At 68.5% G+C, this 56,460-nt stretch carries 52 protein-coding genes and 1 rRNA gene (1 of these 53 only partly in view); 30 read left to right on the top strand and 23 right to left on the bottom strand.

Annotated features, from left to right (window positions below):
• A 16S ribosomal RNA gene (locus DMC61_RS16215) occupies nt 1-123 on the bottom strand; the annotation flags it as partial.
• A gap of 460 nt (nt 124-583) precedes the next feature.
• On the opposite strand from DMC61_RS16215, the gene DMC61_RS16220 reads away from it, so the two are divergent.
• Entirely contained in the window at nt 584-1,387 is an 804-nt protein-coding gene (locus DMC61_RS16220; protein ID WP_125689980.1) for an alpha/beta fold hydrolase, read from the top strand.
• Complete coding sequence (locus tag DMC61_RS16225) at nt 1,387-2,145, top strand: SDR family oxidoreductase (RefSeq protein ID WP_016332209.1); 759 nt, start codon at nt 1,387-1,389, stop codon at nt 2,143-2,145. The genes DMC61_RS16220 and DMC61_RS16225 overlap by 1 nt, the downstream gene beginning before the upstream one ends.
• Here DMC61_RS16225 and DMC61_RS16230 read toward each other — a convergent pair.
• On the bottom strand, nt 2,084-3,682 hold the full coding sequence (locus tag DMC61_RS16230) for a transposase (RefSeq protein ID WP_125689981.1): 1,599 nt from the start codon (nt 3,680-3,682) through the stop codon (nt 2,084-2,086). The genes DMC61_RS16225 and DMC61_RS16230 overlap by 62 nt on opposite strands.
• A 143-nt stretch (nt 3,683-3,825) precedes the next feature.
• Here DMC61_RS16230 and DMC61_RS16235 point away from each other — a divergent pair, with 143 nt between their 5' ends.
• From DMC61_RS16235 to DMC61_RS16250, 4 genes are all read left to right on the top strand, one after another.
• Nucleotides 3,826-6,423: a bifunctional FO biosynthesis protein CofGH gene (locus tag DMC61_RS16235; protein WP_043847966.1), complete on the top strand. Its 2,598-nt coding sequence runs from the start codon at nt 3,826-3,828 to the stop codon at nt 6,421-6,423.
• A gap of 138 nt (nt 6,424-6,561) precedes the next feature.
• Nucleotides 6,562-7,413 carry an arpA protein gene (locus DMC61_RS16240; RefSeq protein ID WP_125689982.1) on the top strand — a complete coding sequence of 284 codons (852 nt, stop codon included), beginning with the start codon at nt 6,562-6,564 and terminating at the stop codon, nt 7,411-7,413.
• Between the two features lie 21 nt (nt 7,414-7,434).
• Nucleotides 7,435-8,265 (top strand): class I SAM-dependent methyltransferase, encoded by an 831-nt coding sequence (locus DMC61_RS16245; RefSeq protein ID WP_125690452.1) that lies wholly within the window; start codon nt 7,435-7,437, stop codon nt 8,263-8,265.
• Nucleotides 8,262-10,043 (top strand): choline/carnitine O-acyltransferase, encoded by a 1,782-nt coding sequence (locus DMC61_RS16250; protein WP_199750011.1) that lies wholly within the window; start codon nt 8,262-8,264, stop codon nt 10,041-10,043. Before DMC61_RS16245 ends, DMC61_RS16250 begins: the two co-directional genes overlap by 4 nt.
• A 70-nt stretch (nt 10,044-10,113) precedes the next feature.
• Here DMC61_RS16250 and DMC61_RS16255 read toward each other — a convergent pair whose 3' ends face one another.
• The gene (locus tag DMC61_RS16255) at nt 10,114-10,329 is read right to left on the bottom strand and encodes a hypothetical protein (RefSeq protein ID WP_125689984.1); all 216 of its coding nucleotides are present in this window, start codon (nt 10,327-10,329) and stop codon (nt 10,114-10,116) included.
• A 232-nt stretch (nt 10,330-10,561) separates the two neighbouring features.
• Between DMC61_RS16255 and DMC61_RS16260 the strand changes: the two genes are divergently transcribed.
• Together DMC61_RS16260 and DMC61_RS16265 are read left to right on the top strand one after the other, a co-directional pair.
• On the top strand, nt 10,562-11,251 hold the full coding sequence (locus DMC61_RS16260; RefSeq protein ID WP_063273459.1) for a response regulator transcription factor: 690 nt from the start codon (nt 10,562-10,564) through the stop codon (nt 11,249-11,251).
• Nucleotides 11,248-12,717, top strand: a complete 1,470-nt coding sequence (locus DMC61_RS16265; protein ID WP_125689985.1) for a cell wall metabolism sensor histidine kinase WalK — start codon at nt 11,248-11,250, stop codon at nt 12,715-12,717. Before DMC61_RS16260 ends, DMC61_RS16265 begins: the two co-directional genes overlap by 4 nt.
• Here the strand turns inward: DMC61_RS16265 and DMC61_RS16270 are convergent.
• The 3 genes from DMC61_RS16270 to DMC61_RS16280 all read right to left on the bottom strand — a co-directional run bounded on the left by DMC61_RS16270 (nt 12,683) and on the right by DMC61_RS16280 (nt 15,614).
• A complete protein-coding gene (locus tag DMC61_RS16270; protein ID WP_125689986.1) occupies nt 12,683-13,756 on the bottom strand; it encodes a hypothetical protein in 1,074 nt (357 codons plus the stop codon). The genes DMC61_RS16265 and DMC61_RS16270 overlap by 35 nt on opposite strands.
• 67 nt (nt 13,757-13,823) lie before the next feature.
• Entirely contained in the window at nt 13,824-14,261 is a 438-nt protein-coding gene (locus tag DMC61_RS16275) for a hypothetical protein (RefSeq protein ID WP_125689987.1), read from the bottom strand.
• Between the two features lie 15 nt (nt 14,262-14,276).
• Complete coding sequence (locus DMC61_RS16280) at nt 14,277-15,614, bottom strand: LVIVD repeat-containing protein (protein ID WP_125689988.1); 1,338 nt, start codon at nt 15,612-15,614, stop codon at nt 14,277-14,279.
• 100 nt (nt 15,615-15,714) lie between these two features.
• On the opposite strand from DMC61_RS16280, the gene DMC61_RS16285 reads away from it, so the two are divergent.
• Entirely contained in the window at nt 15,715-17,157 is a 1,443-nt protein-coding gene (locus DMC61_RS16285; RefSeq protein ID WP_125689989.1) for an ABC transporter substrate-binding protein, read from the top strand.
• Here DMC61_RS16285 and DMC61_RS16290 read toward each other — a convergent pair.
• Complete coding sequence (locus DMC61_RS16290; RefSeq protein WP_125689990.1) at nt 17,137-18,036, bottom strand: LysR family transcriptional regulator; 900 nt, start codon at nt 18,034-18,036, stop codon at nt 17,137-17,139. The genes DMC61_RS16285 and DMC61_RS16290 overlap by 21 nt on opposite strands.
• A 71-nt stretch (nt 18,037-18,107) precedes the next feature.
• On the opposite strand from DMC61_RS16290, the gene DMC61_RS16295 reads away from it, so the two are divergent.
• Nucleotides 18,108-19,142, top strand: a complete 1,035-nt coding sequence (locus DMC61_RS16295) for an SDR family oxidoreductase (protein WP_125689991.1) — start codon at nt 18,108-18,110, stop codon at nt 19,140-19,142.
• A gap of 4 nt (nt 19,143-19,146) precedes the next feature.
• On the opposite strand, the gene DMC61_RS16300 is transcribed toward DMC61_RS16295, so the two are convergent.
• Nucleotides 19,147-19,887: an SDR family oxidoreductase gene (locus tag DMC61_RS16300; protein WP_125689992.1), complete on the bottom strand. Its 741-nt coding sequence runs from the start codon at nt 19,885-19,887 to the stop codon at nt 19,147-19,149.
• Nucleotides 19,888-20,136: 249 nt separating this feature from the next.
• Here DMC61_RS16300 and DMC61_RS16305 point away from each other — a divergent pair, with 249 nt between their 5' ends.
• On the top strand, nt 20,137-20,484 hold the full coding sequence (locus DMC61_RS16305) for a DUF1508 domain-containing protein (protein ID WP_016332197.1): 348 nt from the start codon (nt 20,137-20,139) through the stop codon (nt 20,482-20,484).
• A gap of 156 nt (nt 20,485-20,640) precedes the next feature.
• Nucleotides 20,641-21,732, top strand: coding sequence for a substrate-binding domain-containing protein (locus DMC61_RS16310; RefSeq protein ID WP_125689993.1), 1,092 nt, complete (start codon nt 20,641-20,643; stop codon nt 21,730-21,732).
• A 72-nt stretch (nt 21,733-21,804) separates the two neighbouring features.
• Here the strand turns inward: DMC61_RS16310 and DMC61_RS16315 are convergent, their stop codons facing one another.
• The 3 genes from DMC61_RS16315 to DMC61_RS16325 form a co-directional block, all read right to left on the bottom strand.
• Nucleotides 21,805-23,697, bottom strand: a complete 1,893-nt coding sequence (locus DMC61_RS16315; RefSeq protein ID WP_125689994.1) for a S8 family serine peptidase — start codon at nt 23,695-23,697, stop codon at nt 21,805-21,807.
• A gap of 194 nt (nt 23,698-23,891) precedes the next feature.
• The gene (locus tag DMC61_RS16320; RefSeq protein WP_125689995.1) at nt 23,892-24,794 is read right to left on the bottom strand and encodes a sortase; all 903 of its coding nucleotides are present in this window, start codon (nt 24,792-24,794) and stop codon (nt 23,892-23,894) included.
• Entirely contained in the window at nt 24,791-27,145 is a 2,355-nt protein-coding gene (locus tag DMC61_RS16325; RefSeq protein WP_125689996.1) for a hypothetical protein, read from the bottom strand. Before DMC61_RS16325 ends, DMC61_RS16320 begins: the two co-directional genes overlap by 4 nt.
• A gap of 256 nt (nt 27,146-27,401) precedes the next feature.
• Here DMC61_RS16325 and pstC point away from each other — a divergent pair, with 256 nt between their 5' ends.
• Genes pstC through DMC61_RS16345 form a run of 4 tightly spaced genes read left to right on the top strand, consistent with a single transcriptional unit; the run spans nt 27,402 to nt 31,907 of the window.
• Nucleotides 27,402-28,391, top strand: coding sequence for a phosphate ABC transporter permease subunit PstC (pstC, locus tag DMC61_RS16330; RefSeq protein WP_063273146.1), 990 nt, complete (start codon nt 27,402-27,404; stop codon nt 28,389-28,391).
• On the top strand, nt 28,391-29,515 hold the full coding sequence (gene pstA, locus DMC61_RS16335; RefSeq protein WP_125689997.1) for a phosphate ABC transporter permease PstA: 1,125 nt from the start codon (nt 28,391-28,393) through the stop codon (nt 29,513-29,515). The genes pstC and pstA overlap by 1 nt, the downstream gene beginning before the upstream one ends.
• Nucleotides 29,516-29,562: 47 nt before the next feature.
• The gene (locus tag DMC61_RS16340; protein ID WP_192746877.1) at nt 29,563-30,354 is read left to right on the top strand and encodes a phosphate ABC transporter ATP-binding protein; all 792 of its coding nucleotides are present in this window, start codon (nt 29,563-29,565) and stop codon (nt 30,352-30,354) included.
• Nucleotides 30,351-31,907 (top strand): substrate-binding domain-containing protein, encoded by a 1,557-nt coding sequence (locus tag DMC61_RS16345; protein WP_199750012.1) that lies wholly within the window; start codon nt 30,351-30,353, stop codon nt 31,905-31,907. Before DMC61_RS16340 ends, DMC61_RS16345 begins: the two co-directional genes overlap by 4 nt.
• A gap of 72 nt (nt 31,908-31,979) precedes the next feature.
• Here the strand turns inward: DMC61_RS16345 and DMC61_RS16350 are convergent, their stop codons facing one another.
• Nucleotides 31,980-33,233, bottom strand: a complete 1,254-nt coding sequence (locus DMC61_RS16350; protein ID WP_125689998.1) for an HNH endonuclease signature motif containing protein — start codon at nt 33,231-33,233, stop codon at nt 31,980-31,982.
• Nucleotides 33,234-33,397: 164 nt separating this feature from the next.
• On the opposite strand from DMC61_RS16350, the gene DMC61_RS16355 reads away from it, so the two are divergent.
• Nucleotides 33,398-33,991 carry a hypothetical protein gene (locus DMC61_RS16355; protein ID WP_125689999.1) on the top strand — a complete coding sequence of 198 codons (594 nt, stop codon included), beginning with the start codon at nt 33,398-33,400 and terminating at the stop codon, nt 33,989-33,991.
• A gap of 33 nt (nt 33,992-34,024) precedes the next feature.
• On the opposite strand, the gene DMC61_RS16360 is transcribed toward DMC61_RS16355, so the two are convergent.
• Entirely contained in the window at nt 34,025-34,936 is a 912-nt protein-coding gene (locus DMC61_RS16360; RefSeq protein ID WP_125690000.1) for an NADP-dependent oxidoreductase, read from the bottom strand.
• 100 nt (nt 34,937-35,036) lie between these two features.
• Here DMC61_RS16360 and DMC61_RS16365 point away from each other — a divergent pair, with 100 nt between their 5' ends.
• Nucleotides 35,037-35,498, top strand: a complete 462-nt coding sequence (locus DMC61_RS16365) for a GNAT family N-acetyltransferase (protein WP_063272735.1) — start codon at nt 35,037-35,039, stop codon at nt 35,496-35,498.
• On the opposite strand, the gene DMC61_RS16370 is transcribed toward DMC61_RS16365, so the two are convergent.
• On the bottom strand, nt 35,476-36,429 hold the full coding sequence (locus DMC61_RS16370; protein ID WP_063272761.1) for a YafY family protein: 954 nt from the start codon (nt 36,427-36,429) through the stop codon (nt 35,476-35,478). The two genes, DMC61_RS16365 and DMC61_RS16370, sit on opposite strands and share 23 nt — an antisense overlap.
• Before the next feature lie 62 nt (nt 36,430-36,491).
• Between DMC61_RS16370 and DMC61_RS16375 the strand changes: the two genes are divergently transcribed.
• The 3 genes from DMC61_RS16375 to DMC61_RS16385 all read left to right on the top strand — a co-directional run bounded on the left by DMC61_RS16375 (nt 36,492) and on the right by DMC61_RS16385 (nt 39,072).
• Nucleotides 36,492-37,616 (top strand): epoxide hydrolase family protein, encoded by a 1,125-nt coding sequence (locus DMC61_RS16375; RefSeq protein WP_125690001.1) that lies wholly within the window; start codon nt 36,492-36,494, stop codon nt 37,614-37,616.
• A gap of 3 nt (nt 37,617-37,619) precedes the next feature.
• Nucleotides 37,620-38,699, top strand: a complete 1,080-nt coding sequence (locus tag DMC61_RS16380; protein ID WP_125690002.1) for a winged helix DNA-binding domain-containing protein — start codon at nt 37,620-37,622, stop codon at nt 38,697-38,699.
• A gap of 76 nt (nt 38,700-38,775) precedes the next feature.
• Entirely contained in the window at nt 38,776-39,072 is a 297-nt protein-coding gene (locus DMC61_RS16385; RefSeq protein WP_016332181.1) for a hypothetical protein, read from the top strand.
• A gap of 17 nt (nt 39,073-39,089) precedes the next feature.
• Here the strand turns inward: DMC61_RS16385 and DMC61_RS16390 are convergent, their stop codons facing one another.
• Complete coding sequence (locus tag DMC61_RS16390) at nt 39,090-39,860, bottom strand: FHA domain-containing protein (RefSeq protein ID WP_125690003.1); 771 nt, start codon at nt 39,858-39,860, stop codon at nt 39,090-39,092.
• 84 nt (nt 39,861-39,944) lie between these two features.
• Between DMC61_RS16390 and DMC61_RS16395 the strand changes: the two genes are divergently transcribed.
• Nucleotides 39,945-40,316, top strand: coding sequence for a PH domain-containing protein (locus DMC61_RS16395; RefSeq protein ID WP_043848634.1), 372 nt, complete (start codon nt 39,945-39,947; stop codon nt 40,314-40,316).
• Nucleotides 40,317-40,994: 678 nt separating this feature from the next.
• Nucleotides 40,995-42,851, top strand: coding sequence for an AAA family ATPase (locus DMC61_RS16400; RefSeq protein ID WP_125690004.1), 1,857 nt, complete (start codon nt 40,995-40,997; stop codon nt 42,849-42,851).
• Here DMC61_RS16400 and DMC61_RS16405 read toward each other — a convergent pair.
• Nucleotides 42,848-43,318 carry an NUDIX hydrolase gene (locus DMC61_RS16405; protein WP_125690005.1) on the bottom strand — a complete coding sequence of 157 codons (471 nt, stop codon included), beginning with the start codon at nt 43,316-43,318 and terminating at the stop codon, nt 42,848-42,850. The two genes, DMC61_RS16400 and DMC61_RS16405, sit on opposite strands and share 4 nt — an antisense overlap.
• Before the next feature lie 10 nt (nt 43,319-43,328).
• Nucleotides 43,329-44,072 (bottom strand): DUF5919 domain-containing protein, encoded by a 744-nt coding sequence (locus DMC61_RS16410; protein WP_125690006.1) that lies wholly within the window; start codon nt 44,070-44,072, stop codon nt 43,329-43,331.
• Between the two features lie 123 nt (nt 44,073-44,195).
• Here DMC61_RS16410 and DMC61_RS16415 point away from each other — a divergent pair, with 123 nt between their 5' ends.
• The gene (locus tag DMC61_RS16415) at nt 44,196-44,435 is read left to right on the top strand and encodes an AMED_5909 family protein (RefSeq protein ID WP_125690007.1); all 240 of its coding nucleotides are present in this window, start codon (nt 44,196-44,198) and stop codon (nt 44,433-44,435) included.
• A gap of 43 nt (nt 44,436-44,478) precedes the next feature.
• Here DMC61_RS16415 and lpdA read toward each other — a convergent pair whose 3' ends face one another.
• The 3 genes from lpdA to pip all read right to left on the bottom strand — a co-directional run bounded on the left by lpdA (nt 44,479) and on the right by pip (nt 48,155).
• Nucleotides 44,479-45,864, bottom strand: a complete 1,386-nt coding sequence (gene lpdA / locus DMC61_RS16420) for a dihydrolipoyl dehydrogenase (protein ID WP_016332175.1) — start codon at nt 45,862-45,864, stop codon at nt 44,479-44,481.
• Nucleotides 45,865-45,911: 47 nt separating this feature from the next.
• On the bottom strand, nt 45,912-46,682 hold the full coding sequence (locus DMC61_RS16425) for a 1-acyl-sn-glycerol-3-phosphate acyltransferase (RefSeq protein WP_125690008.1): 771 nt from the start codon (nt 46,680-46,682) through the stop codon (nt 45,912-45,914).
• Nucleotides 46,683-46,745: 63 nt separating this feature from the next.
• Entirely contained in the window at nt 46,746-48,155 is a 1,410-nt protein-coding gene (gene pip / locus DMC61_RS16430) for a prolyl aminopeptidase (RefSeq protein WP_125690009.1), read from the bottom strand.
• A gap of 38 nt (nt 48,156-48,193) precedes the next feature.
• Here pip and DMC61_RS16435 point away from each other — a divergent pair, with 38 nt between their 5' ends.
• The 5 genes from DMC61_RS16435 (at nt 48,194) to DMC61_RS16455 (ending at nt 53,593) form a co-directional block, all read left to right on the top strand.
• Complete coding sequence (locus tag DMC61_RS16435) at nt 48,194-49,234, top strand: LacI family DNA-binding transcriptional regulator (protein ID WP_016332172.1); 1,041 nt, start codon at nt 48,194-48,196, stop codon at nt 49,232-49,234.
• A 78-nt stretch (nt 49,235-49,312) separates the two neighbouring features.
• Nucleotides 49,313-50,464, top strand: a complete 1,152-nt coding sequence (locus DMC61_RS16440) for a dihydrodipicolinate synthase family protein (protein ID WP_125690010.1) — start codon at nt 49,313-49,315, stop codon at nt 50,462-50,464.
• Nucleotides 50,464-51,270: a sugar phosphate isomerase/epimerase gene (locus tag DMC61_RS16445; protein ID WP_125690011.1), complete on the top strand. Its 807-nt coding sequence runs from the start codon at nt 50,464-50,466 to the stop codon at nt 51,268-51,270. The genes DMC61_RS16440 and DMC61_RS16445 overlap by 1 nt, the downstream gene beginning before the upstream one ends.
• A gap of 69 nt (nt 51,271-51,339) precedes the next feature.
• The gene (locus tag DMC61_RS16450; RefSeq protein ID WP_125690012.1) at nt 51,340-52,812 is read left to right on the top strand and encodes a nitrilase-related carbon-nitrogen hydrolase; all 1,473 of its coding nucleotides are present in this window, start codon (nt 51,340-51,342) and stop codon (nt 52,810-52,812) included.
• A 76-nt stretch (nt 52,813-52,888) separates the two neighbouring features.
• Nucleotides 52,889-53,593: a response regulator transcription factor gene (locus DMC61_RS16455; RefSeq protein WP_016332168.1), complete on the top strand. Its 705-nt coding sequence runs from the start codon at nt 52,889-52,891 to the stop codon at nt 53,591-53,593.
• Here DMC61_RS16455 and DMC61_RS16460 read toward each other — a convergent pair.
• The 3 genes from DMC61_RS16460 to DMC61_RS16470 are packed head-to-tail and all read right to left on the bottom strand — an operon-like array spanning nt 53,587 to nt 55,870.
• Entirely contained in the window at nt 53,587-54,690 is a 1,104-nt protein-coding gene (locus DMC61_RS16460) for an ABC transporter permease (protein ID WP_233594827.1), read from the bottom strand. The genes DMC61_RS16455 and DMC61_RS16460 overlap by 7 nt on opposite strands.
• A gap of 8 nt (nt 54,691-54,698) precedes the next feature.
• Nucleotides 54,699-55,358 (bottom strand): ATP-binding cassette domain-containing protein, encoded by a 660-nt coding sequence (locus DMC61_RS16465; protein WP_125690014.1) that lies wholly within the window; start codon nt 55,356-55,358, stop codon nt 54,699-54,701.
• Nucleotides 55,355-55,870 (bottom strand): lipoprotein ABC transporter ATP-binding protein, encoded by a 516-nt coding sequence (locus DMC61_RS16470; protein ID WP_233594828.1) that lies wholly within the window; start codon nt 55,868-55,870, stop codon nt 55,355-55,357. The genes DMC61_RS16465 and DMC61_RS16470 overlap by 4 nt, the downstream gene beginning before the upstream one ends.
• Before the next feature lie 77 nt (nt 55,871-55,947).
• Between DMC61_RS16470 and DMC61_RS16475 the strand changes: the two genes are divergently transcribed.
• Nucleotides 55,948-56,460: the 5' end (the start) of a HAMP domain-containing sensor histidine kinase gene (locus tag DMC61_RS16475; RefSeq protein WP_125690015.1), read on the top strand. Its footprint extends 852 nt past the window's final position; 513 of the gene's 1,365 nt are visible here — the first part of the coding sequence; the start codon lies at nt 55,948-55,950; the stop codon falls past the right edge of the window.

Here is a 56,460-nt window from a genome sequence, read left to right on the forward strand (position 1 = left end):
TTGCCCACGTGTTACTCACCCGTTCGCCACTAATCCCCGGCCGAAACCGGATCATCGTTCGACTTGCATGTGTTAAGCACGCCGCCAGCGTTCGTCCTGAGCCAGGATCAAACTCTCCAACAATGTCAAATTTGATCGAGGCAAATAATTTGCTCTCAAAGGAACCTCTTACGAGGTTTCAATACATAAGCTCTACTGGCTTAGTTCACTAGCACACTGTTGAGTTCTCAAGCAACACACCCCGAATCGCACCGCCATCACGCGGCCTTATCCGAAGCAGTCATTCCTAGCAGTTTTTGGTGGGACACCCACTCAATCGCACTGAGCGAGAGCTTGGTTCGTGTCCCGGTCGGCCGCTCGGTTTCCCTGGCGACGAAGAGAACTTTACATGGCCGGAAACCCCCGAAAACAGGGGGGTACCTTAACGACATTCGCGCAGGTCAGAGGCCATAAACTAGCCCGGACCCGGCGATCGCGCGGTGATCGCCCCGGGAGACCGCGGGTGAACTCCCGGGCAAGAACATTGCTCCGAGTACATTGCACCGTATTGATCCCGTCGATTGCTCCGATTAGCGTCGGGCTCATGAGTACTGCGGAACTCGACGGCATCTCCGTCGCATACGACGACCTCGGCACCGGGCTGCCGGTCGTCCTCGTCCACGGCCACCCCTTCAACCGTTCGATGTGGCGGCCCCAGGCCGAACGCTTCAGCCGGGAGGGCTACCGGGTCATCACCGCGGACCTCCGCGGGTACGGCGAGACGACCAAGCCGGCAAAGGACCAGAAGACGGGTCTCGATGTCTTCGCGGCCGACATCGTCCGGCTGGCCGACCACCTCGGTCTCGAACGCTTCGTGCTGGGCGGCCTCTCCATGGGCGGGCAGATCGTCATGGAGTTCCACCGCACCTACGCCGACCGCGTCGCCGGGCTCCTGCTCGCCGACACCTCTCCCCAAGAAGAGACCGAGGAGGGCAAGCGCGTCCGCAACGAGATGGCGGACCGCGTCCTCGCGGAGGGAATGAACCCGTACGCGGAGGAGGTGCTGACGAAGATGGTCTCCCCGGAGAACGTCCGCACGATGCCGGACGTGGCCGCGCACGTCCTCGGGATGATGCGCACGACACCGAAGGAAGGAGCGGCGGCCGCGCTCAGGGGGCGCGCCGAGCGTCCGGACTACCGGGAGAGCCTCACCCGCGTGGAAGTACCGGCCTTGGTCGTCGTCGGGACCGAGGACGAGTTCACGCCGGTCGCGGACGCCGAACTCATGCACGACCTCATCCCCGGCTCCACCCTGGCGGTGATCGAGGGCGCCGCGCACATGCCTAACCTGGAGCGCGAGGCCGAGTTCAACGACGTGTTCGCACGATTCTTGAAAGAGATTGACTGATGCCCGAGAAGACCGTTTTCGTGACCGGTGCCAGCGCCGGGTTCGGCGTCGAGATCGTCCGCCGGTTCGCCGCCGACGGCGCCAAGGTCGTCGCGGCCGCGCGCAGCAAGGACCGGCTCGACAAGCTGGCGGACGAGCTGGGCGAGAACGTCCTCCCCTTCGAACTCGACGTCCGGGACGCCGACGCGGTGGCCGCGCTCCCCGGCTCGCTGCCCGCCGAGTTCGCCGAGGTCGATCTGCTGGTGAACAACGCCGGCCTCGCGAAGGGGCTCGAGCCCGCCCACCGGGCGAAGCTCGACGACTGGGACCAGATGATCGACACGAACATCAAGGGGCTCGCGCACCTCACCCGCGCCCTGCTGCCCGGCATGGTCGAGCGCGGGCGCGGGCACGTGATCAACATCGGCTCGGTCGCCGGCAGCTACCCCTACCCCGGCGGCAACGCGTACGGCGCGACCAAGGCGTTCGTCCACCAGTTCAGCCTGAACCTGCGCGCGGACCTGCAGGGCACCGGCGTCCGGGTGACCAACGTCGAGCCGGGCCTGGTCGGCGGCACGGAGTTCTCGGTGGTCCGGTTCGAGGGTGACCAGAGCAAGGCCGACAACGTCTACAAGGGCACGACACCGCTGACGGCCGCCGATGTGGCCGAGTCCGTCTTCTGGGCGGCTTCGCAGCCGGAGCACGTGAACATCAACGTCATCGAGTTGATGCCGGTGGTGCAGAGCTTCTCCGCGCTTCATATCCACCGAGAGAGCTAAGACCGAAGAGGTCGAAGAGCGCCTGCTGTTCCGGGTTCCGCTCGGTCAGCAGGCGCCGCGTCCGCGGGCGGCCGCCGGTGGACGGATACCGGAGCACCGTCTCCCCTATCCCCGCGAGGCTGTCCATCAGTTCGCGGACCGACAGGTTCATCCCCGCGCGGTCGGCCTCGCGCCGCATGAGGTGGGTGACCGTGGACGCGAGCACCGTGACCAGGGTGTGCACCGCGATCCGATGCGGCGTCCACTCCCACCGCGGGGCCGGACCGGCGACGGCGGGGCCGGTCAGCCAGCGGAACGTCGAGTCGAGGTGGGTGCGGGCCCGGTACGCGGTGACGACCTCGGACACCGGCCAGTCGTGATCGGTGACCAGCACCTGCTTGCCGAAGAACTCGTCGTGCAAGCGCGACACCGCGGCGTCGTCGACCTTCCAGGTCAGCCGGATCTCCCCCGGCTTCGTGCCGGTCAGTGCGGGTGAGAGCACCCGCTCGACGCGGCGGCCGCGGGTGATCCGGGCGATTTCGGCGTTCACCTGGCCGCGGTCGCCCCGGTACGTGCCCGAGGCCAGCGCGGCGTCGAGGCCGGCGAGTTCGCGGGTGGCGGTGCCCAGTTCCTCGCCGAACGCGCGGGCCTGCGCGTTGTGCAGGGTCTCCGAATGGGTCAGGATCACGCGCCGGCGCACGCCGGCGACGACGGCCCTGGTGTCGAGGGCGGTCAGCCCGGCGAAGCGTTCCGGGTCGACGGGTCTGCGCGCGGACGGCGGTTTCGCCAGCAGTTCCGGGTGGTCCGAGAGCGGGAGCGCGCCGACGAAATGCCGCCCGAGGTCCAGTTGCGCCGCCTGCCCCGCGGTGAACACCAGCGTGACGGGATACAGCGAGCGGAGTTCCTCGGCGAGCGCGGCGAACGGCGGCGCCCCTTCCCGCGGGTACACGTGCGACGCCAGCGGGATCGCGCCGTCCTTGGTCACCACCAGGCCGAGGCCGGCGAGTTCGCAGCGGCAGGGGTCGGCGGTGGTGAAGGTGGCGAATTGCGGGACGTCGACGGCGAGCGCGGCGTCGCCCGTCCCCAGCCAGGAGAGCACCGCGCCGGCGACGGCGGTCTCGATCCGCGCGATCCGTTCGGGCGTGAGGCGTTGCAGTGCCCGCCGGTGATTCGGAAGGTCGGCCTGGATGAATTCCCTGGCGACGGAGTCACGCCACCAGTCGGCTAACTGCGTGTCGGGCGCGGTCGCCCGGTGCAGGACGGCGAGCGCGAGATGAGTCCCCAGGGTGGTCGACGCGCGCTGGGCTCCGACGGCTTCGTCGACCCGGCGCACGAAGTCGAGCCGCCGCAGCGTGGCCCACACCGCCGCGACGTCGCCGAAGGTCCGGTGACGCGCTTCGCCGGGGGCGGAGACGTCGCCGTCCATCGCGCGCCCGATCTCCTCGGCCGTGCCGAGATACCGCTGCGACACCACCCTCGGCTCGCCGTCGACCCGAGCGGAGGTGACGAGGTAGTAGTACGTCCGCCCGCCGACCTTCTTGCCGATCACCGAAGCCACACTTTAGGTAATACACTCGCACCCCCTGATCGGCAACCAAGATCATGCTCTGACCAGCGGAAACGGTGACCTTACCCACGTGGGTGACGCGGTGGCGGGTTGCACACTGGCAGGTGGAGCGAGTCCGGCCATAGCGTGCGGGAATGGCATCCCCTGCTGACCCGAACGCCCCCACCACCTCGGCGATGCGCCGGGCGCTCGCCAGGGCGCGCGACGGGAAGACCCTCGACATCACCGAGGCCTCGATCCTGCTCCAGGCGCGCGGCGACGACCTCAAGACGCTGTCCGAGCACGCCTCGAGGGTCCGCGACGCCGGGCTCGTCGCGGCGGGCCGACCCGGCGTGGTCACCTACAGCCGTTCGGTGTTCATCCCGCTGACCCGGCTGTGCCGGGACCGCTGCGGCTACTGCACCTTCGCGACCGTCCCCGGCCGGGTCGAGTCGCCGTTCCTCTCCCCCGACGAGGTGCTCGACATCGCCCGCAAGGGTGCCGAGATGGGGGTCAAGGAAGCGCTGTTCACCCTCGGCGACCGTCCGGAGGACCGCTGGAAGGCGGCGAAGGACTGGCTCGACGCGCACGGCTACGACGACACGCTGTCCTACGTCCGGGCGATGGCGATCCGGGTGCTGGAAGAGACCGGCGTCCTCCCCCACCTCAACCCCGGCGTGCTGAGCTGGCAGGACTTCCAGCGGCTCAAGCCGGTGTCGGCGTCGATGGGCATGATGCTGGAGACGACGGCGAAGCGGCTGTACACCGAGAAGGGCGGCCCGCACTACGGCTCGCCCGACAAGGACCCGGACGTCCGCCTGCGGGTGCTGGAGGACGCCGGCCGCAGTTCGGTGCCGTTCACCACGGGCATCCTGATCGGCATCGGCGAGAACTTCGAGGAGCGCGCCGACTCCCTGTTCGCCATCCGCAAGGTCGCGAAGACCTACGGCGGCATCCAGGAGGTCATCGTCCAGAACTTCCGCGCGAAGCCGGACACGAAGATGCGCGCGACCCCGGACGCCGACCTCGAAGAACTCGCCGCGACCATCGCCGTCGCCCGGCTGGTGCTCGGGCCGCGGATGCGCATCCAGGCGCCGCCGAACCTGATCGGCCAGCAGTACGAGCTGATGCTGAACGCGGGCATCGACGACTGGGGCGGCGTCTCGCCGCTGACCCCCGACCACGTGAACCCCGAACGCGCGTGGCCGCAGATCGACGAGCTCAAACGCCGCACCGAGGCGCTCGGGTTCACCGTGCGCGAGCGGCTGCCGATCTACCCGGAGTACGTCAAGGCGGGCGAGCCTTGGCTGGACCCGCGGATGAACGCGCACCTCGCCCCGCTGACCGACACCGAGACCGGCCTCGCGATCGAAGAGGCCATCCCGGTGGGCATCCCGTGGCAGGAGCCGGACGGCGGGTGGAAGGAGGCCGGGCGTACCGATCTGCACGTCGAGGTCGACACCGTCGGGCGCACCGAGGACCGCCGCAGCGACTTCGACTCGGTCTACGGCGACTGGGCCGAGATCAAGGGCAACATCAAGACCGGGCCGCAGCGCTTCGACACCGACATCCGGGATGCCTTGCGCAGCGCGGAAAAGAACCCCGCCGGCCTCTCGGACGACGAAGCGCTGGCGCTGCTGCACGCCGACGGGCCGGAGCTCGACGCGTTCACCAAGATCGCCGACGACCTGCGCCGTGAGGTGAACGGCGACGACGTCACCTTCGTCGTCACGCGGAACATCAACTTCACCAACGTCTGCTACACCGGCTGCCGGTTCTGCGCGTTCGCCCAGCGGCGCACCGACGCCGACGCGTACACGCTCTCGCTGGAGCAGGTCGGCGACCGGGTCGACGAGGCGTGGGCCGCGGGCGCGACCGAGATCTGCATGCAGGGCGGTATCCACCCCGATCTGCCGGGTACCGCGTACTTCGATCTCGCGGCGGAGGTGAAACGCCGTCAGCCGGACATCCATCTGCACTCGTACTCGCCGATGGAGGTCGTCAACGGCGCTTCGCGGACGAACCTCTCGATCGAAGACTGGCTGGCGCGCGCGAAGGAAGCCGGCGTCGACTCGCTGCCGGGCACGGCCGCGGAGATCCTCGACGACGACGTGCGCTGGGTGCTGACGAAGGGCAAGCTGCCGACGTCGGAATGGATCAACGTCGTCACCACCGCGCACAAGCTCGGCATCACGACGACGTCGACGATGATGTACGGCCACGTCGACACCCCCGCGCACTGGGTCGGGCATCTGAAGCTGCTGGCGAAACTGCAGCGGGAAGGCCTGGAGCGCAACGGGCGGCGCGGGTTCAGCGAGTTCGTGCTGCTGCCGTTCATCCACCAGAGTTCGCCGATCTACCTCGCCGGGCTGGCGAGGGCGGGCACGACGCTGCGCGAGAACCGCGCGGTGCACGCGCTGGCCCGGCTGCTGCTGCACGGGATGATCGACAACATCCAGAGCTCGTGGGTGAAACTCGGTGAAGAGGGCAGCCGCGCGGTGCTCCAGGGCGGGGTCAACGACATCGGCGGGACGCTGATGGAGGAGACGATCAGCCGGATGGCGGGTGCGGCGAACGGGTCGTACAAGACGATCAGCGACATGCGCGCGATGGTCGAACCGCTGGGCCGCCCGCTGCGGCAGCGGACCACCGAATACGGCACGCCGACCGCGGAGCGGATCGCCGCGGCCCAGGCGTCCGACGGCGTCGCGACCGCGGTGCGCCGTCCGCTGCTGCCGCTTGTCACCAGCTGACGAAAAGCCACTGACGGCCTCCTGACCCGAGTCAGGAGGCCGTCACGTTGCGTGTGGCACCGCTCACAAGGCGCGGGGGTCGCGGGCGTTTTCTGTGCTAAACCCGAGAATCACTTCCGGGCAGCCGAGAGGACGTCGATGACCGCGAGCGCAGTCCAAGTGGCCGATACCGCCCGCTATCCGTTGTCCGAACCGGGAAGCCCCGCGTGGCGCGAAATCGTTTCCCGCACCCGTGCCGAACTGCGGGAAACGGGCTGCAGTGTGCTGGCCGACTTCATCCGTCCGGAATTGCGTGACGTCCTTCGCCGCGAAGGCGCGAAGATCGCTCCGGAGGCGTACGCGAAGGTCGAACGCGTCAACGCCTACAACATCGCCATCGACACTCCACTGCCGGAAGACCATCCGGGCCGCACGATCATGGAACGCGGCAACGCCTTCGTGGCGCGCGACCGGATCCCGGCGACCGCGGTGATCCAGCAGCTGTACTCGAGCCCGGAGTTCCAGCGGTTCGTGGCCGACTGCTTCGAACTCCCCGAGCTGCACGAACTCGCCGATCCGCTGTCCGGGCTGGTGCTCAACGTGGTCGAACCGGGCCGCTCGCATCCGTGGCATTTCGACACCAACGAGTACACGGTCAGCATGCTCACGCAGGAAGCGGCCGATGGCGGAGTCTTCGAATTCTGCCCGAACATCCGCTCCGAAACGGCGGAGAACTTCGACGACGTCCGTGCCGTCCTGGCGGGCGAAGGCGATCACCTGATCAGGCGGCTCACTCTCCGTCCCGGTGATCTTCAGCTGTTTCGCGGACGCTTCGCGCTGCACCGGGTGAGTAATGTTCGAGGGGCAGTCGCCCGCCATTCCGCGATCTTCGCGTACAGCGAGCGCCCTGGGGTCATCGGCAGTCCGGAACGGACGAGACAGCTGTTCGGCCGGGTCCTGCCGGAACACGTCGCTTCGGCGGCCGTCCGGGGCGATCAGCTGCTCGACTAAGTCAGGAGCTTGGCCGTGCCATTGGATTCGACCGGCAAGATCAATTTCGACGACATCTACACCGCTCCCGATCCACGCGCCTTCTTCGGCACCTTGCGTCCGCTGGACTACGACATCCCGCAGCAGGCGAAGGCCTACTTCGCGAAACTGATCGACGAATACCGCGCGGAAGCCGACGTCAAGGTGCCGACGGTGCTCGACCTCGGCTGTTCGTACGGCGTGAACGCGGCACTGCACCGATGCGACACGTCGATGGAACGGCTGTACGACCACTACGCGTCCGCCGCGTCGTTGAGCCGCGAAGAACTGATCGCGCGCGATCGCCGGATGGTCGAGGACGACACTGTGCGCTTCATCGGCCTCGACGCCTCCGCGCCCGCGCTGGACTACGCGCTCGCAGCGGGCTTCATCGACGAAGCGATCCACGCCGATCTGGAGAGCGAAGACCCGACGGACGAACAGCGCGCGTTGCTGTCCGAGGTCGACATCGTCATCTCGACCGGCTGCGTCGGCTACGTCACCGAGAAGACCCTCGTACGGATCGCGCGGGAAAACCGGCCGTGGATGGCGCATTTCGTCCTCCGGATGTTCTCCTACGGCCCGGTCGCCGACAGCCTCGGCGAACTGGACTACGAGACGACCGGGGTCGAGGGCGTCTTCCGGCAGCGGAAATTCGCTTCGGCTGAGGAACAGACGCAGATCCTGGACAATCTGTCCGTCGCGGGCGTCGACCCGCGTGGGCTGGAGGACGGCGGCCGGCTGTACGCGCGGCTGTTCGTCTCCCGCCCGAACGGCGCGGCGGGCGGGCTCGCCTCCGCGCTGAACGCCCTTCCCCTTCGAGATCAAGGATGATCGTGAGCAGTCCGGAACCGTCCACCCGCACGTTCGGCAACGAGGACATCCTGCCGCGGGTCCCCGTCCCCAGCCTGGAGGACACCTGCCGCCGGTTCCTCGAGTGGTGCTCGCCGCTGCTCACGCCCGGCGAGCTCGCGGAAACCGAAGGCGCCGTCGCCGAGTTCCTCGCGGCGGGAAGCCCGGCGCACGAACTGCAGAACGCGCTCGAGGCCTACGACAAGCGCGAAGACGTCCGAAGCTGGCTCGACACCTTCTGGCCGTACCGCTACCTCGGCCGTCGGGACCGGATCGCCCTCAACGCGAACTTCTTCTTCCTGTTCACCGAGTCCCCGCTGGGGCAGCTGGAGCGCGCGGCCGAACTGGCGGCTTCGGCGGTGGACTACAAGCTGAAGCTCGACGAGGAGCTGGTGCCGCCGATCCTGCTGCGCGGGCAGCCGCAGTCGATGGTGCAGCACAAGTTCCTGTTCTCGGCGACGCGGATCCCCGGTGCCGTCCAGGACACCGCGCGCACGCCGTACCGCGAGGACTGGCCGGGGCCGTCGAGGGCGCGGCACATCGTGGTCTTCCATCGCGACACCCCGTTCCGGATGGACGTCATCGCGCCGGACGGCCGCCCGTATTCCCCCGAACAGCTGGTCGCGGGGCTGCAGGCGATCGTCAAGTCGGGGAACTTCATCGACGACCCGCGGACCGCCGCCGGCCATTTCACCACCAAGGCCAGGGCCGAGTGGGCGGCGACGCGGGAAGCGTTGCTGGCGGCGGGGAACGCGGCCGCGCTCGACGACATCGAGACGGCGTTGTTCTGCCTGTGCCTGGAGGACTTCACGCCGTCGGGCACGCAGGAGGCGTGCGACCACCTGCTGCACGGCGACAGCGGGAACCGCTGGTTCGACAAGGCCGTGTCGCTGATCGTGTTCGAGGACGGCACGGCGGGGATCAACGTCGAGCACTGCGAACTGGACGGGACCACGATCCTCGGGTTCACCGACGCGCTGCTCAGCGGGACACGGCTGGAGCGGCCGCCCGCCGACGGGGTGCCGTCGTCCGAGGTCATCGAGTTCGTCCTGGGTGACGCGCTGCGCGAGGACGCCCGAGCCGCCGCCGCGGCTTTCGCCGAGTACGCCGACGCGACCGCTACGAAGACGGTGTCCTTCACCGACTTCGGTGCGAAGCGGGCGAAGGAGCTCGGGATGTCCCCGGACGCCTTCGCGCAGATGGCGTACCAGCTCGCGCACAAGCGGGCGAAGGGGATCACGGGCGCGACGTACGAGTCGATCGCGACGCGGCAGTACCAGAACGGGCGCACCGAAGCGATGCGTGTGGTGACGCCCGAGGTGCAGTGGTTCGTCCGGGTGATGGACGACCCGCAGGCCGATCGTCAGACACGTCAGGCTGCTTTCCGCGCGGCGGCCGCGAAGCACGTCACGCGGGCGAAGGAGTGTCAGGCGGGTGACGCGCCGGAGCAGCACCTGTGGGAGCTGCAGCTGATCCAGAAGCGGCGTGGCGTCGAGGACTCCCCGTCGCTGTACTCGTCACCCGGCTGGCTGAAGATGCGCAACGACTACCTGAGCACCAGCTCGGCGCCGTCGGTGAACATCCGGTACTTCGGTTTCGGGTCGACCAGCCCGCAGTGCATCGGTGTCGCGTACGTGCTGCTGCCGGAGTCGCTGAACCTGTACCTGTGCACGCCGAAGCACGTGGCGCACGAGATGGAGCTGTTCGCGACGGAGCTGACCGCGGCCGTGGCGGAACTGCAGGAGTTGCTGGCCTCTTGAGCGGGGCTTGAGTTGGGGCGAAGGCGTCCTTCGCCGCGTCGGATGCGGTGAAGGACGCCTTCGGCCCAGACTAGAGGGTCATGCCCTCGAGGAAGTCCGGCGCCGACACGATCACGAGACCGAGAAGTCCCATCGGCACTACGGCCAAGGCGACCTGCACGGCCTGCCGAGACGAACGGATGCCCCTCCAGGCCACGAAAGCGATCGCGAGAGCCGTCGCGACCGCCAAGGTTCCGACACCGAACCGGTCGGACCGCCGGACGAGGTCGCCGAGCAACGGACCCACGACGGCCGCGGTGGCCGCCGTGCCGCGCCGGCCGCGACCACCGCCACATCGGAGAATCCGTGGTGACCGGACGCGACCGGCATCGTTCCCCCTCGCTCGCGGATACGACAGTGAAACAGAGAACCGGGGTTTGTGACGAGACGGCACGACTCCGCGACGGTTCCGCCCCGAATCCGGTGCGGTGCGACAGAGCGCCCTTACCATCGGTGAGCCTTTCGATCTTGGGGGAACCATGCCGCGCATCCTGCTCGTCGAGGACGACATAGCCCTGGCCGAGGCGCTCACACTCGCGCTGAAGGCCCTCGGGCACGACGTCATCGTCGCGCCGACCGGAGAGCGGGCACTGGAGACGCTGTTCACCGATCGGCTCGAACTCGATTTCGTCCTGCTCGACGTCATGCTGCCCGGGATGGACGGCTTCGAGGTGTGCCGCCGGATCCGTGCGCGGAGCCGGTTGCCGTTGGTGCTGCTGACCGCTCGCGGCGACCCGATCGACATCGTCGCCGGGCTGGAATGCGGCGCCGACGACTACGTGGTCAAACCGGCCGAACCGCGGGTGATCGACGCGCGGATCAAGGCGATCGGCCGTCGTGCCGTCACCGCTCCCGGGCCGTCGGCCGGCCGATTGGTGCTGGGACGGCTGGAGATCGACGCGGGGGCGATGAGCGTGACCCGCGACGGCGCCGAACTGGCGCTGACCGCGACCGAGATCCGGCTGCTCGTCGAGTTCGCCGAACATCCCAACCAGGTGCTGAGCAGGCAGACCTTGCTGAAACGGGTCTGGGACTACGGCTACGTCGGCGACTCGCGGATCGTCGACGCGGCGGTCGCGCGGCTGCGGGCGAAGATCGAGGACGATCCGGCGAATCCCGTGGTGCTGAAGACCGTGCGAGGCCTCGGCTACCGGCTGGTGGGCGAATGAGGTTCGGGCTCCGTGCGAGGGTGACCGCGGCGGTCGTGGCCGTGACCACGACGGCGACGGTCTTGATGGCCTTCAGCGCGGCCGAAATCCAGGAGGACGACGCGTTCGACAGGTTCACCGCCGCGACGAAGACGTCGTTCGGGGCGATGTTCGGGCAGGCCTGGCCCCATCTCGAACAGTTCATGGCCGGCTCCCCCCGGGCCTTGGAGATGTTCTCTCAGGGAATGGACAAGGCCGCGGCGGACTGGATGCTCGTCACGAGCTCTCCCCCACTGACGAACGACGACTTCAGGCCGCCCGAAGGACCTCCCGAAGTCGTCAAGTCCTCGTCGCAGAGCCACGACTGGACGACAGGCGCCGAAAACGCGACCCCGCCCGACCGGCGAGCCGCGTTGGAAACGGTGAAGGACGCGGTCCTGCTGCGGACCACGGGGCCGGAAGAACTGCTGTCGGCGACCACGATCGATCCGCTGACCGGCCACCGGCTTTTCGTGGTGAGCGCGAACTTCGTCGCGTACTGGGTCGTGCAGTTCTTCGACCTCACCGCGTTCGAGCAGGATCTGGCGGCCCAGCGGTGGAAGCTGGGGTGGATCGCGCTCGGCGTCACGGTCCTCGGCGTGGCGGCCGCGGTCTTCGCCGCGGGCCGGATCCGGCGGCCGGTTCTCCGCGTCGCCTCCGCCGCCCGCGACCTGGGCGGCGGCGCCTTCGACGTGCGTGTCCCGGTGAAGGGCCGCGACGAACTCGCCGACCTCGCCGCGTCGTTCAACACGATGGCCGATCGGGTCGGCACGGCGATCGAGGAGCTGCGCGCCAAGGACCGCCAGCAGCAACGATTCGTCGCCGATGTCGCGCACGACCTCCGGACGCCGCTCGCGTCGATGGTCGCCACGGTGGACACCCTCGACGACGCCAGCCCCGAGGTCCGGACCCGGGCGACCGAGTTGCTCGCCACTCAGGCCAGGCGGCTGGCCCGGCTGGTGGAGGATCTGATGGAGATCTCGCGCTTCGACGCGGGTTCCGCGGACCTGCGCCCCGAGCTCGTCGACCTGCCCGCGCTCGTCGAGGACGCGATCGAGGTGAGCGTGCCGGAGACGTCCGTCCAGCTGACGAGCACCGGTGACACGACCGTCTCCGCTGATCCGCGCCGTGTGCACACCATCGTGCGCAACCTGCTGGTCAACGCCGAACGATACGGCCGGACCCCGATCAGGGTGTCCCTGGAAGGCCTTCCCGGCGCGGTGACGATCCAGGTCGCCGACTCCGGCCCGGGGATCCCCGAGGAGCTGCGCCCGATCCTGTTCGACCGGTTCGTGCGCGGCGATCACGCGCGGCAGGCGACCGAAGGCAGCGGGCTGGGGCTGTCCATCGCCCGCGAGAACGCGTTGATCCACGGCGGGGAGATCACCGTGCACGACGACGGCGGCGCGGTGTTCACCGTGCGGCTTCCACGGGAGTCACCAGAGTGAGCCACCGTGGCGCGTAGCCGTCGAAGTACGGCATCGGGACGTGCGTGAGGACCAGCACGAGCGCGGTCAGCACACCGGCTTGGGACAGTTTCAGCTCGCGGTGGCCGAGCCAGAGCCACACCACCACGAAGAAGCCGGTGACCAGCAGGAAGCCCCATCGGGCGTCGTCCCAGCCGCCGAAGGCGAGCAGCACCGGCGCCGCGATCGCGGCGGTGGGCACCACGGCGGAGAGCGTCGGACGGTGCAGGTAAAGGAAACCCCCGATCACCACGGCCGCGATCGGCAGCAGGTAGAGCAGGACACCGGTGATCGAGTACAGCCGCCAGCTTTCGGCCTGGGTGCGCCCGAACAGGTGCAGCGCGTCGGCGCGGTAGCGGAAGTCCGCTGTGGACAGTGAGCGCCCGAGACCGTCGACGGCGCCGGGCGTGGCGGGCGGCAGCACGAGAATCCCGAGGCCGAGTATCGCGGACGGACCGAGCAGCGCGCACGCGCGCCGGAACGGAACCTTCCGCAGCAAGGCGAACCCGAAGATCGGCAGCACGGTGAGCAACGCGATCTCGTGCACCGTCACCGAAAGCGCCATCATCGCGCTCGCGAGCACGAGTCTGTTCCGGTGCGACGCCCACAGTGCGCCGAACAGCAGGAGATACAGCACCTGGTCGAAGTAACCGACCTCGTGGAACAGGTAACCGCCGGTCGGCAACAGGAGCCAGACGACGATCAACCACCGCCGGCTTTCGGTGCGGCCGCGGAAGAAGGCGAGCGTCACGACCGCCAGTACCGCGACGAGGACGGCGAAGCTCGCGACCACGAAGACCGCATAGTCGTGCCCGAACGGCTTCAGGAGCGTGCCGATGAGGAAACGGCGGTGGAAACCGTCCGTCAGCGACACGGCTTGCAGGGTGGCCGCCCACTCCCCTGGCAACCGGAACCCGGTGTATCCGGCGACGAGGAGGGCGATCGCGAACAGTGCCGTGACGCTTCGCCGCGAAGTCTTCCCGGCGACGGGAGCCGGGGCCCGCTCGAGCAACGTGGTCATGACGCCAAGCTAGGAACGGGTCATCTTGCTGCCGTGATAGTCGCGTGACAGTCTCGCCACAGCTCCGTTACATGGTCGTCGACCTCAGGAACGCCTGCTCGGAGCCCTCGACCACGAAGGCGGTCCGCGACTTGGTGGTCGTGGGCAGTTCGCAGGAAAGCCACTTCATCCCGGCCGGGAAAAGTCCCTTCAAGGGCTCGGGCACCGCCGGTGAACCCGCTTGGCACTTGTAGTCGGCCAGCACCTTCGCGACGGCCTCGCGACGCAGCTTCACCACCGCGGACAGCCGGAGGTCGGACGGCCCCGGCGCCGCGACCCGCCCTTCGGAGGTGCCCATCCGCTCCTCGACCCAGGACGCCTGGACGATCTCGCCGACCTCCGGGAACGTCTCGGCGACCGGCACCGGATCGGTGTGGACGGCCACTTCCTTCGGCGGGACCGGGTCACAGGCCGCGATCAGGACGATCGCGGCCGTGATCCCCAGGATCTTCCCCATGGTGCGCATGGGGAAGATCCTGCCTCAGGCGGTGAGCTTCAGGATGTCGATTCCGCGAGTGTTGTCGGCGACGTAGACGTAACCCTTGTGCCAATAGGGCGCCCACGCGCTGGCGTCCGCCGGGCGGAAGTAGGCGATCTGCTTCGGGTCGGTCGGGTCGCTGACGTCGAGGAAGCGTGTGCCCTGCGCGTAGAACGACTGCACGAGGACCTTGCCGCGGATGTCGAAGTAGTGCGCGGAGCAGTCACCCGACGCCGGGTCGCTGCCCTCCTGCCCGGCCACGCTCCAGGTGCCGACGGACTCGAGACGGAACGGCTTCTCCGGCGTCGAGCGCCAGCCTTCGCCGTTGTAGGAGTTCCGCAGCGACGAGATCGTCAGCACGCCGTCACCGGCACAGCCGTCGAGGAAGCTCTCTTCGGTGGCGTAGATCAGGTCGCGGCCGCGCCAGCGGTTCGAGTCGGCACCGTCGGCCGAGCGGTGTCCCGCCGGATGGAAGCTGTTGTGCATGAACTTCGACGGCGCCGCCGTCTCCTCGATCCCGCCGCCCGCGTACGGCACGGGGTCGAACGCCGTCGCGCGGCGCACCTTGCCCTGTACGGGATCGCGGTGGTAGCCGCTGGTCCAGTAGCCGCGGACGCCGCCTCGCCCGGACACCCACGCCACGCCCTCGGCGTCGACCTGCACGTCGTGCACGTAGTCGGTCTTGCCGTCGTTGCGCGCGAGTTCGATCGGGTTCGGGAACGTCTTGGGGTTGCGCGGGTCGCGGATGTCGGTCACCCAGATCGGGCGGCCGCCCCACTCCGCGGGCTGGTTCGCGGCCTTCGAGGGGCCACCGGTCCAGAGGTACCGGCAGTCGTCGACACAGCTGGTCGTGTGGCCGGCGGGCACCTTGGTGTAGCTCAGGAGGACCGGTTTGTCCGGGTTCTTCAGGTCGATGATGTAGATACCGGACTCGCCGGTCTGCGTGGTGCCGCCGTAGGCCCGCGGGTCCCGCGCGAGGAAGACGAGCTTGCGTTTGACGTCGACCTCGGTGTCCTCGGTCTCCCACAGGCCGGGCAGGCTGACCTCGCCGATCAGCTTCGGGGCGGTGGGGTTCTTCGTCAGGTCGTAGACCTTCAGGCCGAACTCACCGGAAACCGCCATGACGTCACGCTTGCCGTACTGCAGGAACCCCATGGCGATGGCGCCTTGCGCGTCGGGCACGTTGCCGACGGCCTTGACGTTCTTCACCGCACCGGGCGCACCGGCGACCCGGACCTTTTCGGCGGCCGGTTTGTCCTCGTCGCCGCACGCCGCGGCGGGCAGGCCGGTGGCGATCAGGGTCGCGGTGACCGTGGTGAGCGCCAAACACGAACGGAGCAACCAGTTTCCTCGCACAGAAACCTCCCAGGCTGGTCCCCGCACCTTATGATCGTCACTTTGCCCGCACAACCGCCATTGGTCGGTGCGGGACTGCTATGACATGACCATGCGCTTGCGTCTTCTGGCCCCGCTCCTCGCCGCCGCCCTGGTCGCGGCGGGCTGCACCGAATCCGGCGAACCGCCCGCACCGGACGTTCTTCGCGTGGGCCTGGCCGCCCCGGCGACCCTGCTGCCCGCGGACGTCCGCGACCAGTCCGGGCGGATGGTCGCCGGCGCATTGTGGACGCCGCTGGCCGATTACGACCCGGCGACGGGGAAGACGGCGCCGCGGGCGGCCGAGTCGTTCTCCAGCCCCGATCGGGTCACGTGGATGGTGAAGCTCAAGGACGGCGGGAAGTTCCACGACGGCACCCCGGTGACCGCGCAGTCCTATGTGGACACCTGGAAGACGATCGGTGCGGAGCAGTGGCAGGCGTCCCGAGTGGTCAAAAATCTCTTGCGGGCCAAGGAGATCACCGCACCCGACCCGCTGACGATCCGGCTGGTGCTCGACCGGCCGTCCGGACAGGTCCCGGCGCTGCTCTCCTCGCCCGCACTGGTCCCGCTGCCCGCGTCCGCGCTGGCTTCGCGCGATTGGGCGGGCTTCGCGCAGCGGCCGGTCGGCAACGGGCCGTTCCGGTTGGACGGCGCGTGGCAGCCGTCGGGCGGCAAACTGGTCCGGGTGGCCGACGCGCCGGGCAAGGCGCGGGTGGTCGAGCTGAAGACCGGCGACGCGGCGGCACAGTACGACGAGGTCAAGGCCGGGAAGCTCGACCTGTCCACGTTCGTCCCCGGCGATCGCCACGAGGCCATGCACGCGGATTTCGCGCAGCGGCACGTGATGTGGGCCCTGCCCACCGCCGCCTACCTCGGCTTTCCGTTGAGCGCACCGCATTTCTCCGACGCGACCGTCCGGCACGGCTTCGCGCTCGGCATCGACCGCGCGGCGCTGGAGGCCGGCGCGCTCGGCAAGCAGGTGGATCCGGCGAAGTCGCTGCTGCCGCCCGCGGTCGCCCCCGGTGAACGCAGCAGCACCTGCCGCCCCTGCACGTTCGACGCCGGAGCCGGGAAATCCCTGCTCACCCAAGCGGAGTTCCCGGCCACGCCTGTCCACTTCGGACAGTCGCCGGTGAGCTGGCAGCGGCCGCTCGCGGAGCAGGTCGGCAAGGCGGTCGGTGTCCCGCTCGCCGCCGAGCCCGGACAAGGACCGTTCGCGATCGACATGGCCCTGACGACGCCGAGCCCGCAGGAAGTGCTGGCCGAGATCGTGAAGACGACCGGTTACCAGAGCGACGGATTCGCCGACCTGCTGAAATCGGCCGAGGAGATCGACGCGGGCGAAAGCGGCGAGATCTACCGGCTGGTGGAGAACCAGCTGCTGCGGGATCTCCCGGTGGCACCGCTGTGGTCCGGGCACGGGCACGCCGTCTGGGCGGACCGGGTCGGCGACGTCAAGGCGACGGCCTTCGGCGGGGTGGACCTGTCAGGCGCCACCGTCCGGTGATCCGAGCGTGCACTCACCCGCGACGACGTCGATGAAGGCCGAGGTCAGCGGGTCGGGCGTGCTGCGGCAATAGGCGGCCAGCGTGCGGCGGATCGCCGGTTCGGGCCGGAGCACGCGGCCGCGGAAGCCTTCGGGCAGCACGTTGGCCGGGACCAGCGCGGGGCCGAGGCCCGCCGCCGCGAGCATCGGTGCGGCCGCGCTCTGCTCGGTGCGGACCGCGGCCCTCGGCTGGAATCCCGCCGCGGCGCAGGCCTGATCGACGAGGTCGGCCAGCCCGTTGCCCGGCGCGTAGTGCACCCACGCGCAGTCGGCGAGGGTCGCCAGGTCGACGACGCCGGTGCCGTCGTCCTCGCGCGGCCCGTCGATCGGCAGGACGACGACGAACTCCTCGACCCCGAGTTCGCGCACCGGCCCGTCCCAGTCCGGCGGGACCGGGCCGACCGCGACGTCGGCCTCCCCCGCCTCCATCGCCTCCCTGAGTTCATCCGCGTGCCGGAACTCCACCAGCCGGACGTCGACGTCGGGCCGCTCGCGGCGCCACACGCGCAACGCCGAGGGCAGCACCCCGAGACCGACCGAATAGACCGTCGCGATCTGCAGTTCGCCCGCTTCCAGCCCCGACGCCTGCCGGGCCGCGCACCGCGCGCGTTCGGCGTCGGCGAGCGTGGCGCGCGCGTGCGGCAGCATGGCGCGGCCCATCGGGGTGAGCCGGACGCTGCGCGGCAACCGTTCGAGCAGAGGGCCGCCGACGCCCTTCTCCAGCGCGCGCACCTGATGCGACAGCGCGGGCTGCGTCACGTGCAGCAACTCGGCGGCCTTGGTGAAGGAGCCGGTGTCGACGACGGTCACCAGGTATTCGAGCTGCCGCAGACTGGTCATGAAGAGAGTTTATCGGAGCCGTGAGATCTATGCCTTGGACTTATCTCTCGGCCTGGTCCAGGCTCGGAGACATGAACGAAGAACGCAAGGTCGCCCTGGTCGCCGGGGCCAACGGGGTCATCGGCAAGAACCTGATCGCACACCTGGAGACCCTGCCCGGCTGGCGCGTCATCGGCCTGTCGCGGCGCGGCGGCCCCGGCCAGATCGCGGTCGACCTGCTCGACGCGGACGACACCCGCGCGAAGCTCGGCGGCCTGGACGACGTCACGCACGTGTTCTACGCGGCCTATGTCGACAAGCCGACCTGGGCCGAACTGGTCCCGCCGAACCTGGCGATGCTGACCAACCTCGTCGACGCGATCGAGCCCGTGGCGCCCGGCCTGCGGCACATCAGCCTCATGCAGGGTTACAAGGTATACGGCGCCCACCTCGGCCCGTTCAAGACTCCGGCGCGCGAGGACGACGCCGGGCATATGCCGCCCGAGTTCAACGTGGACCAGCAGCAGTTCCTGGAGCGACGCCAGGCCGGGAAAGCCTGGACGTGGTCGGCGATCCGGCCGTCGGTGGTCGGCGGGACCGCGCTGGGCAACCCGATGAACCTGGCGCTGGCCATCGCGGTCTACGCGTCGATCTCGAAGGAACTCGGCCTGCCGCTGCGCTTCCCGGGCAAACCCGGCGCGTACGACAGTCTCCTGGAGATGACCGACGCCGGACTGCTGGCGAAGGCCACCGTGTGGGCCACCGGCTCGGAGAACGAGGCGTACAACATCGCGAACGGGGATCTGTTCCGGTGGAACGACCTCTGGCCGCGGATCGCGCGCTACTTCGACCTGGAGGTGGCGCCGCCGCTGCCGATGTCGCTGGACGTCGTCATGGCGGACAAGGAAGAACTCTGGACCTCCATCGCCGCGAAGTACGGCCTCGAAGTGCCGTACAGCGCCGTTTCGTCGTCGTGGGCGTTCGCGGACTTCGTGTTCGGCTGGGACTACGACATGTTCGCGGACGGCTCGAAGGCCCGGCGGGCCGGTTTCCACGAGTACGCCGAGACGCCCGAGATGTTCTTCCGGCTGTTCGACGAGTTCCGGAAGGCGAAGGTGATCCCGTGAGGGCCTAGCCGCGCCCGATGAACGGCATCGTGGTCGCCGTGACGGTGAGGAACTGGACGTTCGCGTCCAGCGGCAGCCCGGCCATGTACAGCACGGCGTCCGCGACGTGCCGGGCGTCGAAGGTCGGCTCGGCCTTGACGCTGCCGTCGGCCTGCGGGATCCCGTCGGCCATCCGCAGCGTCATCTCGGTGGCCGCGTTGCCGATGTCTATCTGTCCACATGCGACGTTCCAGGCGCGGCCGTCGAGGGAGATCGACTTCGTCAGCCCGGTGACCGCGTGTTTCGTCGCGGTGTAGGCGACGGAGGCGGGGCGCGGGGCGTGCGCGGAGATGGAGCCGTTGTTGATGATCCGGCCGCCGCGCGGGTCCTGCGCCTTCATCAGCCGCACGGCCTGCTGCGCGCACAGGAACATTCCGGTCAGGTTGGTGTCGACGGCGCGTTTCCAGTCCGCGAAGGACAGTTCGTCGACCGTCCCACCCACCGACACACCCGCGTTGTTCACCAGGAGATCCAGCCGCCCCCACTCCGCGCGGACCGTCTCGAACAAGGCGGCGACGGAATCGGGATCGGCGACGTCGGTGGGCACGGAAAGCGCGTCCGCGGCGCCGCCGGCGGTCTCGGCCAGCGCGTCCGCGCGGCGTCCGGCGAGGGCGACCCGGTAACCGGCGCCGAGCAACGCGCGGGAGATCTCCCTGCCGAGCCCGGAACCCGCCCCGGTGACGACCGCGATCCTGCCGTTGCCCATCGATCCTCCTCGCAGACCGTGCCGGACCGGACCGGCACGGTGATTGTTTTCCGATTACCCGCGTCCGTTCAGGCTAGCGCGCCGCCGCCGGGGGAAAACGTTCACCCGGCGGCCGTCGCGCCTTAAGCGAATCCCGTAACTCCTTCACCACATCGAGGCGATTCACGGGATGTGACCAGGGGGAATTCAGCACCGAAGAATCCACGCTTTCAACTCGTCCAGACCGGTGAGCAGACCCTTCGATGGCGGTTGCTCGGCGGCAACAACGTGTCGCTGGGTTCGGCGCCCGACGACTATCCGCGAGCCGAGGAATGCCTTGTCGCGATCGCTTGGCTCAGCGCGCACGTTTCCGAATTGACCAGCGATTTCAGTCATCTCAGCGGCGGTCGCTGGCGGTGGCGCCTGCACACCGGCGACCGGCTCGTCGCGATCGCCAGCCATGCCTACGGACGGCGTATCGAGGCCCAGCGCGGCCTCGACCGGTTCCGCTCGGCCACCACCGAAGCGTCCATCGGTGAAGGAATCGAGACGATTGCCGATTGGCGCCGGAAATACCGTCGCGATTCCGGCGGGCATTCACCGAATCGTTCTCCGTGACGGCCGATCACGGAAAGTGCGTTCCCCGGAGATTAACCACCATGACGTCGGGCGGGAACGCGAAGCACCGCCGCCGGACAGTGTTGCGGAGCGAGGATTGTGCCAAGTCACGGAATCCCGCGACTACTTGGGGACTAGAGAAAGAGTGCAAACAAGATGCGTGCTCGTACCACTCGGTTTCTCGGCGCCACCGCGATCGCCGCGTGTGCCTGCCTCACCCTGACCGGCACCGCCTCGGCGGTCGCCCCGGCGAACGGCCTCGAAGACGTCCTGGCCGCGGCGGGCTCGGACACCACCGTCGACATCACCGGCGCGATCCTGGCCAACGCCAACGGCGCCGCCTGGAACACCGACCCCGACAACCACGTCAACGTCCCGCCGCTGCTCGCCCCGGGCGCGACCTTCACCGTTCCCGGTGACCTGTACGCCGACCAGGTCGTCTACAACACCACGACCACCCTGCCGCCGAACGGTTCTTCCCAGGGCAAGGCCGCGCTCAAGGCCTCCGGCGACGCGGCCGACGGCAAGATCGACATCGCGCGGTCGTCGTCGCCCCGCGGCTCGTCCGACCCCGCGTCGTTCGAGTACTACGCCTTCGCCACCGACGGTGTCACCTGGTCCTCCTCGGCGACCGGTTCGGGTGCGGGCCTGACCCTCACGCTGGCGCAGCTGCGCGGCATCTACGACGGCTCCATCACCAACTGGAACCAGGTCGGTGGCGCCAACGCCGCCATCGTCGTCTACCTGCCCCAGACCGGCTCCGGCACGCTGAGCTTCTTCACCACCACCGTCCTCGGCTTCGACCCCACCACCAAGCCGGTCACCATCAAGCGGTTCCAGGAGCACGACGGCACCTCGATCCCCGCCGCCGACCGCGCCAACGCGATCGCCCCGTTCTCCATCGCGCAGTGGATCGCCCAGGGCAACGCGGTGACCGCGGACAAGCGCGCGGGCTTCACCGTGAACCCGCTGACCGGTGCCGGCTTCAACGGCTCCCCGGTCGCCGGCTCGGCCGGTAACTACACCCCGGCCTTCACCACGGCGTTCCTGGGCTCGCGCAGCGTCTACCACGTGCTCGACACCCGTACGCCGAGCTACGACCAGGCCCAGCGCGCCGTCGGCTTCGCCGCCGGTGACACCGCCGCGACCGCCAGCCCGCTGTGCGGCGGCCAGCTCGCCACCACCATCAAGCGGTACGGCTTCCTGACCGTGTCGGGCCCGAACGGCCTGTCCTGCGTCAAGTCCTGACCCCCTCCTAGCGCGTGAAGGCCCCCTTCCCTCTGCTGAGCCGAGGGAAGGGGGCCTTCACGCGCTAGAGGACTACTTCGGGGCGACGCCCAGTGCGGCGAGCGCCGGGCCGGTCATGATCACGCCCGCGCCGGTGACCGGGTCGAAGCCCGGGGCACCGAGGTCGATCGCGGTCGACACGAGCGCGTTGCGGATCTCCGCCGGGGTCGCGGCCGGCTTGCCCTGCTTGAGCAGCGCGGCGATGGCGGCGGCGCTCGGCGCGGCGGCCGAAGTGCCGAAGAAGGGCTGGAAACCGCTCACCGAGGTCGCGACGCCGTCGGCCGCGGTGATGTCCGGCTTGTTCCGCGTCGCGCCACCGGTCGAGGACACGTTGCCGGGGGTGATCACCGAACCGTCCGGGTTGTAGAACTGGTGACGGCGACCGTCCGAAGTGAACCGCTCCCACTTGCTGGCGACGGTGAACAGGCCCGGGTACGGACCGGCCGGGTTCGCCGGGTCACCGGCCTCGAGCGCGCGGCCGAAGGCACCGGCGGCCGGGGCGGCCGCGACACTGAAGGCGTTGACCGCCGCCGAGTGGCCGGAGGTGACACCGTTGGTGCTGAAGGCTTTCAGGTCACCCGAGGCGACGAAGCGGCCGCGGATCACGTTGAGCGCGATGAACCGGTCGGAGCCGCTGTACTTGACCACGGCGACCTTGAAGCCCGAGCCGCTGGCCGGGACCTGAGCGATCTCGTACGGGTTCTGGGTGCCGTTCTGCGCACCCTCGCTGGAGGCGACGACCGCACCGGACGAGTTCAGCACGAACAGGTCGTAGTCGCTGGTGGCCTTGCCCCACGGGTCGGACCAGAACAGGGTGACGTAGCGGCCGACCGAGTTCGGCGAAAGCGCGTTGTACAGCTGGGTCGTGGCGCTCGGGTCGAAGTCGTGCGGCGTGCCGGTGATCCCGGAGATCTTGCTGCCGGAGCCGCGGAAATCGCCCTCGTAGTAGCCGCTGGTGCCGTCGGTCAGGTTGCCCGAGTTCCCCGCGGAGGAGAAGTAGAGCGCGCCGTTCGCGGTCACGTCGTTGACGGCCTGCGCGACCGGGCCGTCCTGGAACGGCGACTCGTCGAAGTAGGAGACGTCGTCGACGATGATCGTGCACTTGCCGGTGTTCCGCAGGGCACGGATGTTGTCGGCGAAGCTCTGCTCGCTGGTGAACGCGGTGGCGAAACCGAGCGCGGCGCCGGGCGCCATGTCGTGGATGATCTCCAGCATCGCGGTGCCCTCGTCACCGCTGCCCGCCTGGCCGGGGAGCACGTCGACGGCGGGGAGCTCGCCTGCGGTCTGGGACGCCTTCAGCGACTTGATGCCGTCGGAAAGCACGCAGACCTTCTGGCCCGCGCCGGTGACGCCGTACTTCGTGCGGGCGGTGTCGTTGCCGTGCGCCTTGTCGCCCTCGGCGACCTGCAGCGCGGCGGCGGTCTGCTTGACCGCGGCCTGCCGCCGGTCCTGCGGCGCGGATTCGTTCCAGGTCATGGCCTGCGAAGCGGCCTTGACCTCGGCGACGTCCCCGCGTCCGGCGATCGCGTCGACGGCGTTCAGGGGGAGGTCGGCGCGGATCGCGCCGGTGGGAGAGGCGTAACGGACGGTGCCGCCCGCCGCCTTGACGGCGTCCACCAGGGACTGTCCGGCGCCCTTGATGTCCACCGCGACCGTGCCGGCGTCGCTGACGCCCAGCCCGGTCCGGTACTCGGGCAGCTTGCCGGCCAGGCCCTTGTCGGCACGCAGGCGCTTCTCGACGACGAGCTGGCTCGACTGCTTGCGCTCAGCCGGGGTGAGGCTCTTCTTGATGCTCTGCAGGGCGCTGATCCCGGCCTGGGTGCGCACCTCTTCCGACGGCTGGGCACCCGAAACCGCCGTCGACAGCAGCAAAGCGCCGACCGCGACCGGAACCGAGCATGTGACCACCCGGCTGAATCTGCTCATCGAATTCTCTCCCTGTTCCCACACGGCACAGCCCGTGACAGGAATTCCTTCGGCCGCCCGAATGAATTACCCCTGACCGGGTGTAATGGGGAGAATCTAAAGAGCGATCAGTGAGGAGTCCACCGACCAAAGTCGGTATCGGGGGAAGATCCACATCGTGGGAGTGAGTTCGGTCCGAAAAGACCGAAATCGCGCTAAGCCCAAGCGGGAAACAGTCGCCAAAGCGCCAAAGCCGCCAGTGACGCCAGGGTGAGCAGCACCGGGCCGGTGATGACGTAGGTGGAAACCGGCCGCCACCGGCGGTAGAGGAACGTCGCCCCGGCCGCGGCCGCCACGAACCCGCCGAAGGCCAGCACGAGCCCGGCCCACGCGTCGCCGTCACCGGTCCGGCCGTCCTGGGTGTCCGCCTTGCCGTTCTGCGGGGTGGGCCGGAACGGCCTGCCCTCCAGCACCGCGGTCACCACGGTCGCTTCCGCCGACGCCAGCGGCCACCACGACGCCGACGTCACCAAGGTCAGCCGGTCGTTCTGGGTCTTGCCGTAGTCGGTTCCCTCGTCGAGCGGGCGGGTGGCCTTCTCGGTCACCCGGTAGACGGACTTGCCCTGGGTCGTCGCGACGACGATCTCGTCACCGGGCTCCAGCGCCTCCAGCGAACCGAACGGCCCGCCGTAACCCGCGTTGCGCGCCACGATCGCGGCGTTGCCCGGCTGCCCCGGCCCGGCGGTGCCCGGCACGTGGCCGGGCCCGGACGCGGTTTCGCCGCTCGACGCGCCTTCGACGACGACCTGCTGCACCTTCAGCGCGGGGATCTCCAGCACCGCGACCGGCTTGCCGAACTCGACCGGTTCGGTGGGCGGAGCGGCGCCGAAGAGGCTTTGGCTGGCGCCCAGCGCCAGGCCGATCTCGCCGCGGATCTCGCCCAGCGCCTTCCGCTGGTCGCTCGCCTGAAGCATCGGCCCCAGCGCGTAGACGACCAGCGACAGTGCCACCAAGGTGGTGACCAGCCAGGCGGCGAGGACGGCGCCGACCCATCCCGGGCCGAAATCCAGGAAGCGGGTTTCCGGTTCGCCCTGTCTCTCTTCGACGGTGGTGCTCACGCCGCGCCTCCGGCCGTCTTCCGCCGCAGGAGACCGAAGAGCATCGAGAACGCGGCGGCGATCTCGGCCAGCGCGACGACCAGCCACCTCGGCACCGGGCGCCCGGCGGCGACGTAGGCCGTCGCGGACGGGAGCGTCGCCAGGATCACCAGCGCCACCAAGGGAACGAGCGCGCCCAGCACCCCGGCCCCGGCGAACTTCGGGATGTCGATCGACTCGGCGAGGTTCTTGGCCGCCAGCACGCTTTCCGGGGTCGGAGCGGCCGCGGCTGCGGGTCCGGTGGCGGCCGCGGGCGACGAGGTCCCGGCCGGTGAACCCGTTCCCCCGGAGGGACCGGTCAGCGAGGAATTGGCGGCCGTCGTGGCGCCGGTCCCGCCCGCGGGTGGCGGATTCTTCGCTTCTTCCCTTTCCTGGCAGGCTTCTTGGACCGTCCCGGTGCCGATCTTGGCCACTCGCGCGGGAACGGCGGCCGCCAGACCGGGGCTCAACGGGGTCATCCCCGGCGGGAGCAGCGACTGGCCGTAGCCGCTCGCCAGCCCGGCGACCGCCTTCAGCTGCGCCTGCTTCTCGGTCATCGGCTTGCAGGTCGCGTCGATCAACGGATTGACCGGCGCGGCCAGGTACTCCACGAAGGTCAGCGGATACGCGCCGTCCTTGGTCGCGGTGCCCGGCTGCACGGTCCCGTCCGCGCCGACCCGCATCGAATCGGCCGCCAGCTGCAGGCTTTCCTTGGTCGGCGCGACGAAGTTCCCCTTGCCGTCCGGAAGCGCGACCGGCGCCCAGCCGTAGGCCCTCGCCGTCGCGAGATCGGTGATCACCCAGCTCATGCAGCCGCCGGTGCAGACGAATCCCGTTCCGACGACACCGTTCTGCACGGTCTTGCGCACGGCGAGCTGACCGGTTTTCGCGTCGACGTTGTGCAGCGAAAAGGCGCCGGGGTCGAGCGCGTTCAGATCGGAGATCACCCCAGGCGACTTCCCGTCCAGCTCACCGAAGTATTCCTTTCCCTTCTTCGGGAACACCCAGGCCGACGGCGCGGCCTCCGCGAGCACCTTGCTCAACGCGAGCGGGACGGTGCCCGGTCCGGATTCCCCGGTCACCCCGAAGAAGTCCAGGCTCTCGGCGCCCGCCCTCGCCCTGGCCGCGTTCGCCTCGTTCTCCCTCGTGACGGAGACGAGCCCGGGATTGCGGTCGACGAGCGGGGAGCCGTTCCGGAAGATGCCGCCCCGGCCGTCGAGATCGGGTTCCTGGCCGCCCTTGGTGATCATGTTCGCGAGTTCGTCGTGGGTGAACCGCAGGGTGCCGGTGAACTTCGCGTTGAGCGAGTTCCCGTTGTCGTCGGTGTCGGTCGGCGACCAGCCGACGGCGGCCACGACGGCCGCGTTGATCCCGACAGGGATGTACTGCCGGTCCCGGACGGTCTGTGTGGCGAGCGCGTTCCCGCTGCCGGTGACGACGAGATCCGAGGTGCCCTTGTCGAAAGCGGTCAGGCCGGCGTTCTCCGTCTCGCTCACGATGTTGAGCGGCTGCTCGGCCTGGGTGGGCGCGCAGAGCGCCTGGTTCCAGGCGACCGCGGCCCGGCCGAGCCGCTCCGGCATGCTGGCACCGAGCGTGTGCTGACCGGCGCCCTTGCACCCCTTGACGCCGAGCTCCTGCTGCGACGGCGTGAAGCGGATCGAGCTGTCGATCCAGGTCACGAACGCGCCGTCCGCGTTCTTCGCGGTGATCGTGACCGCGATCGCACAGGGATTGTTCTCGTCGCACCGGAACGAATACTTGTTGCGGGTCTTCGCGCCGGTCGCCGGATCGACGACGTCGGGATTGGCCGCCCAGGAAACCGTGGGCGGCTTGTCCGCCTGACCTTCGGCGTTCTTGTTGAAGGTGGTGTACAGCGGGTCCCAGATGATCGGTTTCGGGGTGGAGGAACCGAGCGGGATCTGGGTGTCGACGACGATGTCGCCGGTTCTGCTGCTGCGGCGGCCGGTGGCACTGTCCATATGCGCCGCGTTCGCGATGAACTCGTCCTTCAACCCTCCGCAGTAGGCGTTGACCCGCGCGTTGACGGAAGTCTCCCGATTCCACGGCGGTCTCGCGCCGACCTTGATCAGATTGTCCGGCAGGACCGCGGGGCAGACCTTCAGTGACGCTTGCGCACCGCTCGTCAATCCCGACACCGTGATCCGCACCGGGTCGCCGTTGCGGGCCGCCGACAGATCGGCGGGCTCGGTTTTGAGGGTGTGCGGCGGATTCGACGGCGCTTGCGCCTGCGCCGCGGGGACGGACACTCCCGTGACCATCAGCACGCCGCAGATCAGCAAGATCCCGACTTGTCTCGCACGGACGAAGAACACGAACGACCCCCAGGGTGCGCGGGCATACGGCGGAGAGCGGGCTCGATCACGAGCCGCGCCGAAACCAACGTCCCCGAGTCGCCCGTTCGGGGTCAACCGTCCCCGGACCCGCCCCGGCACACATTCACATTCGCCCCGTCGGGCGTTCTCCGCTTGGACACCTTTCCCGGGATTGAGCACCACATACTGGCCGCATCGAGGGGCGAAGTGGTGTGCCCTGAACACGTTTGCTCACCGATACGAAGGAAGGCCGCTCGTGACCGTCGCGCCACCCCGGCCCGACCCGTCCCCACCGGGAGCACCGGTGCGGCGGGCGATCACCGAAGTCCTTTCCCGGGCCGACCGGGCGTTCCGCCGGGTCACCACCGGCGCCGGGCTGGCCATGCTGGGCATCCTCCTGGTCATCGGCTTCTTCCTGGTCTATCGGTCCGGACCCGCCTTCGACAACAGCGGTTTCGGCTTCTTCACCACCATCCGGTTCGACCCCGCCTCCGGAGTACTCGGCGTGCTGGGCCTGCTGTACGGGACGATCGTGGTCGCGCTCATCGCGGTCCTGGTCGCCGTGCCGCTGAGCATCCTCGCGGCGCTGTTCATCACCGAGTACTCCAGCGGCCGGATCCGCGGGTTCCTCACCGGACTCGTCGACCTGCTCGCCGCCATCCCGAGCCTGTTGTACGGCCTGTGGGGATTCAGCTTCCTCGGCCCGCAGATCGTCCCCGTTTCGACGTGGCTGACCGAAAACCTCGGCTGGTTCCCGCTGTTCGCGTCCAAGGAGAACACGCTGTACATCCAGTCCATGTTCATCGCCGGGCTGGTGGTCTCGCTGATGGTCCTGCCGATCACGACTTCGGTGATCCGTGAGGTGTTCGCGCAGACCCCGCCCGGGGAAAAGGAAGCGGCGCTCGCACTGGGCAGTACACGTTGGGGGATGGTCAAAACGGTCGTGCTGCCCTTCGGCCGGGGCGGCATCATCGGCGGTTCGATGCTCGGGCTCGGCCGCGCGCTCGGTGAGACGATCGCCGTTTCCCTGCTGCTGCCCCAGGTTCCGGAGATCACGAAACACATCCTCCAGTTCGGCGGCGCGACCATCTCCGGGTTCATCGCCAACAACTCCGGCGCCTCCGGCCTTTCGCTGTCCGGGCTGATGGCGGCGGGGCTGGTGCTGTTCGTCTTCACCCTGGCCACGAACTTCACCGCGTCGGTGATCATCTCGAAGAGCCGGTCCGGTGCGGGAGTGGATGCCTGATGACCACGACGACCACGCCCCCGGTCTCGTCCGCTCCGCGCAAACTCGTCAAACGCCGCCCGTCGGAGACCACCCGGCAGGACCGGCTGGCGGCGCTCGGCTGCGCGGTGTCGGCCACGCTCCTCACCTGGTTCGTCATGCACCTGCTGCTGGATTCCCCCGGCTGGCTGGCGGATCTGATCGTCGCGTACCTGCTGTACCTGGCGATGCTCTACCTGGTCACCCGCGACCGTTTGGGCAGACTGGCCGCGTCGGACCGGATCGTGTCGACGATCGTGGTCTCCGGGGCGCTCACCCTGCTCGTCCCGTTGCTGTTCCTGTTGACCTACATCGTGATCGAGGGCGCCCCGTACCTGCGCCTGGGCTTCTTCACCCACGACATGTCTGCGGTCGCGCCGACCGATCCGGTCACCGCGACCGGTGGTCTGCACGCGGTGGTCGGCACCCTTCAGCAGACCGCGCTGACCCTGGTGTTCGTCGTTCCGCTGGGCGTGCTCACCGCGATCTTCCTGAACGAGACCCGGTCGCGGTTCCGCCGTCCGGTGCGGATCATGGTCGACGCGATGAGCGGTCTCCCGTCGATCGTGGCCGGCCTGTTCATCTACGCGGCACTGATCATCCCGGGTATCCAGGCGGGCGTGGGACTGTTCAGCTACAACGGTTTGATGGCCACCTTGGCGCTGACGATGGTCATGCTGCCGACGGTGACGCGGACCGTGGACGTGGTGCTCCGGCTGGTCCCGGACGGCCTGCGCGAGGCGTCGCTGGCACTCGGCGCGAGCCGGGCGAGGACGGTGTGGTCGGTGGTCCTGCCCACCGCGCGCACCGGCGTCACGACCGCCGTGATCCTCGGCATCGCCAGGGTGGCGGGGGAAACGGCACCGCTGCTGTTCACCTCGTTCGGCTCGCTGGCGATGAACGCCAACCCGTTCTCCGCACCGCAGGAGAGCATCCCGCTGTTCATCTTCCGCTTCATCAAGCAGCCGCTGGAAAACGTCCAGCAGCGCGGTTACGTCGGCGCGCTCGTGCTGATCCTGCTCATCTTCGGCCTGTTCGCGATCGCGCGGATCGTCGGACGCGACCGGTCGAAGCGCAAGGCGAAAAGAACGAAGGAGAACCGGTGACCGACACCATCGATTTGTCCACTGTGGACGGGAGGCCGCCGGTCACCCTGACCGGCGGTCCCCCGCCCGGCGCGGCGGAACTCGAGTCGCGCGAGATCGGCGCCTGGTTCGGCGACCGGCTGGTCCTCGAAGGCGTGTCGTTGCGGATGCCCGCCAAAGAGGTGACCGCGCTGATCGGTCCGTCGGGCTGTGGCAAGTCGACCTTCCTGCGCATCCTCAACCGGATGCACGAGCTCGTCCCGTCGGCGTCGCTGACCGGCGAGGTCCTGTTGGACGGCCAGGACATCTACGCCGACGGGACTCGGCCGCAGCAGGTCCGGCTGCGTATCGGCATGGTGTTCCAGAAGCCGAACCCGTTCCCGGCGATGTCCATCCGGGACAACGTGCTCGCGGGGCTGAAACTCGCCGGCGTCAAATGCGACGACAAGAACGCGCTCGTGGAACAGAGTCTCGAACGCGCCGGGCTGTGGCGTGAGGTCCGCGATCGGCTGAGCTCGCCCGGCGGCGCCCTCTCCGGTGGGCAGCAGCAGCGGCTCTGCATCGCCCGTTCGCTCGCGGTGCAGCCGAACGTGCTGCTGATGGACGAGCCCTGCTCCGCGCTCGACCCGACGTCCACCCGGCGGATCGAGCAGACGATCGCCGAGATCGGGCACGAGGTGACCGTCGTGATCGTCACGCACAACATGCAGCAGGCCCAACGGGTTTCGGATCACTGCGCGTTCTTCCTCGCGGCCGAGAACGAACCCGGCCGGGTGATCGAGCATGGTCCGACGGACACGATCTTCAACGCGCCGTCGGACGAACGCACCTACGACTACGTGAACGGGCGATTCGGATGACGACCTTGCGCAGGCTGGGCGCTTTGGGCGGGATCTCGGCGCTCCTGCTCTCGATCTCCGTGGCGGGCGCGCCCGGCGCGGCGGCGCTCAGCCGGGTCACCGGCTCGGGGTCCAGCTACGTCGGCGTGGCGATGACCGACTGGCAGAACGGCGCGACGTCGCGGGGGATCCCGGTCAACTACTCGGCCACCAACTCGCCCGCCGGGGTCAACCAGTACGGCGACCGGACGGTCGACTTCGGCGGGACCGAGGCCGAAGTGTCGTCGCTCCTCGCGGCCGGCGGTGGCGGCGTGACCGCGCAGACCCGCGGCTACCAGTACGTCCCGGACGTCGCCGGCGCGGTCGCCGTCATGTACAACGTCACCGACCAGGCCGGGAAGCGGGTCGACTACCTGCATCTCACCCGCGAGGTGATCGGCCGGATCTTCAGCCGGGACATCACCCGCTGGAGCGATCCGGCGATCACCGCGACCAACGGCGGGAAGTCCCTGCCGGACCAGCCCATCACGCTCGTCGGCCGGACCGGGCAATCCGGGACGACGGCGCTGTTCTACGACTTCATCGCGCACGCGGCCCCCGACGCCTACCAGCGTTTCGTCTCCCGCAACGTCGGCAACGGGATGGGCAGCCTGCCCGCCGGGGTGCGCCCGATCCAGCTGCCCGAACGGGGACCGGACGCGGACTGGTACCGGCTGCTCGCGGACTCGGACCAGATCGCGCAGGCCATCGGCAAGGCGACCATCCCGTTCTCCATCGCCTACGACGAATTCGCCTACGCGCAGCGCCACAACGTGCCGGCGGCCTGGGTGCAGAACGGCGCGGGCCAGTACACGCAGCCCTACGCGGAGAACATCGCGTCCGCGCTGAAGTTCGCGGAACTCCGCCCGGACCTGAGCCAGAAACTCGACAAGGTCTACTCGAACACGGATCCGAAGACGTACCCGATTTCGGCGTACTCCTACATCATGATGCCGTGTACGAGCGGGCGGGACACCTGCCGCGGCGGCTACGGCGACCAGGGCAAGACCGACACCATGACCGCGTTCCTCGAACACGTCGCCTGCGACGGCCAGATCAACATGGCCCGAATCGGCTACTCGCCGCTGCCGCCGAACCTGTCGCAGGAGATCATGAACTCCAACGCGCGGCTCACCGGGCAGCCGCCGAAACAGCTGAACGCGGGCAACTGCGCCAACCCGACCTTCCGCGGCAGTCTCGGCGCCGGCGCCGCCAGCCCGCCCGACCCGCTGGTGACCGCCGGGATCATCGCCCCGAACGGCAAACCCGCGGCCGGGCCGGGTGCGGGCGGGCCGAGCAAGCCCGCCGGGCCCGGCACCGGCCCGGCCACCGGCGACAAGACCGCGACCGCGACGGCGAACCCCGACGAGGAATCGGCGGGCGGCGGCTCGAAGAACTGGCGGGAAGCCGCACCGGCGGCCTACGACGAAGGCGGTTTCGGCGGTTTCGGGGGCTGGGCGGCTTTGGTCCTGTTCGTGGCCATTGTGACGCCGTTGGTGGTGCGCGGAGTGATCCGGAAGCTGCGCCGGGCTTAGCGTCTTGAGTCTGCGCGGCGTCGGGCATGGCGAGGGGCCCGTCGCCTGGGTGGCTGGCGGGCTCCTCGCGGCCTAGACGTGATGCAGGGTGTTGCGTCTCGGTTTTCGAAGCGGATCCCGGTATTGGGGTGGGATGAATTCCGGTAGGCCGTCGGCGGCCATCCGTACTTCCCAGTCGCCGTGGTGGATCAGGCGGTGGTGGAAGCCGCAGAGCAGGACCAGATTTCGGAGATCGGTCGGTCCGCCGTCTGCCCAGTGGTGAATGTGGTGGGCGTGGCAGTTCTTGGGTTTCCGATGGCAGCCCGGGAACGCGCAGCCACTGTCTCGGATGTTCAAAGCGCGTCTCTGGCCGGGCGTGACGAATCTTCGGAGGCGTCCTAGGTCGAGGGGTTCTCCGGCGGAGCTCATGACGACCGGCAGCATCAGGCAATCGCAGGCGGCGAGCCGGGCTTCGCGGGCGGTCATCGTGCCGACGAAGTCCAGGCAGGCGGTGCCGAGACCGGACTTCAACTCCTCGAGTCCGATGGTGACGTGGACGAGGGTGCGGTAGCCGCTGGTTCCAGGCTGGTCCGGGCAGGCGATCGCCAGGTCCAGGAGCTCGACCCAGGCGTCGCCCATTCGCTCGCACTTCATCCGCAGATCCGCTTGCCCGAACTCGTCGACGGGGCGTGGCTGGGCATGCGCCTCCAGGGCGGCGGCGGTGCGGGCACCGGTCTCGTCGTCGAGCAGGCCGGTGAGTTTCCAGAACCCGTCCCTGCGGCGCTCCAGAGTGATCTCGCGGCGCGGCTCTTTGGGCTCGGGATCCTTCGGCTCGTTGCCGTCCGGGTTCAGCCAGCCCAGCAGTTTCGCCTCGGCCTCGACGAGCTGGCGGGGACCGGCGTTCGGGGCAAGCTCGGCCAGGATCTTCTCTGCACTCGCCCGGTCCTCGGCAGAGGTGTCGGCGGGGAGGTTCTTCAAGATCTCCAGGATCTGATCGATCCGCTCATCCCCGACCAACCCCTGAGCGGCGACAGCAGCAGTGGCGGGAGCGACAGGCGGAACCTCGCTCCCGTCCAGAGCCCGGGTGGGATTCAGGGCGAGAGCCCGCTTCACCACCGCGCCCGCCTCGCCGCGCGACAGCCCGGCCACCTCCGCGAACCAGCTGGCCGTACTGCCATGCCCGTATAAGTCTTTGACGCCCCGATTCTCGATCTCCGCCAGGAACCGCGACAACGCCGCGGTCGCCATGCGAATCACCTGCAACGACTGCTGCACGCCATGCGCAAGCTCCAGCTTGCCGGCGCGCCACAGCTCCTGCGGCAACTCAGGAAGGAAAGTCTCGGACACCTCTCAATAATACACCGCGAAATCGAACACGTGTTCGTAATTTTAAGCGACAGTCAGAGCGCACATTTGCCACTGAAGGGTGATGCCGACAGGAGTTGTCGTAACGCCGCGCGCGGATCGAACGAGTACGTCCGGCAAGCACCACCACAAAGCGGGAGAGCGCCATGTACATCCCACCCGAACCGGCCGCGCGTCCGGCCAAACCCCGACGCTGGCCGTGGATACTCGCTACCGCCATCGTCGTCGCAGCGCTCACGGCGACCTTGACACTCGTACTACTCAGCAACGAACGCGACGGAAAGAAGGTCGCGTCGAAATCGACCCCATCACCTTGCCGGGACCAGACACTCAAGCCGCCGTGCCAAGGCATCAGCGGCTGGGTCCTGGCCGATGGCTCCTATGAAAGCTCCACACGCGCGACCCCGCCCGCCTACGTGGCACCGACGACGCCCAGTCCGCCACCGCTCACTCCAGCGGATTTCACCCTCGATCTGAAGACATATTCCAAAAAATGCTTCGGCTCCGCCGGCTGCAGCGTGGTCGTCGAACCCGCCCTGACCTACAAGGGCTCCGCGGAAACCATGGCAAGCCACGGAAAGTGCTCGTTGACCTACGACATCACAGGCGACGAGTCGGGCACGGTCACCGATACGCTCAGTTTCGTCGGAACGAGCGTGACCGCACACCGCTCGGTTCTTTCGACACCGTCCTCGAAGACCAAGGTGACGGTCAAGATCGTCAGTGTTTCCTGCACCTGACCGAGGGCGCCCCCCACGCCCCCGATCGGCCCGCTAGGGGAAGGTCAGCACGATCTTCCCCCGCCCGTGCCCGGTCTCGATCTCGCGGTGCGCCGCCGCGGCCTCGCCGAACGGATACGTCCGCCGCACGAGGAAACGCAGCTCTCCCTTGACGTACAGCGACGCCAGCATCCCCAGCCGCTCGGCCGACCGCGTCCCGGTGACGAGCCGCGCTCCCGCCTCGGGTGCGCGGCCGTGCTCGACCAGCGTGAGCACGCGGTCCGGATTCCCGACCAGCTCCAGCGACAGATCGAAGGCGACCCCGCCCGCACCGTCCAGCGCCGCGTCGATCCCGGCGGGAGCGAGCGCCCGCACCCGGTTGGCGAGGCCGTCGCCGTAGACCACCGGTTCGGCGCCGAGCGAACGGACGTACTCCTGGTTCGCCTCGCTCGCCGTCCCGATCACCTTCGCCGCGCGCAGCACGGCGAGCTGGACGGCGGCCGTGCCCACCGCGCCCGCCGCCCCGTGGATCAGCAGCGTCTCGCCACGGGCCACCCGCAGCGCGTCCAGCGCCAGGTACGCCGTCTGCGTCCCCGCCGTGAACCCGCCCGCGACCTCCCACGGCATCTCCGCCGGCTTCGGCGTCACGTTCTCCGCGGGCACCACGATGTACTCGGCGTACGCCTGCACCGCGGTAAACCCGAGCACCTCGGCCCCCGCGACGAGGCCGGTAACCCCGGAACCGACCTCGTCGACGACCCCGGCGAACTCGTTCCCCGGGACACGCGGCCAACGCAGCTCCATCCCCGCGGGTTCCCAGCCCGCCCGCACCGCCGCGTCGTACGGCTGCACCCCCGCCGCCTTCATCCGCACCCGGACCTCCCCCGCTCCGGCGTGCGGCTCCTCCAGCTCCAGCACCCGGAGCACCTCCGGGCCACCGGCTTCCGTGAACGCGGCCGCTTTCATCTCGTTCCTCCAGTTCGTTCCCCAGCTGTCGGAACCCAGCCTGATACCTCTAGATAGCTGGAGGTCAAGAATTGTCGGTGTGACGTTCTAAGCTGCGCTCGTGACGAGCTACCGCATCTCCAGGGCAAGCGCTTCCGACGCCGGCAGGCTGACGGCGCTGATGCACGAATCGGCCGCCTACCAAGGGGAATACGCCTCGATCCTCGACGGCTACCAGGTCACCGAGGATTACCTCGCCACCCATCCCGCGTACGTCGCGCACGCGCAGCGGGACGTGGTCGGTTTCTACAGCCTGATCGAGTACCCGGCCGAGCTCGACCTGCTGTTCGTCGCCGATTCGGCGCAGGGCACGGGCATCGGCGCGTGGTTGGTCGAGCACATGCTCGGGCAGGCGGCGGAGCTCGGCATGACCGAGGTCCGCGTCGTGTCGCATCCGCCCGCTGCCGGGTTCTACGAGCGGATGGGCGCCCGCCGCGTCGGCGTCGTACCGCCCAACCCGCCGAAGATCGCCTGGGAGCGCCCGGAGCTGGTCTTCGACGTCAAGCACCCACCGCGCGGCTGAACCGCCCGATCAGTTTGCGCAGGTGGCCGGCGAATTCCGGCGAGTCGACGACCTCGAAATCGGCGTCGAGCAGGCCCAGGTAGAGCGCCAGATACTCCAGCGTGTCCGCCCCGGCTTTGAGCAGGCAGGTCCGCTCGTCGACGGCTTCGACGACGACGGCGGGCGGCACCTTCGCCGCGGCTTCGGCGGCCGGGGCATGCAGCCGGATCGTCGCGTGGTGCCGCCACAACGCCGCGCCCACACCACGCTGGAGGTAGGCGACCACGCCGCCTTCGGGTGGTTCGCGCTCCTCGAAACGGCGTCCGTTCGGCGTACGCGGCCGCACCCGGTCCGCGCGGAACGTGCGCCAGTCCTGCCTGTCGACGTCCCAGCCGACGAGGTACCACCGGCGGCTCATGTGCACGACGCGGTGCGGCTCGACCTGCCTTCGGGTCTCGGATCCGTTGTGCCCCACGTAATCGAAGCGCAGGGTCTCGCGGTCACGGCAGGCACCGGCGATGGCGGAGAGCACTTCGGCGTCGACCGTGGGCCCGCCGCCCTGCACCGCGAGGGTCGCGGAATTCAGCGCCGCGACACGGTGCCGTAGCCGCGACGGCAGCACCTGCTCCAGCTTCGCCAGCGCGCGCACCGACGTCTCCTCGATCCCCGCGATCGTCCCGCCGGCGGCCGTGCGCAGGCCCATCGCCACCGCGACGGCCTCCTCGTCGTCGAGCAGCAGCGGTGGCATGGCCGCACCGGCGCCCAAGCTGTACCCACCGGAGACGCCGGGCGTCGCGTCGACCGGGTAGCCCAGCCCGCGCAACCGCTCGACGTCGTTCCGGATCGTCCTGGTCGTGACGTCGAGCCGCTCCGCCAGTTCCGGCCCGGTCCAGTTGCGCCTGGCCTGCAGCAACGACAGGAGCCGCAGCAGTCTCGCCGAAGTTTCCGCCATGAATTCCACCTTGTCCGCAATCGCGGAACGAACCTTTCCGCAATCGTTCCTAATCTAGCCCCATGACCGAGATCAAGCCCTTCCGCATCGCCATCGACCAGGCCGAACTCGACGACCTCAAGGAGCGTCTGAACCGCACCCGCTGGCCCCGCGAGGTCACCGGCGACTGGAGCCGAGGCGTTCCCGTCGCCTACCTCAAGGGACTCGCCGAGTACTGGGCCGACGGCTTCGACTGGCGCGCCCAGGAAGCGGAACTGAACGAGTTCCCGCAGTTCACCACCGAGATCGACGGCCAGACGATCCACTTCCTGCACATCCGGTCGACCGCCCCGGACGCGCTGCCGGTGGTCCTCACACACGGCTGGCCGAGCTCGCCGTTCGAATTCCGGCGAGTCATCGAAGAGCTGAGCGACGAGTTCCACCTGGTAATCCCGTCCCTGCCCGGTTACGGATTCTCGAGCCCGGTGAGCGGCAACTTGTTCCGCGTCGCCCAGGCGTGGATCACGCTGATGGACCGCCTCGGCTACGAGCGCTTCGGCGTCCACGGCACCGACGCGGGCGCCGGGGTCGCGAGCATCCTGTCGATGATCGCCGCGCACCGGGTGGTCGGCACGCACCTCACCGGGACCAGCGCGGGTATGCCGTTCGGCCCGGCGGTCGACCTCGACGGCCTCGACGAGAAGGACCGCGAGCGCGGCGAACGCTTCAACCGGTTCCAGTCCGACGGTCTCGGCTACCTGCACCTGCAGGCAACCAGACCGCAGACGCTGGCCTATTCGTTGAACGACTCCCCCACCGGCCAGCTCGCGTGGATCGTGGAGAAGTTCGCCGAATGGACCGATCCGGCCAAGGAACTGCCGGACGACGCCGTTGATCGCGACCACCTGCTGACCGCGGTGAGCCTGTACTGGTTCACCGGCGCCGGCGCTTCCTCCGCGCACGCCGTGTACGAAGGCATGGAGGTCTACCGGCAGATGGCCCAAGGCGGCTGGGACGACGGCGGCGAGGCGCCCGCCGGACCGCCGCTCGGGATCGCGGTCTTCGCCGGGGACACCACGATCCGGAGCCTTCAGGACGGTCCGGTGGCACACTGGTCCGAGTACGACACCGGCGGCCACTTCCCGGCGATGGAGGTCCCCGGTCTGTTCGCCGAAGACCTCCGTTCCTTCCTGCGAAAGTGCGTCTGACGAATGGATCAGCTCAGCCCCCGGGCCCTCAACCGCGCGACCCTGGCCAGGCAGCTCCTGCTGGATCGCGCCGATCTTCCCGCCGTCACCACGATCGAGCGGCTGGCAGGCCTCCAGGCGCAGGCCCCCGACTCGTCGTATGTCGGGCTGTGGTCGCGGCTTCGCGATTTCCAGGTGGACGAGCTGGCGAAGCCGCTGGCCGCCCGCGAAGTCGTCCGGATGACCTTGATGCGCGGCACGGTGCACCTGGTCACGGCCGCCGACGGTCTCGCGCTGTGGCCCACCCTCGCACCGGTGGTCCAGCGCGGTTTCTTCGGCCACTATTCGCGGGAGGTCGCCGGGCTGGACCTCGCCGCGATCGCCGAAGCGGGGCGGGCCCTGCTCGCCGAACGGCCACGTACCCGCGCCGAGATCCGGACCGCGCTGGCGCCCCGATGGCCCGACGCGGACCAGCCGACACTCGGCTACGCGGTCAACAGCCTGCTCCCCCTCGCACACGTGACCCCGCGTGGCCTGTGGGGCCAGACCGGGCCCGCCGCGTTCGCCCTGCTCGAAGACTGGGTCGGCGAACCGATCACGGCCGGGATCTCCCTCGACGACCTGGTGCTGCGCTATCTCGGGGCGTTCGGCCCGGCGACCGTCCGCGACGCGCAGCTCTGGTCGGGGCTCACCCGGTTGAAGGAGGTCTTCGAACGGCTGCGGCCGCGGCTGATCACCTTCACCGACGTCGAGGGCAAGGAACTGTTCGACCTTCCCGACGCACCGCGCCCCGATCCGGAAACCCCGGCGCCACCGCGGTTCCTTCCCGAGTACGACAACGTCCTGCTCTCCCACGCCGACCGCGCACGGGTGATCCCCGACGGCCGCCGCGTGCCGCTGCCACCGGGAAACGGCGGCCGAAGGGGCACGCTGCTCGTCGATGGTGAATTCCTGGCCATTTGGGCGATCAACGGGGCGACGCTGACGATCGAATCGCGGGAACCCTTGCGAGATCAGGATTCGATCGCCGAAGAGGGCGCGCGGCTACTGGAATTCGTAGTGCCGGATTCCGGGCACGACATACGTTTCGGCATCGGCGGGTAACGGTCCGGCCTTTTGCCGTAACAACGGGCACCGTTCGGGCGAAGCATGGGCGCAAAGAGCCTGAAGGGAGCGGGCCATGAGCAGGAACTACGGTTTCATGACGGTGCTGGCGGGCCTCAGCGCGCTCGCGGTGATCGCGGTCGCGGCGGTGTGGCGGTATCCGAACACGTCGGACGTGACGGCGGTGATCACCGCGGCGGGGACGGTGATCGGCACCGTGGTGGGTGCCTTCTTCGGCGTGAACGCGGCCTCGGCGGGACGCGTGAAGGCCGAAGAAAGCCGGGATCAGGCCACGGCGGCACTGGTCAAGGTGGCCACCAAGGCCGACGAGGACAGCGACGTCGCGAAGGCGGCGATGGAGGGCGTGCGCTGACAGTCCTCTATGGACACTCAGTCGAGCGCTTCGAGCAGGGCGAGGTCCGGCGGGACGAGCGTCGTGGACAACACCAGTTCTCGCAACAGGTTGTCGTTCAACGCGTTGCCGACCGGCTCGCCGACCTCCTCGCGCCTCAGCCCGAAAACGCCGCCGGCGGACAACCGCCCCCGGACGTCGATGACGACGTGCTCGACCCGGCGGGCGGTCCACGTCTCGCCGGGTCTGAGTTCGGAGAGCACCTCGGCCGTCTGCTGGCGGGACAACGGCTGCGGATTGAGGTCGTGGAGGAGATAACGCTGCCCGAAGACGACCAGGACCAGGCGTTCCTCCGCGCTGAGGCGCCAGCGGCGGGGCGGCACGGTGACGTCGTCGTGCCGGGTGGCGGGATGCCCGCCTTCGGGACCCGCGACGTACAACTCGAGCAGGTGCTCCCGCCTACCCGACCCGCGGACGAACAGCGGCGTGTACCCGTCCGAAAGGGGAATCGGCTCCTCGCCGCGGGAAAGCCAGCGCGAATTCGGCAGGCGGATGGGCAACTGGCCGGTGTTGCTGACCCACCATCGCCCGTCGGTGAAGTTCAGCAGCCCGTGCTTGCGGCTGACCTGCAGGTCGTTCTCCCCCACACAGACGTCGACCTGCGGCCGATTACGCCCGAAAGAGATCTCGCCGCCCTCGCCGGGATCGACGGACACGCCACCCGCGAGCGCGAGCGCGAACACCGCGCCGGGCGCCGACCGGGGCACGCCGAGCGCCAGGCTCTCGTGCGTCGTCGTGAGCCGCTTCATCGTCCCTCCTCCTGATCCCCCGGCATTATGCGAGATCCCGCCGGGGACGGGTCCCGATGTCGCGCTCGTCCGTATCGTGGGTACATGATTGACTTCTCCAAGGACACCGTCTTCAAGCTCACGCCGTGCAAGCCGAAGGACATCGCGCCGACGGTGCAGCCGATCATCATCCCCGGCGAGGAGATCATCTCCTCGTTCAAGGCGGTGCGCGACTTCGTGGTGTTCACGAACAAGCGGCTGATCGCGGTGAACGTCCAGGGCATGACAGGTAAGAAGAAGGACTTCACCTCACTGCCGTACAACAGGATCCAGGCCTTCTCGATCGAAACCGCGGGCACCTTCGACCTCGACGCGGAACTGGACCTGTGGTTCAGCGGGCTGGGGAACGTACGGCTGGAGTTCCGGGGTTCGAACATCCGGGCCATCGGGCAACTGATCGCCATGCACACGCTCTAGCCCGCTTTACGACTCGCCGTCCGGTCACGCCGGTCGGTCGGGCTGCGGCGGGCTCTGGGTCCCGTTGGTCGTGAGTGTTTCGGGTCGTTAGAACGACCCGAAACACTCACGAGGGCTTACATGTTGATCTTTTGATGCCGGGGTTGCGTTGACCTCGGCATGATCGCTGTCTCGGTCGCTGACCTGCACGGATAGGGCTGGACACTTCTCGCGTGTTCTTGCCCCTACCCGACGTCTGACGGCCTGGAGACGGCCTGGCCACTCCTCCCCCATCTCCCCGATACGAAGCCATCCACGCGGCCGTCGCGTCGGGTCAAGGCACGCTTTCCCGCCTTGACGCGGCGTGACGGCCGTTGTGACGATCTGGCATCGGGGCGGTGGCTCCGCGTAACAGCCGTCAGTCCTCTTGCGACATTGCGGGCACGAATGTCTCAGCGAGGAGGCCGACGTGCTCATTGGCGTACCTGCGCGCCGCTGGCGGCGGCTACAGCTGCCCACGGCTTCAGCGGGCGCACCGCCCGGCCGGTGGGCGGAGCGGAGCGGCAGCCCGCCGTGTCGGGCAGGTGCGCCCGCAGGCGAGACGCGGACGCAAGGTGACCAGCGCGCCGCCGACGGCGGCGCGCCTTGATCCCATAGAGCCAAGTTCGGCAGAACCGGCCACGTTCACAAAGGTGCAGAATGAAATCTAACGCCTCCAATCATGGAGACACTCAGCCTCTTTTCAGCGAGACGGATGACGATATTGACGACGACAGTCCACTTGACCCTTTAACAATCGAAAAAGTCACGTTTCAAAACTTCAAACAGTTTGCAAGCACTTCCATAGAGTTAAACCCTGGTGTTTCACTCGTAGCCGGAGGCAACAATTCTGGCAAAACTTCATTGCTGCACGGGTTGGCCGTATGGGAATTTTGTCGAACAGCAACCATAATGGAGAAGGGGCCCGACGGAATATTGCCGGACCCAAACCTAAAACGACTCGGGTTCGGCCTCGGAGATGAGCAGTTCTCGCCAATCAACGTGCCGTCCCTTAAACACCTTTGGACCAACCTTAAGACTACGCACGCCAAAGGCGAAGCAGATCCCGGATACACTCTCAAGATCACCTGCCAATGGAAGGATGGGCAAGAAACAAAAGAATTAGGCTTTGGACTCGCACTCACCAATGACCGACTCTTCGTAAAGACGGCAACAAGTAACCTCGTACCAGAAGATAGAACTCCTCGGATTGCCTACCTTCCTCCATTTGCCGGAATCAGATCCCGAGAAGAGCGAATCAATGGAGCGATCAGAAGGCGCCGGATCGGCGAAGGCCTCGCGGGCGCAGTATTACGCAACCTCCTGCTCGATATGCACGTTTCCAACCAATCCATGCGCAACGAACTTCAAGCGCGCCCTACGTCCACAGGAAAGCCAAGAACAAAGATTAGTGATCCCGACTTGCGCCAGCTTCGCGAGAGCGACCCCTGGGAAAAGCTAATGCAGACGCTACGCGTCGTCTTTGGCGCGGAGCTTATCGTCAAAGACTTCCGCGAAGAATACCACTCTTATATAGAGATTCTCGTAGATAAAGGCACTGGCGACGAATTTAAGATGAAGCGTCATAATGGCTACAATCCCCGAGACTTAATGGTCGAAGGAAGCGGGTTTTTGCAGTGGCTCAGCGTTTACACCCTAGCCACTTCACCCGATGCGGACGTATTACTATTTGACGAGCCGGACGCGCATCTCCATCCAACGCTACAACAAGAGATGTTGCGCAGATTAGACGAAATTGCAAACTCTGGAGGAAAACAGGTTCTTCTAGCAACGCATTCAAGTGAGATTTTACGTCATGCTAGCCCGGCTCGCATTCTCGAAATTCGGCGAGGAGGCAGGGCTCGATACCTGCGTGAAGCCCACCAGAAGGTAGGGTTGCTCGAAGGTCTCGGATCGGACTACTCGCCTCGAATCGATAAGGTTCGAAGCACGAAGCGATTGCTCTTCATTGAAGGAAAGACGGATGTTCCAATTCTTCAGAACCTTGCTTCAACCGCAGGGTTGCGTTGGCATGAAAGCTGGGTAGAGTGGCTTTCCTCCGCTCCACAACGAGATAGAAGAAATCTCTGGTCTGCCCTCTGCGAAGATATTCACGGGATCGTGGCAGTCAGTCTTCGAGATCGCGACGACGAAGCGATCGCGTCTGTCGGGGACAATTTAGTGGACGTTGGATATACCACCATAGCCGATTTTCACGCACGAAAGTGGCGGCGTCGCTACATCGAAGCCTACCTTTTATATCCTCCGGCAATAGCTGACTGCACCGGCAAGCCCGAGAAAGAGGTTGTTGAGTATCTTCGCGAAAAGCACGGTATAGCCGTCGGCGATAACTTCACTGCCCGCATCGCACCTCAAGCACTAATGGATGTACGAGCAAAGGATGTACTGCAAGGACTACGCGTCAACGCAATCGATCTATCGAAACATATTCCCAGTTCAGCAATATGCGACGATGTACGCGATTTCTTAACCCAACTTGACTCGTTTGTCAGCTAAGAAAAGAAGGGGTGCCCGGGTTCCCGAAGTGCGTGACCGATGCGCAGCTTTATTGATTCGTGTATTTTTAGCGACCTCAACCGATCAGGATCTACCCAATGCACCTCCTTGCTTTCATTGCTGGTTCGCAGTTCGCCACCAGCAACTGTCGCACGGAAGCAGATTGAGAACTCCTGCCTAACCTCGCCATCGTCGTATGCGATGACGTGGTTCGGATTCGAGTACAGGCCGATGACCCCGGTCACCTCGCACTCAATCCCGGTCTCCTCCCGGACCTCCCGCACAGCGGCCTGAGCCAGAGTCTCACCAAGCTCAAGCTGCCCACCAGGGATCGAGTACAGGTCGTTGTCCGTCCGCCGGATCATGAGAATCCGGCCCTCGTCGTCCTGGATGAACACGGACACCGCGACCGCGATGCTGTTCGCCTTCGGCGCGTTGGGATCGTTGAGGTAGTCGACGCGTGCCATGGGTGGCCTCCTAGAAGGTGGCGGGCTTGGCGAGGTTCCAGACGGCTTCGAAGCTCTCCGAGTAGGTCTCGAAGAGGTCCCCGGCGGATAGCCGGCGGAGGTGCAGGGAGGGAGCGTGGGCTCCTTGAAAGCCGTAGACGTGCGTGTTGACGATCATTTCGTCGTCGAAGCGGAAGATCGAGTTGTAGAGCGTGGTGTCGTGGAAGCGCATCTCCACCCCGCCTACCCCGATCAGCGGCCGGTAGAACGCGAGTGCATTGCGGATGCGCGCCGCGAGCGTCCCGTCGCCTAGCTGCTCCTCCTCTCCGCGCAGAGCAACGCTGCCGCTGGAGGGGTCACCGAAGAGCAGGCGGACACGCGCGCCCGTAGCGGCTTTGGCGGTCAGGTCCTTGACGAACCGCGGGCGCTCCACCAGGAACAGCCCGGCGTGGACCAGAACCTCAACGGTCTCCGACGCTTCCTTGATCAGCCGGTCCCACAGCTCGGCCGGAATGACATTGCGGTGCGGGAACACCTGCACGACCTCGGCGGCGGCCATCTCCGCCTTGCGCTCCGGGGCCACCGAGTCCGGCCACAGGTAGGTCTCGGACTCGCGCGCCATCACGGCGATCTTGTGCCGGTGCTTCGGGTACGGCGTCCGCCCCTTGGTGATCCACCGTTCCACGGTCTTCTGATCGACCCCGATGGCGTCGGCCACCTGCTCCAACGAGAAGCCGTTACGCAGCAAGGCGTCCCGAAGGCGTTCGTTCGGCATCCGCGCTCCAGGGACTTGTAGGGACGTCTTCGACCGTACCAAGGACGTCCCAAGATGTCCCGCCGTGAGGTGGTCACGTCCCTGCCGTTGCCGAAAACTGACGGCATCGAGAGGGAGGGGTCGATGAAGACCGAGCCGCAGACTCTGCGTGACGCACACACCGACGCGGCTGCCCGCCGGCCGCGGCCCGAAGCGGATGTGTCGGAATGGCTGACGTTTCACCGGGCGAACGCGCGGATGTATCGCGAGGTGTCCGAGGTGGACCGGTGGCACCACCACGAACTCAAGTACTGGGTGGGTTTCGAGGAGCGTAAGGCCGAGGAGCTAGCCGCACGAATCGCTACAGCCAGAACCAGCTCGTGAGTGGTAAGGACGGTTAGAACCGTCCTTACCACTCACGAGCCCCTTACATGTTGATCATGTGTCCAGCAAGACCGTGCACGGCTTCCTTGACCGCTTCCCCCAGCGTCGGGTGAGCGTGAACGTTCCGCGAGATCTCGTGCACCGTAAGGTCCCACTGCTGCGCCAAAGTCAGCTCCGGCAGCAGTTCGGTGACCTCCGGGCCGATCAGGTGCGCGCCCAAAAGCTCGCCGTGCGTCGCGTCGCTCAGGATCTTCACGAAGCCGACGGCCTCGCCGAGGCCGTGCGCCTTTCCGTTGGCGGTGAAGGGGAACTTCGCCACCTGGACGTCGAAGCCCTTTTCGCGGGCCTGTTCTTCGGTCCAGCCGAAGCTGGCGATCTGCGGCTGGCAGTAGGTCGCGCGCGGGATCATCACGAAGTCGAGTTCCATGGTCTCGGCGCCCGCGATGGTTTCGGCGGCGACGACGCCCATGGATTCGGACGCGTGCGCGAGCATCAGTTTCGCGGTGACGTCGCCGATCGCGAAGATATGCGGGACGTTGGTGCGGCCGCGCGCGTCGACGGCGATGGCGCCGCGGTCGGTCAGTTCCACGCCGGTCTTGTCCAGGCCGTATCCCTCGACCCGGGGCTGGAAACCGATGGCCTGCAACACCTTGTCCGCTTCCAGGACACGCTGCTCGCCGTTCTTCGACACGGTCACGCGCACGCTGGAGCCGGTGTCGTCGATGGACTCGACCTTGGTCGAGGTCAGCACCTCGATGCCGAGCTTCCGGTAGCGGCGCGCGAGTTCCGCGGAGACCTCGGCGTCTTCGAGCGGGACCATCCGGTCGAGGTATTCGACGATGGTCACCTTCACGCCGTAGTTGTGCAGCACGTAGGCGAATTCGACGCCGATCGCGCCCGCGCCGGCGATGACGATGCTCTCCGGCAGCTCGTTTTCCATGATCTGCTGTTCGTAGGTGACCACGCGGTCGCTGCGCGTGGTGCCCGGCAGCAGGCGCGCGGTCGCGCCGGTGGCGATCACGCAGTGGTCGAACGTGATCCGCTCGCCGTTGACCTCGATGGTGTTGGCGTCGAGGAAGGTGCCGTGCCCGTCGTATTCGGTGATCTTGTTCTTCTTCATCAGGAAGTGCACGCCCTTGACGCGACCGTCCGCGACCTTGCGGCTGCGGTCGAAGGCGGCCTGGTAGTCGAAGCTGACCTTCCCTTCGACCTGGATCCCGAAGGACTTCGCCTCCTTGGTCACGATGTGCGCGAGTTCGGCGTTGCGCAGCAGTGCCTTCGACGGGATACAGCCGACGTTGAGGCAGACACCGCCCCAGTACTTCTCCTCCACGACGGCCGCGCTCAGCCCCAGCTGCGACGCCCGGATCGCCGCCACGTAACCGCCGACCCCGGCCCCCAGGACAACGACGTCATAGTGTGCACTCATACCTCGAAACCTACCCCTCACCGGGACGGTCCGAAGGGTGAGACTGCCTACTCGGGACGCGAGCCGCGGATCTCGATCAGCAGGTCGGTCACCGCGGTCATGATCCGCTTGGTCGCCTCCTCCAGCACCTCGCGGGACGGCGAGGGCGTCATGAGGTCCGAGAGGCCCACCGGCGGGCCGGCGACCAGGTTCACCGTCTTGCGCGGGAAGGCGCGCGGGAGCACGGCGTCCGACGGCAGCAGGTGGTGCGTGCCCCAGTTCGCCAGCGGGATCACCGGGACACCGGTCTCCAGCGCGATCCGCGCGATTCCGGTCTTGCCGCGCATGGGCCACCCGTCCGGGTGATCGGTGAAGGTGGCTTCCGGGAAGATGACGACGCATTCACCCTCACGGACGGCGCTGACGGCGTCGCGGTACGCGTCCGACGCCGTGGCGGCCCCGCGGTAGACCGGGATGTGCTTGCCGGAGCGCATCACCGAGCCGATGACGGGCGCGTCCCACAGGCTCGCCTTCGCCAGGTAGCGCGGCACGCGCCCATGGGCGAGGCAGTACGCCGTCACCGTCGTCGGGTCGGCGAACGAGAGGTGGTTCGACGCGACCAGGAAGCCGCCGGACGAGGGCAGGTGCTCCCCGCCGCGCACCCGGAACCGGGTGAACAGCACCAGGAACGGCCACACGACGTTGATCGCGAAGGCGAACCAGGCGCCCCGGCCGGCGCGGGCGAAGCGCCGGCCGAAGGCGATCATCTGGCGGAACGTCAGCAAGTCCCCCGAAGCGGGGCTCAGCGCGGTCCAGCGTTCACGGGGTCTCAGCACCATGGACGTAATTCGTAGCCGAACCCGCCCTGGTTCGGCTGAAACCACGCGCGAACGCGGCGCGGATCACACGCGCTCGAGCACCACCACGGGGATCTCGCGGTCGGTCTTCTTCGCGTACTCGTTGTAGTCCGGCCACACGGCGGCGAGCTTGTCCCACAGCTTCGCGCGCTCCTCGCCTTCGAGGGTCCGGGCGCGCGCGGTGAACTTGTCCGCCTTGACCTGGGCCTTGACCTCGGGGTTGGCCTGCAGGTTCTTGTACCAGCCCGGGTCCTCCGGCGCGCCGCCCTTCGAGGCCACGATCACCGGGTTGTTCTGCTCGTCGAACTGGTAGATCAGCGCGAACTTGCGGTCCTCGCCGGTCTTGCGGCCCTTGGTGGTGAGGATGAGGCAAGGCGCGCCCTTCTCCCAGTCGTGGCCCACCTCGCCGTCGGTCTCTTCGTAGCGACGGACGTGCTCGTCACCGAAAAGCATGTCTGTGTTCCTCTCGTCCTGGCGTGTACCGGCGCCCTCCCAGTCTGACGCGAACCGGTCGGTCGCGCTGATCAACTCGTGCAGGGTGCCGGGCTCGTCGAACGCGTGACCCGAGTCGCCGACCATCACCAGTTCGGCGGAGGGCAGCACCTGGCTGAGCTCCCACGCGGTGATGGCCGGGGTGACCACGTCGTAGCGTCCCTGGACCAGAACGCACGGGATGTCCCGGAGCTTCCCGGCGTCGCGGAGCAGCTGATCTTCGGCCAGCCAGCCGCCGTGCCGGAAGTAGTGGTTCTCGATCCTCGCGATCGCGAGGGCGAACGCGGGATCGCTGAACGCGTCGATCACCTCGTCCTGGGGACGCAGTTTCACCGTCTCCCCCTCCCAGCGGCTCCACGCGATCGCGGCGGGACCGTGCACGGCGGGATCCGGATGGCTCAGCAGTTCGTGATAGACCTCGATCAGGTTCTCCTGGCGCCGCGAGTACGGCACCGGGGCCAGGAACCGCGACCACGCCTCGGGGAAGAGGAACGCCGCTCCCCCGCCGTAGAGCCATTGCAGTTCCTTCACCCGCAGGGTGGCCACGCCGCGGAGGACGAGTTCCGTGACGCGTCCCGGGTGGGTTTCCGCGTAGGTCAGCCCGAGCACGCTCCCCCACGAGCCGCCGAAGACCATCCAGTGTTCGATGTCCAGATGCTCGCGCAAGCGCTCGATGTCGGCGACCAGGTGCCACGTCGTGTTGACGGAGAGGTCCGCCTCCGGGGTGGCGCAGTTCGGCGTGCTGCGCCCGCAGCCGCGCTGGTCGAAAAGGACGATCCGGTACCGCTCCGGATCGAACAGTCTGCGATGTCTCGGGCCCGAACCGCCGCCGGGGCCGCCGTGCAGGAAAATCACCGGCTTGCCCTCGGGATCGCCGCATTCCTCCCAATAGATCTCGTTGCCGTCACCGACGGGCAACATCCCTTGGACGTAAGGTTCGATTTCCGGATAAAGGCCGAGCATGTCCGCCACTATGCCCCAAACGCCAGCTTGGAGGATCGATGAAGGCCCGCCCCCACGTGACGCTGGAAGATGTGGCGCGCACCGCGGACGTGTCGCTCGCGACCGCGTCCCGCGTACTCAACGGCACCGCCACCGTCCGGGGAGATCTCCGCGAACGAGTGATCGCCGCGGCGGCCGAGCTCTCGTATACCCCCAATGCTCACGCTCAGGCGTTGGCCGGTGGCTCGCAGCCGACCGTCGGAGTGATCTGCCACGACGTCGGCGACCCGTATTTCGCCGCGATCGCGGGCGGGATCATGCGCGCGGCGAGTGAAAACGATCTTCTGGTGATGCTCGCGAGCACGTTCCGCGATCCGGCCAAGGAGGTCGCCTACGTTTCGACGCTGCGTGCCCAGCGCGCGTCGGCAATTCTGCTGATCGGTTCCGCGTTCGAGGACAAGGCGTGGGAAAAGGCGATGGCCGCCGAACTCGAGCCGTACCGGCGCGGCGGCGGGCACGTCGCCGCGGTCAGCAGGCACCGCGGGCTCAAGGTGGACACCGTCCAGCCCGACAACCGGGGTGGCGGCGCCGAACTGGCGAAGGCCCTGCTGGACTTGGGACACCGCCGTTTCGCCGTGCTCGCCGGGCCGAAGAGCCTGACCACCGTCGTCGACCGCCTCGACGGGTTCGCCGCGGAACTGCTGGAGCACGGCGTCGAACTGGCCGAGGACGACGTCTTCGAGGCGGCGTTCACCCGTGACGGCGGCTACGAGGCGATGGAGAAGGTCCTCGCCCGGCCGCGCAAGCAGTGGCCGACGTGCGTGTTCGCGGTGACCGACGTGATGGCGATCGGCGCGATGTCGGCCTTGCGCGACGCCGGTGTCTCCGTGCCCGGTGAGATGTCGATCGCCGGTTTCGACGACATCCCGGTAGTGCGCGATCTCACCCCCGCGCTGACCACGGTCGCGCTGCCGCTGGAGAAGCTGGGCGAACGGGCCATGGACCTGGCGCTCAAGGCCTCCCCCGGCACCCGGCCGCGCGTGGTGAAGATGTCCGGCGAGGTCGTCCTGCGCCGCAGTACCGCGGCCCCCGGTCGCTGAAACCCTTGTGTGCGGCCCGCGGGGTGACTTAACGTGGTCCGAGAAAGCGCTTTCTCACACCCGCGCCACGGAGACCCGATGACCTTGATCGCCCTTCCCACCGCCGACGGCGGCCTGGCGGAGTGGACGCCGCGAGGGGCCGAAACGCCCGCGAAACCGGCGACGCCGCCGACCTCCCGGATCGCCTACGCGGCCGCGCACGTGGTCGCCGACCCGCTCGCCCCCGCCGACCCCGAAGAAGGCGCGGTGCTGGACTGGGACACCACGCTCGCCTTCCGCGAGCACCTGTGGTCCTGCGGTCTCGGCGTCGCCGAAGCCATGGACACCGCGCAGCGCGGGATGGGCCTGGACTGGGCCACCACCAAGGACCTGATCCGCCGCACCGGGGCGCTCGCCGCCGGACGGCCGTGGGTGGCGGGTGTCGGCACCGATCAGCTCCCCGACGGCGAGGCCACCGCCGGGTCCATTGTGGACGCCTGGCGCGAGCAGCTGGATCTGGTCGGCGAGGCGGGCGCGATCCCGGTCGTGATGGCCAGCCGCGCGCTCGCCGCCTCGGCTTCCGGGCCCGCGGATTACCATGCCGCGTACGGGAAACTGCTCTCCGGCGCGGACCGCCCGGTCCTGCTGCACTGGCTGGGCGAGCAGTTCGACCCGGCACTGGCGGGTTACTGGGGCCACGGCGACGTCCGCAAGGCGGCCGAGGAACTGGGCAGGCTCTGCGCCGAGCACGCCGGCGTGATCGCCGGGGTCAAGGTTTCGGTGCTCGACGCGTCGATCGAGACCGAATTCCGCCGCGCGCTGCCCGAAGGCGTCAAGTGCTACACCGGCGACGACTTCAACTATCCGGAGCTCATCGCCGGAGACGACCAGGGCCACAGCGAAGCGCTGCTGGGCATCTTCGACGCCGTCGCGCAGGTCGCCGGTGCCGCGCTCGCCCGCCTCGACGAGGGCGACAAGGCCGGTTTCCACGGCCTGCTCGACCCGACGGTGGCGCTGAGCCGGGCCATTTTCCGCGCCCCCACGAGGAACTACAAGACCGGCGTCGTCTTCCTCGCCTACCTCAACGGGCACCAGGACCACTTCCGCATGGTCGCCGGCCGCGAGTCGGCCCGCTCCATCACGCATCTGGCCGAACTGCTGCGCCTGGCCGACGCCGCGGGCGCGCTCACCGACCCGGAGCTGGCCGTCGCGCGGATGCGGCCGCTGCTGGCCGCGGCGGGGGTGGCCTGATGGACCGGTTGAGCCTGAACCAGATCACCACCAAGGCCTGGTCGCTGCCGGAGGCCGTCGCGGGCTGCGCCGAGGCGGGCGTCCGCTGGATCGGCCTGTGGCGCGACAAGGTCGCCGAGACCGGCGTCGAGGAAGCCGCCCGGCTGCTCAAGGAGTACGACGTCGGCGTGTCGTCGTTGTGCCGTGGCGGTTTCTTCACCGGGGTCACCCCGGAAGGGTCTCCTGTGGACGGTGTCGCGCAGACCAGGGAGGCGATCGACGAAGCCGCCGCGCTGGGCGCGGACGTCCTCGTCCTGGTCGTCGGTGGGGTGAACGGCAGCCTGAAGTCTTCGCGGCAGCGGGTCGCGGACGCGGTCGGCGAGCTGGCGCCGTACGCCGGTGAGCGCGGGGTCCGCCTCGGCCTGGAACCGTTGCACCCCATGCAGTGCGCCGAGCGGTCCGTTCTGTCCACTGTGGACGAGGCACTGGCGATCGCGCTGGAGCATCCGGCCGACCAGGTCGGCGTGATCGTCGACGAGTTCCACGTGTGGTGGGACCCGCGCATCGAGGAGTCGATCGCGGCGGCGGCGGGGCGGATCGCCGGATTCCACGTCTGCGACCAGAAGGTGCCCCTGACCGACACCCTGCTCGGCCGGGCGCTGCCCGGTGACGGCCCGATCGATCACCGGCACCTGAAGGCCTGTGTCGAGGCCGCCGGGTACACCGGTCCGATCGAGGTCGAGGTGTTCGACGCCGACCTCTGGCGCCGCCCCGGTGGCGAGGTGCTCGCGGAGACCGTCCAGGCCTACCGCGACCACGTTTCCTGACGAAAGTAAGGGTCGCTCGCTGCCCAAGGTCCGCTGTCCGGGCGGCCGTGGTCTCCTACCGTTCGCGGCATGAAACCACGGCTGCTCTGGTGGCTGGGCACAGCGTTGCTCCTGCTCGCCGTCCACACCGACTGGAACGTTCCGCTCGCGGCCTGGGTGTTCCCGGTCTTCCTCCTCCGCTACGCCCGGCTGGTGCCCACGCGCCGCGCGATCCTGATGGTGGGCCTGTCCCTGCTGATCGGGCAGGTGTTCTGGCTCGGTGTCACCGGCCTGCTGTTCGTGCTCTCCGCACTGCTCGCCTTCACCTTGCTCGCCGTGCTGCAGACGACGGCGTTCCTCGCCGACCGTCTGCTCGCCGGCCGCGCCGGCCCGGTGAGGACGCTGGTGTTCCCAGTGACGCTCGTCGCGGGTGAATACCTCTTCACGGTGATCACCGGATTCGGGGACTTCGGCGCGCTCGGCAGCACGCAGTCCACGAACCTGCCGCTGCTCCAAACGGCGTCCGTCACCGGCGTGTACGGCCTCACCTTCGTCATGGCGTGGTCCGCCTCGGTGGCGAACATCGTTTGGGCGGAAGGGTGGCGGCCGGTCAACCGCACGGTCGTCGTGCACCTTTGCCTGCTCGGCGTGGTGTTCGCCGCCGGTGGCGCGCGGTTGCTGTTCGACGCTCCCACGACGAAGACGGTGCGGGTCGCCGGGATCAGCCCGTCGGCCGAGGCGGACCGATCGAGTTCCGGCGCGCTGGAACGGATCGGTGTGAAGTACTGGCGTGCCGAAGAAGTCGTCGCCGCCGACCCGGCCGCGGTCGGCGCCGCGTTCGCGCCGGTCACCGAAGATCTCGTGACGAGGACCCGGCAGCAGGCGTCGGCGGGGGCGAAGATCGTGCTCTGGCCGGAAACCCACGCCAGTGTGCTGGAGCGAGACCAGGCGGCCTTGCTCGCCCGCGTGGGCACCGAAGCGAAGCAAGCGGGGATCCACGTCGGACTCGCGTACTCGCTCTACACCGCGCAGGCTCCGTTCATCCGCAACGTGGCCGTGCTCGTCGGGCCGTCCGGCGAGGTGCTGTGGACCTACGACAAGACGCATCCGACGCCGATGGAGCCGATGACCCCCGGCCCGGGCATCGTCCCCACCGCCGATTCTCCGTACGGACGGATCGCGTCGGTCATCTGCTATGACGCGGATTTCCCCGGTCTGATGCGCCAAGCCGCGGACAAGGGGACCTCGCTGATGCTCGTCCCCGCCAACGACTGGCCGGGCTTCGGCTCACTGCACGCGGAAAAGGCCGTCTTCCGCGCGGTGGAGAACGGATATCCGCTCTTCCGGCACTCCACCCACGGGAATTCCACAGCCGTGGACGGTCAGGGCAGGGTGCTCGGCCACGCCGGCTACTACCGCACGAATCAGCAGACGCTCGTCGCCGATCTGCCGGTGCAGCCGAGAACACAGACCGTGTACGCCCGTGTCGGTGACGTGTTCGCCTGGCTGTGCCTCGCGGCCGCCGCGCTCTGTCCTTTATGGACATATCGAAGGAAACGTTAGCGCCCCGTTACGGAAGGCGTGGTGTTCCTAACGTCGAAGCCGAAAAGAACAGTGTTCAACGGTTAAGCTCCCCCGCATGCCGAAACTGCTGGTGGTGGAAGACGACGACGCGATCGGCGGCGTCCTCGAATCGACCCTCCGTCTGCACGGCTACGAGGTCTCCTGGCAACGCGACGGCCGCACCGCGCTCGCGGCCGCCGCGGACGGCGACATCGACTTCGTCCTGCTCGACCTCGGGCTGCCGGATCTGGACGGGGTCGAGGTCTGCCGTCGGCTGCGGGCGGAGCTGCCCGGCGCCGTCCTGGTCATCCTGACCGCGCGGCAGGAGGAGATGGACGTCGTCGTGGGCCTGGAGGCCGGCGCCGACGACTACCTCACCAAACCCATCCGCCTCGGCGAACTGCTCGCCAGGGTGCGGGCGCATCTGCGGCGCGGGACGGCGCCGCCGGAGAGCAGGCCCGCGATCGCCATCGGCTATCTGCGGGTGGACACCGCCGGCCGCCGCGTCAGCGTCGGCGGCAAGGAGATCGCGTTGCGGGCCAAGGAGTTCGACCTGCTCGCCCGGCTGGCCGAACAGCCGGGCGTCGCGGTCAGCCGCGACACCCTGATGTCCGAGGTGTGGGACGCGCATTGGTACGGCTCCACGAAGACGCTCGACGTCCACATCGCGGCGCTGCGCCGGAAGCTGACCGAGTCGGCGCCCACGCCCGAGCAGGCGCCCAGGATCTCGACCCTGCGCGGCCACGGCTACCGCCTCGAACAGCCCTTCGAGAGTCAGTAATTCCGCAGGTCGGAGACCTCGTCGCGGGCGGCGAGCTGCGCGATCCGGGCCGACGCCGCCACGCACGACACGATCACCACGAGCGCCAGCAGCCCGAAGTAGCCGTGCGGCGAAGGCACCCTCTCCACCTTCGAGACGAAGACGAACAGCACGCCCAGCAGATGCCCGGCGATCAGGCCACCGCCGCCGACCACCAGCGCGTCGCCCGCGATGAACGCCGCCACCTGCCGCCGTTTCCCGCCGAGCGTGCTCACGATCAGCAGGTCGCGGCGCCGTTCATTGAGGGCCGCCCCGAACGACGGCCCGGCCGCGGCGGCCGCGAGGATCAGGGAGGCGATCAGGTCCACCTCGGCCTCGCCGCAGCCGTCCCTGGTGAGGGCGGTCGCGATGGCGAACGCCACCGCCAGCGCGACCAGCACCACCGACCGCGCCAGTAGCGCGCTCCGCCACGAAATGGACAGCGCGATCACTCCCGCGAGTCCCGAGACGAGCGGCCGGAGTATCCCGCCGATCGCCCGCTTCCCCTTCCGCAGCCCCAGTTCCACCAGCCGCCACAGCAGCATCGTGCCGCCCGCCCAGCCGAACAACGGCCAGACGAAGGCGAGCGCGAGCAGGATGAAGTCGAGGCCGTAGGGCGACCACCAGGGCGGCCCGCCGTCGGCCGGGACGAAATACCACTCGCGCAGCACCGGGGGCAGGATGGCGAGTGCCGCGACGAGCACTCCGGCGACCAGCAAGAGAACGATTTCCCGGACGACGGCTATGCCCGTGCCCGTCGAAAAGCCACAGGCCAGGGACACGATGCTCCCGGCCACGCCGCCGGCGAGCCCCGCCACCGCGGCTTCGGCGGCGGCCAGCCCGATCACCTGCCCGCCGGTGGCGCCGCGGGCGCGCAGCAGGTCCTGATCCGCCCGCAGCACCCTCGCCGAGGGGGTGGACAGCAGCACCACGAGCACCATCGCGGGTATCCAGCGCGGCGCCGGGGTCCAGGTCCAGTCGTGCACGGCGAGCAGCGTGGTCACGATCGCGACCCCGGCCGCGGGCACGCCGAGCCGGGCGGGGCGCACGCGCGCGATCCCGCCGACCCACAACGCCATCGCCGCCATCACCGGTCCAGCACCAGCTTCCCGTCGACCATGGCCCAATGTTCGCCGAAGAGCCCGGCCGGGGCAGGCTCGGCCGTCGCCACCAGCAATCCGGCGGCCAGCTGGTCCGCGGCGCGCACGAGCCTGCCGAGGAGCCGCTCGCCCTCGCGCTGGTCGAGCCAGCCGGCCGGGTCGTCGGCGAGGATCAGTTTCGGGGCGGGCGCGAGTGCCCTGGCCAGGATGGCGAGCCGGATCTGCTCGCCGGTCAGGTCGCGGGGCGCCTTCTTGGCGAAGCCGTCGAGACCCACGAGTTCCAGCGCGCCGTCGACGGCGTCACGGACCGCCGTGCCGGTCCGCCCGGCGAGGACGAGCGGCAGGGCGACGTTGAGCCGGACGTCGAGGTCGCGCAGCAACCCGCCGTCCTGCAGCACCAGTCCGATCAGGTCGGGGCCGGGCGGCGACGGCTCGAAGGCGGGCCAGTCGACGGTGCCCGCCGTCGGTTTCTTCATCCCGGCGAGCAGATGCAGCAGCGTGGTCTTCCCGGCGCCCGCCCTGCCGGTCACCACCGCGCGGGTGTCCGCGGCGATCGCGCAGGTGACGCCGTGCACGGCGACCACGGCGGTCAGCCCGGAACCGTAGGTATGTGCCAGCTCGTCGGCGCGGACGAGTGGCGGCGTCACGCCACTCTCACGATCCGCTGCGCGGCCGCCGCGATCTCGGGGTCACGGGTCGCCACGACGACGGCCGTCCCGCGGGCCGCGACGGCGCACAGCAGATCCATGAGTTCGAGCGCGGCGAGCCCGTCGAGTTCGCCGGCGGGTTCGTCGGCGACGAGCACCTCGGGCGCCCCGGCCAGCGCGACGGCGACTCCCGCCCGCGCGCCTTCCAGCGCCGACAGCGTGTCCGGGTAGTCGTCGCCCCGTCCGGCCAGCCCGACCAGTTCGAGCAGGTCGTCGGCGGAGCGGAGGGAGCGGCGGCCGGCGAGCCTGCCCGCCAGCACGACGTTCCGCCCGACGGTGAGGTGATCGAAGAGGTTCCCGCGCCGGAGCAGCACGCCTGTCCCGGGAGCGCCGATGGGGGCCTCGCCGCCTCCTGCGGGCAGCACGGCCACACACTCGCCCGGGACGGCGAACCGGACGAGGGGGACGGATCCGGGCCCCGGGCCTGCCATGACGGCGGCACGTCGGCGCATGGCCCCAAGGTAAAGCGAAAGGGGTCAACATCGCCTTGATCTCAGGTCAACGGACGGCAAAATATCGCGTCGGGTGGGTGATCCTCTCGCTCTTCGGCCACACTCTGAGCGTGCGCCGCCGGATCGTCACCCTCACCGTGCTGGCCGCGGTGCTGGCGATCACCCTGTTCGGGGCGCCGTTGGCGGTCGCGGTCGCCAGGTTCCACGAGGGCAACTCCACCCACGACCTCGAACGGGTCGCGGACACCGTCGTTCTCAGCGTCACCGGCGACCTGGCCAACGGCCGGATCCCGGAGCTGAGACCGGTCAAAGAGGAGGAAGGCCGGATCCGGGGGATCAGGGTCGCGGTCTACACGCCGACCGGCAGGCTCCTGGCGGGCAACGGCCCGGCCAGCGAAGACCGCTTCGTCCGCGAAGCGCACTACACCGACATGGCGACCGGCATCCGTGAAGACGAGGTCGTCCTGGCCGTCCCGGTGCTCAGCGGACCGTCGCTGGTCGGGGTGGTCCGCGCCGCCCATCCCCGGTCGGAGCTGGACGCCAAGATCCGCCTGACCTGGCTGAAGATGATCGCGCTCGGCGGCATCGCG

This window comes from Amycolatopsis sp. WAC 04169 (assembly GCF_003947535.1).
GTDB lineage: Bacteria > Actinomycetota > Actinomycetes > Mycobacteriales > Pseudonocardiaceae > Amycolatopsis > Amycolatopsis keratiniphila.

Coding starts and splice junctions, on each gene's coding strand:
- DMC61_RS16375 (WP_125690001.1), top strand. CDS start 36,492: ATGACCGAGATCAAGCCCTTCCGCATCGCCATCGACCAGGCCGAACTC.
- DMC61_RS16270 (WP_125689986.1), bottom strand. CDS start 13,756: ATGACCACGTTGCTCGAGCGGGCCCCGGCTCCCGTCGCCGGGAAGACT.
- DMC61_RS16450 (WP_125690012.1), top strand. CDS start 51,340: ATGAAACCACGGCTGCTCTGGTGGCTGGGCACAGCGTTGCTCCTGCTC.
- pstA (WP_125689997.1), top strand. CDS start 28,391: ATGACCACGACGACCACGCCCCCGGTCTCGTCCGCTCCGCGCAAACTC.
- DMC61_RS16395 (WP_043848634.1), top strand. CDS start 39,945: ATGATTGACTTCTCCAAGGACACCGTCTTCAAGCTCACGCCGTGCAAG.
- DMC61_RS16235 (WP_043847966.1), top strand. CDS start 3,826: ATGGCATCCCCTGCTGACCCGAACGCCCCCACCACCTCGGCGATGCGC.
- DMC61_RS16295 (WP_125689991.1), top strand. CDS start 18,108: ATGAACGAAGAACGCAAGGTCGCCCTGGTCGCCGGGGCCAACGGGGTC.
- DMC61_RS16370 (WP_063272761.1), bottom strand. CDS start 36,429: ATGGCGGAAACTTCGGCGAGACTGCTGCGGCTCCTGTCGTTGCTGCAG.
- DMC61_RS16310 (WP_125689993.1), top strand. CDS start 20,641: ATGCGTGCTCGTACCACTCGGTTTCTCGGCGCCACCGCGATCGCCGCG.
- pip (WP_125690009.1), bottom strand. CDS start 48,155: ATGCTCGGCCTTTATCCGGAAATCGAACCTTACGTCCAAGGGATGTTG.
- DMC61_RS16315 (WP_125689994.1), bottom strand. CDS start 23,697: ATGAGCAGATTCAGCCGGGTGGTCACATGCTCGGTTCCGGTCGCGGTC.
- DMC61_RS16355 (WP_125689999.1), top strand. CDS start 33,398: ATGTACATCCCACCCGAACCGGCCGCGCGTCCGGCCAAACCCCGACGC.
- DMC61_RS16470 (WP_233594828.1), bottom strand. CDS start 55,870: ATGCGCCGACGTGCCGCCGTCATGGCAGGCCCGGGGCCCGGATCCGTC.
- DMC61_RS16240 (WP_125689982.1), top strand. CDS start 6,562: ATGACCGCGAGCGCAGTCCAAGTGGCCGATACCGCCCGCTATCCGTTG.
- DMC61_RS16300 (WP_125689992.1), bottom strand. CDS start 19,887: ATGGGCAACGGCAGGATCGCGGTCGTCACCGGGGCGGGTTCCGGGCTC.
- DMC61_RS16225 (WP_016332209.1), top strand. CDS start 1,387: ATGCCCGAGAAGACCGTTTTCGTGACCGGTGCCAGCGCCGGGTTCGGC.
- DMC61_RS16265 (WP_125689985.1), top strand. CDS start 11,248: ATGAGGTTCGGGCTCCGTGCGAGGGTGACCGCGGCGGTCGTGGCCGTG.
- DMC61_RS16390 (WP_125690003.1), bottom strand. CDS start 39,860: ATGAAGCGGCTCACGACGACGCACGAGAGCCTGGCGCTCGGCGTGCCC.
- DMC61_RS16445 (WP_125690011.1), top strand. CDS start 50,464: ATGGACCGGTTGAGCCTGAACCAGATCACCACCAAGGCCTGGTCGCTG.
- DMC61_RS16250 (WP_199750011.1), top strand. CDS start 8,262: ATGATCGTGAGCAGTCCGGAACCGTCCACCCGCACGTTCGGCAACGAG.
- DMC61_RS16410 (WP_125690006.1), bottom strand. CDS start 44,072: ATGCCGAACGAACGCCTTCGGGACGCCTTGCTGCGTAACGGCTTCTCG.
- DMC61_RS16435 (WP_016332172.1), top strand. CDS start 48,194: ATGAAGGCCCGCCCCCACGTGACGCTGGAAGATGTGGCGCGCACCGCG.
- DMC61_RS16360 (WP_125690000.1), bottom strand. CDS start 34,936: ATGAAAGCGGCCGCGTTCACGGAAGCCGGTGGCCCGGAGGTGCTCCGG.
- DMC61_RS16260 (WP_063273459.1), top strand. CDS start 10,562: ATGCCGCGCATCCTGCTCGTCGAGGACGACATAGCCCTGGCCGAGGCG.
- DMC61_RS16440 (WP_125690010.1), top strand. CDS start 49,313: ATGACCTTGATCGCCCTTCCCACCGCCGACGGCGGCCTGGCGGAGTGG.
- DMC61_RS16290 (WP_125689990.1), bottom strand. CDS start 18,036: ATGACCAGTCTGCGGCAGCTCGAATACCTGGTGACCGTCGTCGACACC.
- DMC61_RS16385 (WP_016332181.1), top strand. CDS start 38,776: ATGAGCAGGAACTACGGTTTCATGACGGTGCTGGCGGGCCTCAGCGCG.
- DMC61_RS16455 (WP_016332168.1), top strand. CDS start 52,889: ATGCCGAAACTGCTGGTGGTGGAAGACGACGACGCGATCGGCGGCGTC.
- lpdA (WP_016332175.1), bottom strand. CDS start 45,864: ATGAGTGCACACTATGACGTCGTTGTCCTGGGGGCCGGGGTCGGCGGT.
- DMC61_RS16415 (WP_125690007.1), top strand. CDS start 44,196: ATGAAGACCGAGCCGCAGACTCTGCGTGACGCACACACCGACGCGGCT.
- DMC61_RS16345 (WP_199750012.1), top strand. CDS start 30,351: ATGACGACCTTGCGCAGGCTGGGCGCTTTGGGCGGGATCTCGGCGCTC.
- DMC61_RS16460 (WP_233594827.1), bottom strand. CDS start 54,690: ATGGCGTTGTGGGTCGGCGGGATCGCGCGCGTGCGCCCCGCCCGGCTC.
- DMC61_RS16285 (WP_125689989.1), top strand. CDS start 15,715: ATGACCATGCGCTTGCGTCTTCTGGCCCCGCTCCTCGCCGCCGCCCTG.
- DMC61_RS16220 (WP_125689980.1), top strand. CDS start 584: ATGAGTACTGCGGAACTCGACGGCATCTCCGTCGCATACGACGACCTC.
- DMC61_RS16380 (WP_125690002.1), top strand. CDS start 37,620: ATGGATCAGCTCAGCCCCCGGGCCCTCAACCGCGCGACCCTGGCCAGG.
- DMC61_RS16425 (WP_125690008.1), bottom strand. CDS start 46,682: ATGGTGCTGAGACCCCGTGAACGCTGGACCGCGCTGAGCCCCGCTTCG.
- DMC61_RS16275 (WP_125689987.1), bottom strand. CDS start 14,261: ATGCGCACCATGGGGAAGATCCTGGGGATCACGGCCGCGATCGTCCTG.
- DMC61_RS16400 (WP_125690004.1), top strand. CDS start 40,995: ATGAAATCTAACGCCTCCAATCATGGAGACACTCAGCCTCTTTTCAGC.
- DMC61_RS16405 (WP_125690005.1), bottom strand. CDS start 43,318: ATGGCACGCGTCGACTACCTCAACGATCCCAACGCGCCGAAGGCGAAC.